Genomic DNA, 49,967 nt, shown 5'->3' on the forward strand with positions numbered 1-49,967 from the left:
GTCGCGCCGGCCCCCGTCCGCCTCCCGGGGACCCTCCCCGGTGAGGTCGTCGGCGGTGCGGGCGGTCCAGCGGCGCTCCTGGGCCTGGACGGCGGAGCGGTAGGCGGCGAGCAGTTCGCCGCCGGCCGCGGCCAGGTGGTCCAGGACGTCCGGGTTGCGCTCTATGACGGGCTCGACGGCGGCCTTGGCCTGCTGGACGACCTGCCGTACCACCTGCTGGGCGGCGGGCCCGGCAAGGGGGCCGAGGAGGGGTGAGGGCAGGCCGGAGAGCTTGTCGGCCAGCGTGTCCACGAACTTCTTCAGCTCCTCGGCGGCCGAGCCCGGCGACGGGCCGTACGCGGCGCGGCGGCGGGCCTTCTCGGCCTCCAGGTCCTCTTCGCAGGCGGTGGCCCAGGCGTCGGCGTCGGTCGCCCGGCCCTGTTTCCCGTGTTCCTCTTCCCCGTACGCGTCGTACGAGCCGGATGCGGGGCGCTCTTCGCTCATGGCGGACTCCTGACTACGGTTCGCCTCTCCGACGTTACCCGAACGGACGTACCGGTTCACCGTGCCGCGGCGGGCCACAGGTCCGGGTCGGGGGCGAACCGGATGCGCAGCTCGCCCTCGCGCAGGCCGGCCCCGGCGACGGTGCAGCGGCGCAGGGCGGAGGGCAGGGGGACGATCCGGCGGAACGGGCCCACGGTGATCACGAGTTCGTCGCCGCGCCGGATCAGGTCCAGCTCGTCCCGGAGGGCGCCGGGCAGCGGGATGTGCCAGACCAGTACGCCGTCCTCGGCGATCCGGTCGGTGACGGGCCACCCGACCGGGGCGGGCGGCGCGTTGACGCCGGGTACGGCGAGAGCGGCGAGGTCGTCGTCACCGCGCGGGTCGCGGCCCAGGTGGGCGACGGGGCGGACGGCGTACGGCAGCTCCTGCCATTCGGCGAGGACCTTGCGCTGCTGGGCGAGGAGCCCGGCCGGCCAGCTGTCCGGGCCGGTGTCGGGCAGGGCGCGGTTGGCGATCAGGGCCTCGACGGGCAGGCCGCGCAGGGCGAGGCCGAGGCCCGCGGCGCGCACGGCGTCGGCGCCGGCCGGGCCCGGCTCGGCGACCAGGCGTACGGCGGTCGCGCGGTCGGTGAGGACGGCCTCGACGGCGCCCAGTTCGACGTCCCACCGGGCGGCCGTCTCGTACAGCCAGTCGGCGGGCATGGGCACCCCGGCCAGCCGGCCGAGGACCGGGCGCAGGGCGCGGGCCGCCTGGCGCTCGGGCGGCAGCAGCCGGCGCAGGTAGCGGCGCAGTTCCTCGGGCAGGCCGAGCAGCGCCAGGGCCTGCGGGAGCGGCGGGAGATCGACGACGAGCAGGTCGTAGCGCTCGCACAGGGCGGCGTCCCTGAGCGCGCGCAGGAAGGACAGTTCCTCCGCGCCGGGCAGCGGGGTGACCTCTTCCTCGTCCAGCCGGGAGGCGCCGAGCAGGTCGAGGACGTTCGCGGCGCGCGTCTGGAAGGCGGTGAGGTCCTCGCGGAACCGGTCGGCCGCGTCGGGCCGCCAGACGGTGAGGCCCGCGGCGGCCTCGTGCGGCACCGGTCCCGTCGCGGAGCCCAGTGCGGCGCCGGGGGTGTCGGTGCGGTCGGCGCTCAGCAGGAGGGTGCGGGTGCCCGCGCGGGCGGCGGAGCGCGCGGTCGCGGCGGCGACCGTGGTACGGCCGCTGCCGCCGGGGCCCGTGATCAGGAGGGTGCGCATGAGGGTGAACGCTACCGGTGCCCGGCCGGCGGCCCGGCGTGCGTCCGCCGGGGGCCGCCGCCCCCCGGGCCCCGCTCCGGCCTGGCGGCCTCGTCCTCAGTCGCCGGCCGGGCTCTTCTCCTCCACCCTCTTCTTCAGCCCCGCCAGCGCCCGGTCGATGATGACCTTCTCGGCCTTGCGCTTGATCATGCCCAGCATGGGGATCTTGACGTCGACGGTGAGCCGGTAGGTGACCTCGGTGGCGCCCTGGCCGGCCGGCTTCAGGAGGTAGGAGCCGTCCAGGGAGCGGAGCATCTGGGACTTCACCAGGCTCCAGGAGACCTCGTTGCCGCCGGTCCAGGAGTAGGCGAGGACCTGGTCGTCCTTGATGGCGCCGGCGTCCATGACGAGGCGGACCTGCTCGGCGCGGCCCTGGTCGTCGGCCTTGAGGACCTCCGCCACCTTCACCTCGCCGGTCCAGTCGGGGTAGCGCTCGAAGTCGGCGATGACCGCCATGACGTCGGCCGGGGCCGCCTCGATCGTGATGCTCGAACTGGTGTGTTCCGCCATCGCCGTGGCTCCTCCGGAAGCGGCCGTACTGAAGTCGTCGTGCGCACGTGTGTGCAGCGTGAAGGCTACCGCGCCACCGGCCGGCCGCCTCCACCGCAGGTACCGCCGCTCACCATTCGAGCGCCCATGGCGTGCCCGTCCCCGCGAAGTGCCCCACGTTCACGCATTCCGTCGAGCCGATCCGCATCCGGCGCACGAGCGGCTGGTGGACGTGCCCGAAGAGCGAATAGCGCGGTCTGGTACGGCGGATGGCGGCCAGCAGGGCCCGGCTGCCGCGCTCGAAGCGGCGGGCGACGGTGTCGTAGACCAGCTCGGGGACCCCCGGCGGGATGTGCGTGCACAGCACGTCGACCTCGCCGACGGCATCGATCTTCGCCGCGTACTCCTCGTCGTCGATCTCGTACGGCGTCCGCATCGGCGTCTTCAGGCCACCGCCGACGAAGCCGAAGACCCGGCCGCCGATCTCCACCCGCTCGCCGTCGAGGACCGTGGTGCCGGGCCGGGCGTACTCACGCCACAAAGGCGGCATGTCGACATTGCCGTAGGTCGCGTACGTCGGGGTCGGGAACGCGGCGAACATCTCGGCGTACTGCTTGCGCACGGCCTTCTCGATGGCGGCGGCCCGGTCGGTGCCGATGCCGCCCCACAGCCGGGCGCCGAACTCCCGGGCCTCCGCGAAGCGGCGGGCGGTGCGCAGCTCGACGATGCGGTCCGCGTTCTCCTTGCCGAACAGGTCCGGGAAGATCCCGCGCGAGTGGTCGGCGTAGTCGAGGAAGAGGACGAGGTCCCCCAGGCAGATCAGCGCGTCGGCACCCTCGCCGGCCCGCGCCAGGGCCTCGGCGTTGCCGTGCACGTCGCTGACCACGTGGACGCGGGTCCCGCGGCGCTCGGTGCCGTGCCGCGCGGCGGTCGGGGTTCCGGACGGTGTGGATGCCATGGTGATCAAGCGTAGGCCTGTGGGATGTGCGTGAACAGTGGCGGACCGGCGTGCGGTTACTCGCCGGTCGGTTCAGCCGTGGACTACTGTGCGCGAAGGAACGCCCACGTGTGTGACGCAGCGAACATCTCGCCGGAACCCCCTGTCGGGAACGCCATACCGGCGGGTAACGTCCGGGCAGTCCAGTCGTGCTCTGGATTTCAACCACCGAAGACCCGAGCACCAGCCCGAGCCTTGGACCGCTCCGTCGCATCACACAGTGTCGTGGCGCCGGCGCCCTATGAGGAGCAGCAGTCTTGCGCGAGTTCAGCCTTCCGGCTTTGTACGAGGTCCCTGCGGACGGCAATCTGACCGACATCGTCCGCAGAAACGCCGCGCAGCATCCCGACGTCGCCGTCATCGCCCGCAAGGCCGGGGGTACCTGGCAGGACGTGACGGCCCGGCAGTTCCTGGCCGAGGTGCACACCGCCGCCAAGGGCCTCGTCGCCGCGGGAGTGCAGCCGGGTGACCGGGTGGGCCTGATGTCCCGTACCCGGTACGAGTGGACGCTGCTGGACTTCGCGATCTGGAGCGCGGGCGCGATCACCGTCCCGGTGTACGAGACCAGCTCGCCGGAGCAGGTGCGGTGGATCCTGTCCGACTCGGGCGCGACCGCGTGCGTCGTGGAGCAGGCGGGGCACGCGGCGGCCGTGGAGTCGGTGCGCGAGTCGCTGCCCGCCCTCAAGCACGTCTGGCAGATCGACGCCGGGGGCGTGGAGGAGCTGGGGCGGCTCGGGCAGGACGTGTCGGACCAGACGGTCGAGGAGCGCAGCTCGCTCGCCCGGGCCGACGACCCGGCCACCATCGTCTACACGAGCGGCACGACCGGCCGCCCCAAGGGCTGCGTGCTCACCCACCGCAGCTTCTTCGCCGAGTGCGGCAACGTCGTCGAGCGCCTGCGCCCCCTCTTCCGTACCGGCGAGTGCTCGGTGCTGCTCTTCCTGCCCCTCGCGCACGTCTTCGGGCGGCTCGTGCAGATCGCGCCGATGATGGCGCCGATCAAGCTGGGCTGCGTCCCGGACATCAAGAACCTCACCGACGAACTCGCCGCGTTCCGGCCGACGTTGATCCTCGGCGTGCCGCGTGTCTTCGAGAAGGTCTACAACTCCGCGCGCGCCAAGGCGCAGGCGGACGGCAAGGGCGCGGTCTTCGACAAGGCGGCGGACACGGCGATCGCCTACAGCAAGGCGCTGGACAGCCCGTCGGGCCCGTCGCTCGGTCTGAAGGTCAAGCACAAGGTCTTCGACAAGCTGGTCTACAGCAAGCTGCGCGCGGTCCTCGGCGGCCGGGGCGAGTACGCCATCTCCGGCGGCGCCCCGCTCGGCGAGCGGCTCGGCCACTTCTTCCGGGGCATCGGGTTCACCGTGCTGGAGGGCTACGGCCTGACCGAGTCCTGCGCGGCGACGGCGTTCAACCCGTGGGACCGGCAGAAGATCGGCACGGTCGGCCAGCCGCTGCCGGGCTCGGTGGTGCGGATAGCGGACGACGGCGAGGTGCTGCTGCACGGCGAGCACCTGTTCAAGGAGTACTGGAACAACCCGGGCGCGACCGCGGAGGCGCTGGCCGACGGCTGGTTCCACACCGGTGACATCGGCACGCTGGACGAGGACGGCTATCTCCGGATCACCGGCCGGAAGAAGGAGATCATCGTCACCGCGGGCGGCAAGAACGTCGCCCCGGCCGTCATCGAGGACCGCATCCGGGCGCACGCGCTGGTCGCGGAGTGCATGGTGGTGGGCGACGGGCGGCCGTTCGTGGGCGCGCTGGTCACCATCGACGAGGAGTTCCTGGGCCGTTGGGCCGCCGAGCACGGCAAGCCCGCCGGCTCCACGGCGGCGTCGCTGAAGGACGACCCCGATCTGGTCGCGGCGATCCAGACGGCGGTGGACGACGGCAACGCGGCGGTGTCGAAGGCGGAGTCGGTGCGCAAGTTCCGCATTCTGCCGTCGCAGTTCACGGAGGAGTCGGGGCACTTGACTCCGTCGTTGAAGCTGAAGAGGAACGTGGTCGCCAAGGACTACTCGGACGAGATCGAGGCGATCTACGCCAAGTAGGGCGCCGGCCGGGAGCGCGCGCCCCGTGCGGGGCGCCGCCCTACAGCAGCGCCCGCAAACGCTCCGCCAACAGGTCCCAGCGCCACCTCTCCTCCACCCACCGGCGGCCCCGCTCGCCCATCCTGCGGCGCAGCCCGGGGTCCTGGAGCAGGGGGATGACGCGGTCGGCCGCCGCCCTCGGGTCGCCGCCCCTGACCACCCAGCCCGTCTCTCCGTCCAGCACCGCGTCCGGAGCGCCGCCGGAGTCGCCCGCGACCACCGGCAGCCCCGTCGCCGAGGCCTCCAGGTAGACGATCCCCAGGCCCTCGACGTCCAGGCCCCCGCGCCGCGTGCGGCAGGGCATGGCGAAGACGTCGCCGGCGCCGTAGTGGGCGGGCAGCTCGGACCAGGGGACCGCGCCGGTGAAGCGGACGGAGGCGGCCACGCCGGTCTCGGCGGCGAGGCGGCGCAGGTCTCGTTCGTAGGGGCCGCCGCCGACGATGAGCAGCACCGTGTCGGGCTCGGCGGCGAGGATGCGGGGCAGGGCCCGGATGAGGGTGTCCTGTCCCTTGCGCGGGACGAGGCGGGAGACGCAGACCACGACCGGGCGGTCGGTGAGGCCGAGGCGGGCACGGACCTCGTCGCCGCCGGAGCCGGGGTGGAAGGTCTTCTCGTCGACTCCGGGCGGCAGTTGGACCATGCGCCGGGCCGCCGCGGGGGTGAGGGCCGGGGCGATCCGGGAGCGGGTGTACTCGCCCAGATAGGTGATCGTGTCCGTCGACTCGCCGATCCGGCGCAGCAGCCGGCGGGCGGCGGGCAGCTGGGCCCAGCCGGCCTCGTGCCCGTGGGTGGTCGCCACCAGTCGCTCCGCGCCGGCCCCGCGCAGTGCCGGGGCCATCAGGCCGAGCGGGGCCGCCGCGCCGAACCACACCGACGTGCAGCCGTGCTCGCGCAGCAGCCCGGCCGCGCGCCGGGTCGCCTGCGGGGTCGGCAGCAGCATGGTCGTACGGTCGCGCACGACGGTGAAGGGCTGCTCGGCGTCGAAGGCGGCGGTCGCCCGGGCGCCCTCCTCGCCCCGCTTCCAGGTGGAGGCGTAGACGACCAGCCGGCCGGGGTCCAGGCGCAGGGCCATGTTGTGCAGGAAGGCCTGGATGCCGCCCGGCCGGGGCGGGAAGTCGTTGGTGACGATCAGGGTCTTGTGCATCGTGGCCGACCCTACCGAACCGGACGCGCGCGGCCGGGACCGAACGGGCCGCGCGCGGTCCGGCGCGGCGGGGTCTGTGGCAGGTACACAGCCGGGCACGACATCATGGTCCCGCGAAGCCGAATCGAACCGGGAACCGGACGGCAAGGGGTACACGTGGAGACCAAGGGCACCGGACGGTCCCCGGCATGGCTGCTCGCGCTCTGGGGCCTCACCCGTCTGGCGCTGCTGCTGTTCGTCTTCGAGGTGTGGGTCTTCCCGGGCCCGGACGTCACCTCGGACGTGTCGGTGATCTACCGCGGCTGGTACGAGGTCCTGCGGCAGGGAACGTTTCCGCTGGACGACGTGACCTGGCAGTACCCGCCCGCCGCCGCCCTCCCGGTGCTCGCCCCCGCCCTTCTGCCCTTCCTGTCGTACGAGCACGCCTTCTTCCTGCTGGTGTTCCTCGCCGACGCGCTCGTGCTCCAGCTGCTGCTGTACCCGGCGCGGCGCTCCGGCCGGTCGCTGCGCGGGGCCTGGGTGTGGGTGGCGGGCGTGCCGCTGCTCGGACCGACGGTGTACGCCCGCTACGACGTGATGGTGACGGCGGTGGCCGTGGCGGCGCTGCTCGCCGGGGTGCGGCATCCGCGGGTGATGGGCGCGCTGACGGCGTTCGGGGCGCTGCTGAAGGTGTGGCCGGCGCTGCTGCTGGTGGGCTGCTTCCGGCGCCGGGCGTGGGCGTCGGCGGCGGTGACCGCGGCCGGGCTCGCGGCGCTGTTCTCGGTGTCCATGCCGGGCGCGTTCGCCTTCCTGGCCTTCCAGCGGGACCGAGGCACGGAGGTGGAGTCGCTGGGCGCCCTGGTCTTCCACGTGGCCCGGCACTTCGGCTGGAGCGGCCAGGTGCTGCTGAACTACGGGTCGATCGAGTTCCTCGGCCCGCATGTGGAGCAGGTGAGCACCGCGGCGCTGGCGCTGACCGGGGCCGCGTTCGGCTGGCTGCTGCTGTGGCGGCTGCGGGTGGCACGCCGGACGCCGACGGTGCTCGCGGACGCGGCGTTCACGGCGGTGCTGCTGTTCACGGTGACCAGCCGGGTGATCAGCCCGCAGTACCTGGTGTGGCTGGTGGGCCTGGCGGCGGTCTGCCTGACGTACCGGGCGAGCCGGATGGGGGCGCCCGCGCTGATGGTGGTGGTCGCCTCCTTCGTGACGGTGCTGGAGTTCCCGCTCGGTTTCGTACACGTGGTGTCGAGCGACTGGTACGGCGTGCTGCTGATGCTGGTGCGCAACGGCCTGCTGGTCGCGGCCTCCGTCACGGCGGGCCGGCGGCTGTGGCGCGCGACCGTCACCCCGCCCCCCGCCGCTCCCCTGCCGCCCGAGCCGGCCCGCCCCCGCGAGACCCGGGTCTCCTCCTGACCCGGCAGGCTGGCAGCGCGAGCGGCATCGCTGTGCGGGTGCCGCCGGGGAAGCAGACGGCCCTGCCGGACAGCGGGAAGCCCCCGCGGCGAGGAGCAGCGCCGCCCCGGGCACGAGCAGGAGGAACGGGCCAAGCCCCGAGCGGGCACGTCCCGCCGGTCACCGACGGCGCGCTCCATCCCGGCCGGGCGCGAGGCCATCGCCACGCTCAGCCGAGCTGCGTCCTGACATACGCCCGCCACTGTCCGGTGAAGGCCTCCGGCGTCGTCGCGAGCACCTTGCGCAGCGCGTCCTCGACCGCGCCCGCGCGCTGCGGATGGGCGCCGACGGCCCGGTAGAAGGCGTCGAGCCGGGCCGTGCCCCAGTGGTCGGCGATCATGCGGCAGGCGAGCCAGCCGCTCTCGTAGGCGCGGGCCAGCTCGGCCGGGTCGCTGGTGAAGCCGAAGTCCTTGTCGGTGGGGAGCGCGGCCGGCACCTGGCCCTTGCGCACGGCCCGGGTCAGTTCCGGCGCGACCTCGGTGGGGGTGCGGCCGGTGCCGAGGTAGCCGATCCAGTCCGCGTAGCCCTCGGAGAGCCACAGCGGGGTCGCGGCGGTGGTGTACGCGCGGGTGGCCACATGGGTCGTCTCGTGGGTGAGCACGACCTGCTTGCCGAGGTCGCCGAGGACGGCGTACGCGTCCGGGTTGACCACCACCCGGTCCGCGGGCGCCTGCCCGGAGCCCCCCGCCTCGCCGGTGGTGACGGCGGCGATGCCCCGGTAGTCGGCGGCGGGCGAGCCGAGCAGTGCGGCCATGCCGGCCAGGGAGCGCGGTACGAGGACGACGACCCGGCGGCTCCAGTCCGAGCCCCAGGCCCGGGAGACCGCCGGGACCGCGTGGTCGGCGAGCCCGGCGTAGGACCGCAGCTCGGCGGAGCCGCGGCCGGTGCCGAGCACCAGGCTGCGCGCACCCCGCACAACGGTCACCGTGCCCTGGTCCCACAGCTGCTGCCCGGTCTGCCGGGCGGGTTCGTCGGCGGTGACGTACCACGTGCCGTCGGCGGCGCGGCCGAGGGTGAGGGTGCGCTCGGCGTCGACCGGGGCCTTGTCGTACCCGGCGACGCGATAGCTCAGCTCGGCGTCGGCGGTGGCCCCCGAGCCGGTCTCGCGCACGGCGGTGACGCGGTAGGCCCAGGAGGCCAGCGGGAGGGCGCGCAGCCGGGTGTACTCGGTGCGCGTGCCCGTCGCCGCGTACGCGGGCTCGTCGTGCCCGAGGAGGGCGGCCGCGCGGCGGTCGAGCAGGTGCTGCACCTCGGCGCGGGCCGAGTCGGCCGCCGTACCGCCCGCGCACGCGGTCAGCGCGAGGAGCAGCGGGAGTCCGGCGACGAGCGCCCGCGCGGGGCGCCGCACCCTGTCGTACGCGCGGCTCCCGCCGCGCGGGCGCGAGCCGTCACGACGGCGCCGCGGCCGGCGGGCGGCCCCACCCGGTACGTCACCCGTCGTGGTACCACCACCGCAGCCCTCGCGCATGCCCCCGATCGTAACGGCGCCCCGCGCCCTCAGGGCCGGGTGACCGAGGAGACCGGCATCATCCCGACCGAGTCGTAGCGCACCGCGGCACCCGGGTAGGGGGCGTGGATGACCTTGCCGTCGCCGACGTACATGGCGACGTGGCTGGCGTCGGAGCGGTAGACCACCAGGTCGCCGGGGCGCGCCTGGGAGAGCGGGATCTGCCGGCCGGCGAAGCGCTGTTCCTGCGAGGTGCGCGGCAGGTGGATGCCGGCCTGGGAGTACGACCACTGCATCAGGCCCGAGCAGTCGAAGCCGGAGGGGCCGTTGGCCCCCCAGACGTAGGGGCGGCCGAGGACGGACCGGGCGGCGGCCAGGGCGGCCGCGGCGCGGGCGTCGGGGGCGGCGGCGCCGGTGAGGTCGGTCAGGTCGGGCAGGTCGATCCGGCCGTCCCGGGAGGCGCGGTCGTAGGCGGCGCGGGCGGCGCCCGGCAGGGAGTCGAGGAGCTGCCGGGCCTTGGCGAGCTTCTCCTCCACGGTCCGCTTGTGCACAAAGACGGCCGTGCTGCTCTTCTCCAGCTCCGCGAGCTTGTCGGCGGCCTCGGCGCGCTCCTGTCCGAGGTCGCGCAGCGCGGAGTTCAACTCCCTTAGCTGCACGGCCTGTTGGGCGCCGATGCGGTCGAGCGTGGTGGCCCTGTCGAGGTAGTCGTCGGGGTCGTCGGAGAAGAGCAGCGCGACGGCAGGGTCGATGCCGCCGGAGCGGTACTGGGCGCCGGCCAGCGAGCCGAGCTGCTCGCGCAGGGTGTTGACCCGCTGCTGCTGCCGGGCGACGCGGTCCTGGGCGTCGTTCACCTCGCGGCGCAGCGCGTCCGTCTGCTCCTGGGCCTTGTCGAAGGCCTGGGTCGCCTGCTCGGCCTCCTGGTAGAGGCGGTCCACCTCGGCGCGGGCGTCGGTGTCCGGTGCCGCGTGCGCGGGTACGGCGCCGAGCGCGGCGGCAGCGGCGGACAGGACACACAGGGCGGTGGCGCCCCGGTGGAACCCGGAGGAGGCAAGACGACGGTGAGACCCCACGGCGGTCCTTCTGCTGGCGGACAGATACCGCTCCCCCGGCGCCTGGGGACGGGGAGACCCCAGGCGCCGGGGGAGCGCGCCAGACAGTAGCCCTCCACGAGGGTCGGGGCCAAAGAGCGCGAGGGCACCACAGGGTGACGCCCCGCCGCTGACGCAGGTCATGGGCGGGGCGAGCGGTCAGTTCCGGTTCCAGGGATTCGCCCGTTCGGGCGTCCCGTGTCCGCGTTTCGCGGCGGCCCGGCGGAGGTGAGCGGGGACGCTCAGACCCGGACGCCGAACTGGAACGGCATGTCCGACATGGCCTCGTAGCGGACCACGGCACCGGTGTGCGGGGCGTGCAGCACCATGCCGTTGCCGGCGTACAGGCCGACGTGGTGGATGTCGCCGTAGAAGAAGACCAGGTCGCCGACCTGCAGGTCGTTGACCGAGCTGATCCGGGTGCCTATGGTCGCCTGCTCCTGGGAGGTGCGCGGAATGGAGATGCCGGCCTGGGCGTAGGCCCAGGAGGTCAGACCCGAGCAGTCGTAGGAGGCGGTGCCGGTGGCGCCGTAGACGTACGGCTTGCCGATCTGCGACTGGGCGGCGGCGAAGGCGGCAGCGGCCCGGCCGGAGGCGGGGGTGCTGTTGCCGAGGTCGACCCGGTCGGCCGAGGAGCGGTTGGCCCGTGCCTGTTCGTCGGCGAGCTGCTGCTTCTCCTTGGCCGTCAGGGAGTTGAGCAGTGCCTGGGCGTCGGCGAGCTTGCCCTGGACGTCCTTCTTCTGCTGCTCCAGCTCGGTGCGCGTGGCGGAGAGGTCCTTGAGCTTCTGCGTGGCCTCGGCCCGCTCCTGGGCGAGTTCGCGCTGTTTGTCCTGGATCTTCTTCAGCGCGTCGACCTGCTGGGCGCTCAACTGGTCGAGCGTGGAGGCCTTGTCCAGGAAGTCGTTCGGGTTGGCGGACAGGAAGAGCTGGACCGACGGGTCGATGCCGCCGGAGCGGTACTGCGAGGTGGCCAGCGAACCCAGGCTGTCGCGCAGCTTGTTGAGGTCCGCCTGACCCCGCGCGACGTTGTCCTGGATCGTGGATATCTCCTTCTGCAGCTTCTGCTGCTTCTCCTGCGCCCCGTCGAACTTCTCGGTGGCCTGCTCGGCCTCCTGGTAGAGCTTGTCGACCTTGGCCTTGACCTGGTCCTTGCTGAGCTTCTGGCTCGGCGCGGCGTTGGCGGCGTTCGCGCTCAGCACGACTGCCGCGGCGGCTGCGGTGGTCAGCACGGTCACGCGGGCGCGACTCTGCTGCTTGGGTCGACGGTGGGACGCCACGAGGGACGAACTCCTTCGTGTGAGTGAGTGAGTGAGTAATCACCCGTTCGGAGGTTCGAGCCCCGACCCTAGTGACCCGCTCGTGATCAGTTCAAATCCCAACGGCAAAAAAGCCCGTCACTCTATGCATTCTTTGCACACAACTCACCGGGTGTGAGGCGCGGTTGACACTACGTTGCGTGACGATCCGGCCAATTCGGGCATTACTTATACCCGTTGGACCTTCAGGACAGTCGCTTCAGAAGCACCGCAGACGCGACGGGACGGGCACCCGCCCTGGCGACGCCGTCGGCGACCTCCCGGTCGGTGGAGGCGACGATGACCGGGCGGCCCGGCGGCTCCGCGCGCACGAGCTGGCGGATCAGCTCGTCGGCCGTCACACCGGGCTTGGAGAACAGCACCCGGACCCCGCGCGGCGGCGCGAGCAGCACCGGCGCGGCCAGTTCGGCGCCGTCGAAGACACAGGTCACCTCGGCGCCGGTCTGCGCGGCGAGCGCCGAGAGCTGGCCGAGCAGCCGCAGGCGCTGCTTCTCCAGCGGCATCTGCGGATAGCCGGTCTTGGTGACGTTGTAGCCGTCGACCACCAGATGGGCCTGCGGCAGCGCGAGCAGCTGATCGAGAATGGCCGGATCGTGCTCGGACAGGGCGCGTGCCGCGATGTCCTTCGGGGTCATCCGGCCCGGCTCGACGGCGTCCACGGTCTCGGCCGGCCGCACGGACACCGGCGGCAGGGCGAGTTCGCGCCGCAGGCCCTGGGCGGCGTCCAGCAGGGTGTCCAGCAGCAGCCGCACCCGCATGTCCTCCACGCTGCGGCCCTCGCGGGCGGCGCGCCGGGCGGCCTCCAGCGCCGCCTCGGCCTCGCCGAGGCGGGACTTGAGCCGCCTGGACTCGCTCTCGGCGGCGGACACCTGCGTCTGCGCCTCGGCGCGTACGGCGTCCGTCTCGCCCTGGGCCTTGCGCAGCGCGGCCTCGCCCCGCTTGACGTCGCTGAGGGCGGCACGGAGCTTGCGGTGCAGCGACTCCGTCTCCTTCTTCGCCGCGTCCAGCTCCGCGCGCAGCCGCTCGGTCTCGGCGCGGATCTGCTCCCGGGCCTGCGCCAGCTCGGCGCGCAGCCGCTCCAGCTCGGCCCGGCTCTCCTCGTCCGCCCGCTCGGCGTCCGCGCGCTGGGCCTCCTCGCCGGCCGCCGCGACCAGCTTCACCCAGCCCGCCGGGCGCAGTACGTAGGCCGCGGCCGCCACGTCGAGCGGGTCCGCGGCCGGAGGCGGGGAGCCGGAGTCGAGGGCGCCGGTCAGCTCCGGCTGCGCCTCTCTGAGCTTCTCCCCGATCCGCTGCCGGAACACCAGGTCGGTCTCCAGGGCCGCCGCCATCGCGTTCCCGGCGAACTTGGCCCGGCGATTGGGGGCGAACCGGGCGTACTGCCTGAGCTGGGCGGGCAGTTCGGACACGGTCAGGCCGCCGAAGCCGTCCGAGACGATCTGCACGACCCGCTTGCGCACGCCGTCGGGCAGCGGACGGTCAAGCACCTCAGCGGTGCCGTCGCCCGGCCCCCCGCCTGCGGTCTCCACCATCCGTCACACCCCACTACCCTCTGCGGGGCCGCCTCCCGCTCAGGAGTCGGCGCCCGGCCTGTCCACGAGTTCCACCTGGTCCACCGCGTTGCACCAGCGGCAGCGCACCGATTCGATGGTCTCACTGACCACCTGGCGCTCCTCCACCGTCGGCTCTCCGGCCAGATCGAGATGCACGTACTCGACGACCTTCGACGAACGGGTCACGTCGAACCGGGTCAGGTTGCCGCACAGGGTGCAGCGCCACCGGGTGGTCGCGGTCGGCAGGGGAACCGTCATCGTGGCAGTCCGCTTCCTTCTCGTCGGGCTCTTCCGCGCCGCCGGCCGACGCGTGTGGCTCGTAACCCTACGGCCTGCCGGGGACTCGCCGCCCGTCTGTCCACGACGGCGAGGCGGTCTGTCGGCATGCGTCCCGTTACGTCATGCTCTGTGTTCATGATCAGTGAGTGGAGCACGGCGGTCGGCAGGACCCTGCGCACGATGCGGAGCACCTCGGCGCCCCTCACCTACGGCCTCATCGCCCTGTGCTGTCTGCTCTTCGTGCTCGGCCCGGCCTCCGGGCTCACCCCCGCCTACGGCTCCGGGGACGCCCTCGCGACCGCGCAGCGGGCGTACTTCCGGCACTGGGGCGTGGTACCGGCCGAGCTGTTCGCCGGGCCGGGCCGCGCGATCCTCACGCCGGCCACGGCGCTGTTCGTACACGGCAGCTGGGTGCACCTGCTCGGCAACATGCTCTTCCTCTTCGTCTTCGGGGCGATGACGGAGGAGCGGATGGGCGCGGTCGAGTTCACCCTCTTCTACACCGGGTGCGGCTATCTGGCGCTCCTCGGGTACGCGGCCGCCAACGCCGGTTCCCAGCAGTCCCTGGTGGGCGCCTCCGGGGCGATCTCGGCGGTGCTCGGCGCGTTCCTGTACCTGTTCCCGCGGGCCCGGGTGACCAGCCTGCTGCCGTTCCTGTTCTTCGTGCCGCTGCGGTTCCCCGCGTGGGTCGTGCTGCCGTTCTGGGTGGCGATCCAGTGGGCGGCGGCGAGCCGGGCCTCCGACGGGCCCGGGGTGGCGTACCTGGCGCACCTGGTGGGGTTCGGGCTGGGGTTCGGCTACGCGTGGGTGCGTTATGGGCGTGGGACTAGAGTGAAGTGCACCCCAGCTCCGGCCCCCGAGGGAGAGAACCAGCCGTGATCACCGCGATCGTCCTCATCAAGACCAGTGTGGACCGGATCCCCGAGATCGCCGAGCAGATCGCATCGCTGGAGTCGGTGAGCGAGGTCTTCTCCGTCACGGGCACGTACGACCTGATCGCGATGGTCCGGGTGCGGCGGCACGAGGACCTGGCCGACGTCATCCCCGGCCGGATCAGCAAGATCCCCGGCGTGGAGGCCACGGACACCCACGTGGCCTTCCGTACGTACTCGCAGCACGACCTGGAGGCGGCCTTCGCGATCGGACTCGACTCCTGATCGGCTGAAGACCGCCCCGCGGCCGGCGGCCGGGACGCTCACACCGCCGGCACGCAGCGGCCGTCCTCCGTGCGGTACGTCCACTTCGCGCCCTCGGTCACCAGTTCCTTCACGGCGCTCAGGAACCGCTCGACGTGCTCGTCCGGGGTGCCCGCGCCGAAGCTCACGCGGATGGCGTTGAGGGACTTCTCGCCGGGGGCCGCCTCGGGAGCGCCGCACTCGCCCTGGGTCTGGGGGTCCCCGCCGAGCAGGGTGCGCACCAGGGGGTGGGCGCAGAAGAGACCGTCGCGCACGCCGATGCCGTACTCGGCGGAGAGGGCGGCGGCGAAGTGGGAGCTGTTCCAGCCCTCGACGACGAAGGAGATGACGCCGACGCGCGGGGCGTCGTCGCCGAACAGCGACAGCACCTTCACCTGTGGGACCTCGGCCAGGCCGGCGCGCACCTCGGCGATCAGGTGCTGCTCGCGGGCGACCAGCGCGTCCCAGCCGGCCTCGGTGAGCGCCTTGCAGGCCGACGCGATGGAGTAGGCGCCGATCACGTTGGGCGAGCCCGCCTCGTGCCGGGCGGCGCTGTCGTGCCACTCCACGGCCACTCCCCCGTCCGGGCGCCGGGTGACCGTGCGGCTGGCGCCGCCGCCCGCGAGGTACGGCTCGGCAGCGCGCAGCCAGTCGGCGCGGCCCGCGAGGACGCCGGAGCCGAAGGGGGCGTACAGCTTGTGCCCGGAGAAGGCGACCCAGTCGACGGCCAGGTCCGCCACGTCCACCGGGTGGTGCGGGGCCAGCTGGGCGGCGTCCAGGACGATGCGGGCGCCGTGGGCGTGCGCGGCGGCGGCCAGCTCGCGCACCGGCCACAGCTCGCCGGTGACGTTGGAGGCGCCGGTGACGCAGACCAGGGCCGGGCCGTGCCCGTCGCGGCCGGCGAGGGCCCGCTCCAGGGTCTCCACGGCCTGGCGCGGGGTGCGCGGGGCGTCGAGGTAGGTGACGTGCGCGTCCTGCCAGGGCAGCAGGGAGGCGTGGTGCTCGGTCTCGAAGACGAAGACCTGGCAGCCGGCCGGGAGGGTGCGGGCCAGGAGGTTGAGCGAGTCCGTCGTCGAGCGGGTGAAGACCACCTGGTCGCCGGCGCGGCAGCCGAGGAAGTCGGCGACCGTCCGGCGGGCGTTCTCGAACAGGTCGGTGGAGAGCTGCGAGAGGTAGCCGGCACCGCGGTGGACGCTGCCGTAGTACGGCGCGTAGCCGGCGACGTCGTCCCAGACGCGCTGCAGGGCGGGCGCGCTGGCCGCGTAGTCGAGGGCCGCGTAGGTGACGTGGCCGCCGGTCACGAGCGGAACGGTGACATCCCGCCCCAGAACGGGCAGCGGGGCACAAACGGACTGGTCGGCGGCAACAGTGGAGACAGGCATGGCGGGGCTCCCGTGAAGGCAGGTGTCATTCACCACGTGAGCGGGAAGCGCTCGAACGGTGGTGGAGTGAAAAGGGGGATGCGGAGGCGGGGCTCTGCGGCCCTATCGCATTCGCTTGCTCACGGAAGGCTCCTCGACGACCAGGACCCCTGGCGTACGAGGGGTCCGCGCTTGTCGTGGACCTCGCTGCCCACGACCTGGTCCTCACCCGGGGCACCCCGCCACGGACGGAGGGTTGCCGGACAGCCGGCCGGGGCCGAATGGCTGTCACTCATGACCTGGTTCCGTATCCTGCCACACGATCTTCGGCGCGCAAGGCGCGGTCCGGCATGCGGACTGCGCCGTGCGTCACATGCGGCCGGCCTCAGCGGTTGGTGGCGGCCACCCACTTCTCCAGCGCCCGCCGGGCCGCGCCCGAGTCGATCGACTCCGCGGCCCGGGCCATGCCGGCGCTCAGCTGCTCGGGCAGCGGGGCGTCCGTGGGGTTCAGGGCGACGAGGGCCGCCGCCGAGTTCAGCAGGACGGCGTCCCGGACGGGGCCCCGCTCGCCCTCCAGCAGCCGGCGGGCGACCTCCGCATTGTGGGCCGGATCGCCGCCGCGCAGCGCCTCCACGGGGACGAGGTCGAGGCCGACCGCGCGCGGGTCGAAGACCTCCTCGGTGACCTTGCCGTCCCGCACGGTCCAGACGTGGGACGTGGCCGTCGTCGTCAGCTCGTCCAGGCCGTCGTCGCCGCGGAAGACCAGCGCGGAGTTGCCGCGCTCGGCGAGCACGCCGGCGACGATCGGCGCCTCGTGGGCGACGGCCACGCCGACCGCCTGGGCCTTCACCCGGGCCGGGTTGGTCAGCGGACCGAGCAGGTTGAACACCGTCCGGATGCCCAACTGGCCGCGCGCGGCGCCCACATGACGCAGCGCCGGATGGAACTTCACCGCGAAGCAGAAGGTGATGCCGGCCTCCTCGGCGACCTCGGCCACCCGCCGGGGGGTGAGGTCGAGGTTGACGCCCAGCTTCTCCAGGACGTCGGAGGAGCCGGAGGCGGAGGACGCGGCGCGGTTGCCGTGCTTGACCACCTTGGCGCCGGTGCCGGCGACGACCAGCGACGACATCGTGGAGATGTTCACCGTCCTCGCCCCGTCGCCGCCGGTGCCGACGATGTCGACGGTCGGGCCGGGCACCTCGATCACGTTCGCGTGCGCGTACATGGCGCGCACCAGACCGGTGATCTCCTGCACCGTCTGGCCCTTGGCCCGCAGCGCCACCGCGAAACCGGCGATCTGCGCGTCGGTCGCCTCGCCGCGCATGATGCGGTCCATCGCCCAGGCGGTGTCGTCGGCGGACAGGTCCTGGCCGGTCAGCAGGCCGTTCAGCAGGGCGGGCCAGGAGCGGCCCGCCGCAGTGTCGCCTCCAGCGGGGGTCACAGCGCTCATAGCCGCTCCAGGGTGTCGTACCTGCGCAATCGGTGGTCGATCCCACCCTATCGGCCCCCGGACGCGGCCAAGGGCCCCGTCCGGCTCGCGGACGGGGCCCTTGGCGTGGCGTGGCGACGCGTGGATCAGTGGTGGCCGTGGCCGCTCGTGATCTCCTTGTACTCGTCGACGGTCGGCTTCGGGATCTGGTTGTCCTCGCCGTAGTAGGCGTTGGACAGTTTGGCCCGCAGCTTCTCCGAGGCCGGCACCTTGCGGCGGACCCCGTTCTCGTCGACCACCGGACCGATCTGGGCCGGCTCGTACTGCGTGTGCGCGGTGAGCGTGTGCAGCTGCTCCTGGCTGAGCGGCTCGTGCACCTCGATGAACTCACCGTGCGGCAGCCGCTTGATGATGCCGGTCTCGCGACCGTGCAGCACCTTGTCGCGGTCACGGCGCTGCAGACCCAGGCAGATCCGCTTGGTGACGATGAACGCGATGACCGGGCCGAGGAAGAAGAAGATCCGGACGAACCAGGTGACGGCGTTGATCGACAGGTGGAAGTGCGTGGCCCACAGGTCGTTGCCGCCGCCGACCAGGGTGATCATGTAGATCGTCACCCAGGCGACACCGAACGCGGTGCGGGTCGGGGCGTTGCGCGGGCGGTCCAGGATGTGGTGCTCGCTCTTGTCGCCGGTGACCCAGGACTCGATGAACGGGTAGACCGCGATCGCCGCCAGGACCAGCGGGAAGAGCACCAGCGGGATGAACACGCCGAGGACGAGCGTGTGGCCCGCGAAGTTGATCTCCCAGCCCGGCATGAAGCGGATCAGACCCTCGGCGAAGCCCATGTACCAGTCGGGCTGGGCGCCGGTGGACACCTGGTCCGGACGGTAGGGGCCCATGGCCCAGATCGGGTTGATCTGGGTGACCGCCGCGATGGCCGCGATGACACCGAAGACCAGGAAGAAGAAGCCTCCGGCCTTGGCCATGTAGACCGGCAGCAGCGGCATGCCGACGACGTTCTTCTCGGTCTTGCCCGGACCCGCGAACTGCGTGTGCTTGTGGTAGAAGACCAGGATCAGGTGCGCCACCATCAGGCCGAGCATGATGCCCGGCAGCAGCAGGATGTGGATCGAGTAGAACCGGGCGACGAAGTCGTGGCCGGGGAACTCGCCGCCGAAGAGGAACATCGACAGGTACGTGCCGATGATCGGCACGGACAGGATCGCGCCCTCCATGAAGCGGACACCGGTGCCGGAGAGCAGGTCGTCCGGGAGCGAGTAACCGGTGAAGCCGGTGAACATGCCGAGGACGAACAGCAGGAAGCCGAACAGCCAGTTGACCTCACGCGGCTTGCGGAACGCGCCGGTGAAGAACACGCGCATCATGTGCACGAACATGCCCGCGAGGAAGATCAGCGCGGCCCAGTGGTGGATCTGCCGGATGAGCAGACCACCGCGCACGTCGAAGGAGATGTGCAGGGTCGAGTTGAACGCCTCGGACATCAGCTGTCCCTGGAGCGGGACGTACGAGCCGTGGTACACGACCTCGTTCATCGACGGGTGGAAGAACAGCGTCAGATAGACACCCGTCAGGATGATGATGATGAAGCTGTACATGCACACTTCGCCCAACATGAACGACCAGTGGTCGGGGAAGATCTTGCGCATGTTGCTCTTGGCCAGGGAGTAGATCCCCAGTCGGCCGTCGGCCCAGTCGGCGATGCGCTCGCCGGCCGGGGCCTTGCCGCCCGCGCGGGACGGTTCGTTCGCTGCAGTACTCATCCGCGCTCCCAGAATGCAGGACCGACGGGCTGGTCGAAGTCGCCGAGTGCCTGGAGGTAGCCGTCACTGTCCACGCCGATGCGCAGCTGCGGCAGCGGGTGGCCGGCGGGACCGAAGATCACTCGGGCACCGTCGGAGAGGTCGAAGGTGGACTGGTGGCACGGGCAGAGCACGTGATGCGTCTGCTGCTCGTACAGCGAGATCGGGCAGCCGACGTGGGTGCAGATCTTCGAGAAGGCGACGATGCCCTCGTGCGACCAGTCCAGCTCGCGCTTGTCCTTGATGTTGTCCGGCTGAAGCCGGACGATCATCAGGGCCGCCTTGGCGATCTCGTTCTGGAAGTCCTCGTTCGTCTCCTCCAGGCCGTCGGGCTTGGCGAAGGTGAGCGAGCCGACCATGACGTCCTCGGGACGCAGCGGCTGGTTCGTGTTCATGTTGACCAGGCGCTTGCCGTTGGCCCACAGGGTGTGCCGCAGCCTGGTCTTCGGCGCGGGGCCGAGACCGCCGAGCAGGAAGACGGCGGAGAGCGGCATCATGGCCATCGCGCCGAACATCGTGTTGCGGATCAGCTTGCGGCGGCCGAAGCCGGACTCCGCGGCACCCTGGCGGAAGTCGTCCATGACCTTCGCCCGCACCTCGGGCGAGGCCTCGATCGCGTGCCGGTCGTCGGCCATCTCCACGTCGGACATCAGGGTGCGGGCCCAGTGGACCGCGCCCGCGCCGATGCAGAACAGCGCCACGCCGAGGGTCAGCCCCAGGGCGAAGTTCAGCGCGCTGATGTGCCCGATCGGGAAGACGAAGATCGACTTGTCGTGCGGCACCGCCAGGTAGGAGACGATGAAGCCGATGGTGGCCAGCATCGACACCGTGAACAGCAGGGCGACCAGACGCTCGGACCGCTTGGCGGCCCGCTCGTCGATGTCCTGGATCCGGTGCTCGTGCGGGGGCAGCCCCGGGTCGGCGAACGGGTTCTCCTCGTCCGCGACGGTCACGGCGCCGTGCGCGTGGTCCTGCTCAGCGGGCAGGTTCTCTTCTGGAATGTCTTGGCTACTCATGACTTCTTGGCCTTTGCGGTCCGAGCGGCGACCCAGACGGCGACCGCGATCAGCGCGCCGAGGCCGAAGATCCAGGCGAACAGGCCCTCACTGACCGGCCCGAGGCCGCCCAGCTCCAGACCGCCCGGGTTCTCCGTCTGGTCGCCGTTGACCGCGTTCAGGTACGCGATGATGTCCTTCTTGTTCTTCGACGACATCGTGGTGTCGGGGAAGGACGGCATGTTCTGCGGGCCCGTCTGCATGGCCTCGTAGATGTGCTTCGGAGCGACACCCTCAAGGCTCGGCGCGAACTTGCCGTTGGTCAGGGCACCGCCCTTGCCGGTGAAGTTGTGGCACTGCGCGCAGTTGGTGCGGAACAGCTCGCCGCCCTTGGCGATGTCCGCGCCCTCCGGACCGTACTGGTCCTTGGTGGGGACGCTCGGGCCGGCGCCCAGCGAGGCGACGTACGCGGCGAGCTGGTCGATCTGCGTCTGGTTGTAGATGACCTTCTTGCGCGGGACCTGGGCGCCCTGCGAGGTGGCGGCCGGCATACGGCCGGTGCCGACCTGGAAGTCGACGGCCGCCGCCCCCACGCCGACCAGGCTCGGCCCGTTGGAGGAGCCCTGGCCACCGGTGCCGTGGCAGCTGGCGCAGCCGACCTCGTAGAGCTTCTTGCCCTCCTTGATGGTCAGGGACTGGGAGGTTTCATCGGCCTGCGCCTTGCCCGCGGGCGCGAGCACGGCGTACAGCCCCCCAGTGGCCGCCAGCGCGAGGAGTAGGACGACGACCGCCGCCAGCGGATGGCGTCGTCGTGCGGAGAGCTTTTTCACGGATTACCCCGGTGTCAGGATCTTCTGCGTCGGTGCTTCTGGATGTGCGGGAGCCGGTCCCGCTACTTGATCAAGTAGATCGTGGCGAAGAGGCCGATCCAGACCACGTCGACGAAGTGCCAGTAGTAGGACACGACGATGGCGGCGGTCGCCTGCTCGTGAGTGAACCTCTTGGCCATGTAGGTGCGGCCGAGGACCAGCAGGAAGGCGATGAGACCGCCCGTCACGTGCAGGCCGTGGAAGCCGGTGGTCAGGTAGAACACCGAGCCGTACGGGTCGGAGGACAGCGAGATGCCGTCCTTCTTCACCAGCTCCGTGTACTCGTAGATCTGACCGCCGATGAAGATCGCACCCATGATGAAGGTGACGATGAACCAGCCCCGGAGCTTCTTCACGTCACCGCGCTCGGCCGCGAACACGCCGAGCTGGCAGGTGAGCGAGGAGAGCACCAGGATCGTGGTGTTCGTCGCGGAGAAAGGCACATTGAGCGCGTGCGCCATGTGCTTCCAGTGATCCGGTCCGGTCACCGAACGGAGGGTGAAGTACATCGCGAAGAGGGCCGCGAAGAACATCAGCTCGGAACTCAGCCAGATGATGGTTCCGACGCTGGTGAGGTTCGGCCGGTTGACCGACGGGTGCGCGTGCCCGGTTTCTACTGTCGTTGCTGTCGCCACGACCGACATTATGTCGGTCGCTTATCCCGCCCTCACTCCGGGGGGTGCCGTTCGGAGTGTTGCTGCCTGCCGAACCGGTGTTGACGTGGTGTTCACGGGCACTTTGACCGGAGTAAGCTCCGCCCCGAACGGCCCTGTCCGTCCCGTCCGTACGACGCTGACGTCACCGGAGGAACCATGCAGCCGACCGCCACCGTGCTGGTCTACAGCGACGACTCCAACACCCGCGAGCAGGTGCGGCTGGCGGCCGGGCGCAGGCCGGCCCCCGATGTTCCCTTCGTCGAGTTCGTCGAGTGCGCGACGCCCGAGGCGGTCGTCACGGAGCTGGACAAGGGCGGTATCGACGTCTGCGTGCTCGACGGCGAGGCCGTGCCGATGGGGGGTATGGGCGTGTGCCGCCAGATCAAGGACGAGGTGTTCAACTGCCCGCCGGTGCTGCTCCTGATGGGCCGGCCGCAGGACGCGTGGCTGGCGACGTGGAGCCGGGCCGACGCGGCCGTGACGTTGCCGGTGGATCCGGTGGAGTTCGCCTCCTCGCTCGCCTCTCTGCTGCGGCGCAAGCGGCTGGTGAGCGCCTAGGGACTCGGCGGCGGGGCTTGTTCGTGGCCCCGTGCCCCTCCGGGGCGCCTCACAGCGCCGCCGGTACGAGCCTCACCGCGTCCGCCGCCCGGCCGTTCGTGGTGCCGTTGGCCAGGGCGCTGCCCGTGCGCCACCGCTTCCAGTCGACGTTCCAGTCGCCGAAGCCGTTGCCGAACGGTTCCATCGCCTGGCCGTGGGAGTTCACGACCTTGACGATGTCGCCCTCGCGGACGGTGCCGAAGAACCACTCGGCGTTGGACGTACTCATGCCCGTGCAGCCGTGGCTGACGTTCGCGGAGCCCTGCGAGCCCACCGACCAGGGCGCGGCGTGCACGTATTCGCCGGACCATGTCACCCGGGTGGCCCAGTAGACCGGCAGGTCGTAGGAGTCCGAGGTGCCCGCGGCGATGCCGACCGTGGTGCCGCGCATGCGTACGAAGTACTGCTTGCTCAGTACGACCTTGATGCCGTTGCGGGTGTCCCAGCCGGGTTTGCCGGTGGTGACGGGGATCTGGTTGATCTCCTTGCCGTTCTTGTAGACCGTCATCCGGTGCGCGGCGGCGTCCGTGACGGCCTCGACGCGGTCACCGATGGTGATCTTCAGCGGCTTCGAGGGGCCGCCCCAGAGCCGGTCGCCGATCTTGATGCCGTCCAGGTTGCTGCGCACCGTGACGGTGGCGTGGACGGGCCAGTACTCCTTGGGCCGGTAGTGGAGTTCCTTGCCGTTCACCCAGTACCAGGAGCCCTGCACGGCCGGCGTGGAGTCCACCCGCAGGGCGCGCTCGATGACGGCGCGCTGCGCCTTGTCCTTGATCTCCTGGTCGAGTGCGGCGGTGATGGGCTGTCCGACGCCGTACACGCCCGCGTCCGGGCCGAACGTGACGGCCAGCCGCTTCCGGGTGGCGGGCGTGCTCGTGTCGAGCGTCAGGACCTTGCGGCCGGGCGCGCCGCCCTCGTCCTCGGTACTCACCGTGACGGTGTAGTGGGCGCCCGCGGCCAGCGGGGAGGTGCTGTGCCATCTGCTGCCGTCGGCGGCGAGTTCGCCCGCCACGTAGCGTCCTGCGGCGTCCTGGGCCGTCACGTCGGTGATCCGGTCGTCACCGTTGGCGGTGATCTCCAGGGGCTTGTCCGGGTCGGCCCGCTCGCCCGCACCGGTGGGGGCGTTGAAGGAGAACAGGCCCGCCGCGTCGTACGGATGGGCCGCCAGGGGGTTGCCGTCCGAACCGCAGGCGGTGACGCCCGCGCCGAGGGCGGTCACCAGCAGCGTGCAGCCGACGACGGTGCGGTTCCGCGGAGTGTGGTTCATACGATCACGCTATGAGGTGTTGACCCCATTTGCGCGGTATGTAACCCGTACGAGGGATCGGCACGGCGCCACGTGAACGACATCGAGTGGTCCCGCCTGCGGAAATGCCGGAAGCCCGGACTCCCCTGATGGAGCGTCCGGGCTTCCGGTGCGTGTTCTCGCGTGCTACTGGGTGCGGTTCTCACCGTGGTAGTACTCGAACACCCAGCCGAACAGGCCGAGGATGATGAACGGGGCCGAGAAGTAGATCAGCCACCAGCCGACCGCGATGCTGAGGAAGGCGATCGCGCCGCCGAAGCCCAGCAGGAGCGGCTGCCAGCTGTGCGGGCTGAAGAAGCCCAGCTCGCCCGCGTCGTCCGCGACATCGGCCTCCTTGTCGTCCTGGGCGCCCGCGTCGACCCGCCGGGCGGTGAAGCCCAGGTAGAAGCCGATCATGACGCTCAGGCCGAAGGCCAGGAACAGTGCGGTGGTACCGGCCGGCTCCTTCGACCACACGCCATACACGATGGCCATGATCAGGAGGAAGAAGCTCAGCCAGATGAACATCCGGCCCTGGATCTTCACTTGCCGGCCTCCTTGCTGCCCGCGATGGCGGCGCCGTGACCGGCGTGCTCCAGCTGCTCCAGCGCGGCGATCTCAGGGTGGTGCAGGTCGAACGCCGGGGATTCGCTGCGGATCCGCGGCAGGGTGACGAAGTTGTGCCGCGGCGGCGGGCAGGACGTCGCCCACTCCAGCGAGCGACCGTAGCCCCACGGGTCGTCGACATCGACCTTCTTGCCGTACTTGGCGGTCTTCCAGACGTTGTAGAGGAACGGCAGGATCGACAGGCCGAGCAGGAAGGAGCTGATGGTCGAGACGGTGTTCAGGGCGGTGAAGCCGTCGGCCGCCAGGTAGTCGGCGTACCGGCGCGGCATGCCCTCGACGCCCAGCCAGTGCTGGACGAGGAAGGTGCCGTGGAAGCCGACGAACAGCGTCCAGAAGGTGATCTTGCCGAGGCGCTCGTCCAGCATCTTGCCGGTCATCTTCGGCCACCAGAAGTGGAAGCCGGAGAACATGGCGAAGACGACCGTGCCGAAGACGACGTAGTGGAAGTGGGCCACCACGAAGTACGAGTCCGAGACGTGGAAGTCCATCGGGGGCGAGGCCAGGATGACACCGGTCAGACCACCGAACGTGAAGGTGATCAGGAAGCCGACGGCCCAGAGCATCGGGGTCTCGAAGGACAGCGAGCCCTTCCACATCGTGCCGATCCAGTTGAAGAACTTCACACCGGTCGGTACGGCGATCAGGAACGTCATGAAGGAGAAGAACGGCAGCAGCACACCGCCGGTGACGTACATGTGGTGGGCCCACACGGTCACGGACAGACCGGCGATGGAGATGGTCGCGGCGATCAGGCCCATGTAGCCGAACATCGGCTTACGGGAGAAGACCGGGATCACTTCGGAAATGATGCCGAAGAACGGCAGGGCGATGATGTACACCTCTGGGTGTCCGAAGAACCAGAAGAGGTGTTGCCACAGCAGTGCTCCGCCGTTCGTGGCGTCGAACACGTGAGCACCGAACTTGCGGTCCGCCTCCAGGGCGAACAGCGCGGCCGCGAGGACCGGGAAGGCGAGCAGGACCAGGACGGCGGTCAGCAGCACGTTCCACACGAAGATCGGCATGCGGAACATGGTCATGCCCGGAGCGCGCATGCAGATGATCGTGGTGATGAAGTTGACCGCACCGAGGATCGTGCCGAAGCCGGAGAAGGCCAGACCCATGATCCACATGTCGGAGCCGATGCCCGGCGAGCGGACCGCGTCCGACAGTGGCGAGTAGGCGAACCAGCCGAAGTCGGCCGCGCCCTGCGGGGTGAGGAAGCCGCCGACCGCGATGGTCGAGCCGAAGAGGTACAGCCAGTAGGCGAACATGTTCAGCCGCGGGAACGCCACGTCCGGCGCACCGATCTGCAGCGGCATGATCCAGTTCGTGAAGCCGGCGAACAGCGGCGTCGCGAACATCAGCAGCATGATCGTGCCGTGCATCGTGAACGCCTGGTTGAACTGCTCGTTCGACATGATCTGCAGGCCCGGCCGGGCCAGCTCGGCGCGCATGAGCAGCGCCATCACGCCGCCGATCAGGAAGAACGCGAACGACGTGACGAGGTACATCGTCCCGATCGTCTTGTGGTCGGTGGTCGTCAGCCACTTCACCACGACACTGCCGGGTTGCTTGCGCCTGACCGGCTGCTCGCCCGCGTACAAGCCTTCAGCAGCCGCGGCACCCTGGGGTTCGTTGAGGATGCTCACAGGTTGTTCGTCTCCCGGTTCTTCTCGTGGCTCGTCTGCGCGATGCCGGCGGGAATGTAACCGGTCTGCCCCTTCTTGGCGAGGTCCTTGAGGTGCTGCTCGTACGCGGCCGGGGAGACGACCTTCACGTTGAACAGCATCCGGGAGTGGTCGACGCCGCACAGCTCGGCGCACTTGCCGAGGAAGGTGCCCTCCTGGTTGGGGGTCACCTGGAAGGCGTTGGTGTGGCCCGGGATGACGTCCTGCTTCATGAGGAACGGCACCACCCAGAAGGAGTGGATGACGTCGCGGGAGGTCAGGACGAAGCGGACCGTCTTGCCCTTGGGGAGCCAGAGCGTCGGACCGGGGTTGCCCGTCTGCGGGTTCCGCGTGGCGGGGGTGCCGACGTCGTAGACACCGCCGGCGTTCACCGGGAAGTCCTTCTTGAACCGGTCCGGAATGGCGTCCAGGTTCGCGTCGGTCTTGGCGTCACCGGAGACGCCGGGGACGTTCTCGATGTAGTTGAAGCCCCAGCTCCACTGGAAGCCGACCACGTTGACCGTGACGTCGGGCTTCTTGGAGAGGTCCAGGAGCTTCGACTCGTCCCGGGCCGTGAAGTAGAAGAGCACCGAGATGATGATGATCGGGACCACCGTGTACAGGGCCTCGATCGGCATGTTGTACCGGGTCTGCGGAGGTACCTCGACCTTGGTGCGGCTGCGCCGGTGGAAGAAAGCACTCCACAGGATCAGGCCCCACACCAGCACGCCGACGGCGAGCGCGGCAGCCCAGGAGCCCTGCCACAGGGAGAGGATCCGCGGAGCCTCTTCCGTGGTGGGGGTGGGCATGCCAAGGCGGGGGAAGTCCTTGTATGTGCAACCGGTTGCGGTCGCCAGGACCAGGCCCGCGGTCAGTGCCTGCAGCAGCTTCCGCCGCATCGGGCGCCGCGGCGAGCGGTCGGAGCCGTTGGGACTCACGTAGCGCCTTCCCGAGAGTCTCGCCCGCGCGGTCGGCTGCGGCCTTCTCGCTGGTCGGTCGCCGCCCTGCGTCGGGCAGGGGTTTGGATGTTTATGCGGACCAAACCCTAGCCGACGCCCTCCGAGGGTTCGCGGGGAGGGGTGCCTACTAACTCGGATGGTTCGCTGGATTGGCGGCTGGGGGCCTGTCGTGGCTGGTCGCGCCCCGCGGCGGAGTCGCTGATGTGAACGCCCCGCGCCCCTTTGGGGCGCTGCCCCGACCGGCGGTCTAGCGTTGCCATATGGCCTACTTTGACGCTGCCTCCGCCGTTCCCCTCCATCCCGTCGCCCGTCAGGCGCTGTTGGCCTCTTGGGACGAGGGATGGGCGGATCCCGCGCGGCTGTACCGGGAGGGCCGTAAGGCTCGCATGCTGCTGGACGCCGCTCGCGAGGCCGCCGCCGAGGCCGTGGGCTGCCGGGCGGACGAGGTGGTGTTCACGGCGTCCGGGACGCGAGCCGTACACACCGGGATCGCGGGGGCGTTGGCCGGGCGGCGGCGGGTCGGAAGCCACCTGATCGTGTCATCCGTCGAACACTCCTCCGCGCTCCATGCGGCGGAGGTGTTCGCGTCCGGGGGCGGGAGTGTCACCCGAGTGGCCGTCGACCGGGCGGGAGCCGTCGAACCCGCCGGCTACGCGGCCGCCCTGCGTCCGGACACCGCACTGGCCGTGCTCCAGTCCGCCAACCACGAGGTCGGGACCGTCCAGCCGGTGGCCGAGGTGGCCGAGGTGTGCCGGGCGGCCGGGGTGCCGTTGCTGGTGGACGCGGCGCAGTCGCTCGGGTGGGGGCCGGTCGAGGGCGAGTGGTCGCTGCTCACGGCCAGCGCGCACAAGTGGGGCGGGCCGTCGGGGGTCGGGCTGCTCGTCGTGCGCAAGGGGGTGCGGTTCGCCGCCCAAGGTCCCACGGACGAGCGGGAGTTCGGCCGGGCGCCCGGCTTCGAGAACATCCCGGCGATCGTGGCGGCCGTGGCCTCGCTGCGCGCGGTGCGCGCCGAGGCGGCCCACGAGGCGGTACGGCTGCGCGAGCTGACGGCGCGGATCCGGGCCCGGGTGCGGCAGGCCGTGCCCGACGTGGAGGTCGTCGGCGACCCCGAGCGGCGGCTGCCGGGGATCGTCACCTTCTCGTGTCTCTATGCCGACGGGGAAGCCCTGCTGCACGCGTTGGACCAGGCGGGTTTCTCCGTCTCGTCCGGCTCCTCGTGCACGAGCAGCACGCTGGCGCCCAGCCATGTGCTGGAGGCGATGGGCGTGCTGAGCGAGGGCAACGTACGGGTGTCCCTGCCGATGGGCGCGGACGAGGCGGACGTGGAGCGGTTCCTGGAGGTGCTGCCGGGGGCCGTCGCGGGCGTCCGGGAGAAGCTCGGCGCGCCCGCGGCACCGGCCGCCGAGCGGGGACCGGGGGAACTGCTCGTCGACTCCCTGGGCAAACGCTGCCCGATCCCGGTCATCGAGCTGGCGAAGGTGTTCGCACAGGTGCCGGTCGGGGGAACCGTACGGGTCCTCTCCGACGACGAGGCGGCCCGGCTCGACATCCCCGCGTGGTGCGGGATGCGGGGGCAGGAGTACGTCGGGGAGGAGCCGGCGGAGCGGGGGGCGGCGTACGTGGTCAGACGGGTGAGCTGACCGCCTCGGGGGCGCGCGGCCGGCCACGGCCCACCGGCGCCCGCCGAGAGGAACCCGCCTCAGCCGAGGTGGGCCCGCACTTCCTGTCCGGCGTCATCGCCGTACGCCTTCACGAACCTCTCCATGAAGTGCGCCCGCCGCAGCTGGTACTCCTGCGTGCCGACGGTCTCGATGACGAGCGTGGCGAGCATGCAGCCCACCTGCGCGGCGCGCTCCAGGGAGACACCCCACGCCAGCCCCGACAGGAACCCGGCGCGGAAGGCGTCGCCGACGCCCGTGGGGTCGGCCTTGCGCTCCTCCTCCGGGGTGCCGACCTCGATGGGGTCCTCGCCGGCCCGCTCGATGCGCACGCCCCGCGAGCCGAGCGTGGTGACGCGGTGGCCGACCTTGCCCAGGATCTCGGCGTCGCTCCAGCCGGTCTTGGTCTCGATGAGGCCCTTCTCGTACTCGTTGGAGAACAGGTACGTCGCCCCCTCCATCAGCACCCGGATCTCGTCGCCCTCCATGCGCGCGATCTGCTGGGAGAAGTCGGCGGCGAAGGGGATCGCGCGGGAGCGGCACTCCTCGGTGTGGCGGAGCATGCCCTCCGGGTCGTCGGCACCGATGAGGACGAGGTCGAGGCCGCCCACGCGGTCGGCGACGGTCTTCAGCTCGATGAGGCGGGCCTCGCTCATCGCGCCTGTGTAGAAGGAGCCGATCTGGTTGTGGTCGGCGTCGGTGGTGCACACGAAGCGGGCGGTGTGCAGGGTCTCGGAGATCCGGACCGACTCGGTGTCCACGCCGTGCCGGTCGAGCCAGGCGCGGTACTCGTCGAAGTCGAAGCCGGCGGCGCCGACCAGGATCGGCCGCGTGCCGAGCTGTCCCATGCCGAAGGCGATGTTGGCGCCGACTCCGCCCCGGCGCACATCGAGGTTGTCGACCAGGAAGGAGAGCGAGACCGTGTGCAGCTGGTCCGCGACGAACTGGTCGGCGAAGCGGCCGGGGAAGGTCATGAGGTGGTCGGTAGCGATGGAGCCGGTGACTGCGATGCGCACGAGGGCATTCTCCTGCGGAATAAGAAAGGTGCGCGCGATAGCGCTCTTCGGAAGGGTGGTGGGAGACGGGAGGGCGGATTGACAGTTCACGCTACCGGGTCGGCCGGGACCGCAGTAGCGGGCAAAACTACCCGATAGTAGATCTTTCTTCGCGCCACCGGTCGTGCCTACGGTGCCGGCATGACGAACCTCAAGACGCACTCCCCCGCCCCGGCCGACCCGGAGGGCGACCTGGCCTCGCTGCGTGTCGACTGCGCCCGGATGGCCCCGCACTGGGCGGTTCCCGCGCACGCCGAACAGCGGCCGGTGCCGCCGTCCCTGATCCACGGGGTGCGCGTGCCGGTGCGCTCCGCGCGGCTGCTGGACGCGATGTCCGACTACGGCGACTGACGCGCCGGGCGCATCCGGCGGGAACCACGCGCTCCCCTCTCGCGTCCCATCGCCGCCCCCCAGCGGGGGAGGCGGGATACGACCAGCGAGGAGCGATGCGGTGAACACCGAGGGACCCGACAACCGCGAGCACCCCGAGGCTTTTGGGCATGCCGGGCACGCAGAGGGCCGGGAGGGCCCTGAGGACCACGGGGACCACGTCGACGAGGGGCGCGGCGGGTGGCGCAGGTCCCGCGCCGCCGTCCTGTCGGTGGCCGCGGCCGTGCTGCTGGTCGGCGGCGGTGGCGCCTATGTCGCGGCGAGCAGCGGGGCCGGCGGCCGTACGGACGCCGGTCACCGGGCGGCCGGCGCGGATGCCACACCCCCGCCGCTCGCCCTGGACGGCGGGACCGATGCCCCCTACGGCGCGACGTACGTGGCGCACGGCGCGCTGCCGGCCGGTCCGGGCGCCGCTGCGGTGTACGCGCCGAAGGGCGAGGTCGGCAAGGACGCGGTGGCCGGGCTCGCCCGGGCACTCGGGGTCGCGGGGACGCCGGTGGCCGAGGGCCGGATCTGGCGGGTCGGCGGCAAGGACGGCACGGGCCCCGGCCTGACGGTGAACCGGGACGCGCCGGGCAGCTGGACCTTCAGCCGGTACGCGCCGGGCACCGACGACTGCGCGAAGGGCGCCCTGTGCGGCCACGGTCCGGTGGGCCCGACGGGCGGCGCGGTGGACGTGTCGCGGGCGACCGCGGCGGCGGCGCCGGTGCTGAAGGCGGCCGGGCTGGGGAACGCGAAGGTCGACGCGAGCCAGGTCATGGGCGACCAGCGGGTGGTGAACGCCGATCCGGTGGTGGGCGGGCTGCCGACGTACGGCTGGAGGACCGGGCTGACGGTCGACCGGCAGGGTGAGGTGGTCGGCGGGCAGGGGCTGCTGGCTGCGCCGGTGCGGGGCGACACGTACCCGGTCCTGGGCGCGGCGAGGACGCTGAAGCTGATGAACACCGCGCCGAAGGGCGACCACCGGATGGGGATCGGCGGCTGTACGCGTCCGGTGCCGGTGAAGGACCGGTTCGAGCGGCCCTGCGGCGCGGCGCCATCGGCGGCGGGAGCGGACGCCGGCCTGGACGCGTCCGTCATCGACAAGGCGGTGTTCGGGCTGGCCGCGCACTCCGTCGCCGGGCGGCAGACGCTGGTGCCGTCCTGGCTGTTCCAGGTGCGGCGCGACGCGGCGGGCGGGGCGTACACGGTGACGTATCCGGCGGTCGATCCGTCGTACCTGGCGTCGCCGACGGCTCCCTCCGGGGGACCGACCTCGGGGCCGGGGCGGCACACCGTGAAGGTCGAGGGCTACACGGCCGACGGCCGGGAGCTGACGCTGAGCTTCTACGGCGGGGTGTGCGCCGACTACACGGCGGCCGCGCGGGAGGACGGCGGCAAGGTGACCGTCACCGTCACCGAGCACGCCCGGCCGGACACGGTGTGCGTGATGATCGCCAGGGAGTACGTCAAGACCGTACGGCTCGCGGCGCCGCTGGGCGGGCGGGCGGTGGTCGGCGCGGACGGCTCCCGCGTTCCGCGGGGCGCGCCGCGCGGTGGTGGCCGCATGTGAAAAGACAGCCCCGCGCCCCTCATGGGGCGCGGGGGGCTGTGAACCCTCGGCTCAGCTGAAGGAGTCGCCGCAGGCGCAGGAGCCGGTCGCGTTCGGGTTGTCGATCGTGAAGCCCTGCTTCTCGATGGTGTCCACGAAGTCGACGGTGGCGCCGCCCAGGTACGGAGCGCTCATGCGGTCGGTGACGACCTTGACCCCGCCGAAGTCCTTCACGACGTCGCCGTCGAGCGAGCGCTCGTCGAAGAAGAGCTGGTAGCGCAGGCCGGAGCAGCCACCGGGCTGGACGGCGACGCGCAGCGCGAGGTCGTCACGGCCTTCCTGGTCGAGCAGGGCCTTGACCTTGGACGCGGCGGCGTCGGTCAGGATGATGCCGTCGGTGACGGTGAGCTTCTCGTCCGATACGGACATCTACATCTCTCCCGGGTTGTACGGAGACTGCTTGCCGACGACTGCAACCGGCGGGGCCGCGGATTCATTCCGGGCCGGGCGCCTGTCTTTCGGCTCCCTCCTCATGCTCGCACACAGCCTCCGGAGCGGAAAACGGCTCATCGGGATTCACGTCACATCGACGTTATGGCCATCGTCAAAGTGACGTGAAGCAGTTATGATAGATAGCGTCAGTTAGACGAAAAGTAGAAAGGGTGCGTGTCGTGACCACCGCCCAGACCCCGGAGCTCGACGTGCAGCCGACTCCGCTCGCCCTGCTGCTGCTCGGCCGCGAGGCCGACCCGAGGAGCGAGCGGGGTGTCGAGTGTCCCGGCGACCTGCCCTCGCCGTCCGACCCCGACCTGGTCGCGCGCGCCCGCGCCGCCAAGGAGAGGCTCGGCGACAAGGTCTTCGTGCTCGGCCACCACTACCAGCGCGACGAGGTCATCCAGTTCGCCGACGTCACGGGTGACTCCTTCAAGCTGGCCCGGGACGCGGCCGCGCGCCCGGAGGCCGAGTACATCGTCTTCTGCGGTGTGCACTTCATGGCCGAGTCGGCGGACATCCTCACCTCCGACGACCAGAAGGTCGTCCTGCCCGACCTCGCCGCCGGCTGCTCCATGGCCGACATGGCGACGGCCGAGCAGGTCGCGGAGTGCTGGGACGTGCTGACCGAGGCCGGGATCGCCGAGCAGGTCGTCCCCGTCTCGTACATGAACTCCTCCGCCGACATCAAGGCGTTCACCGGCAAGCACGGCGGCACGATCTGCACCTCGTCGAACGCCAGGCGCGCCCTCGACTGGGCCTTTGAGCAGGGCGAGAAGGTCCTGTTCCTGCCCGACCAGCACCTCGGCCGCAACACCGCCGTCCGGGACATGGGCATGTCCCTGGACGACTGCGTGGTCTACAACCCGCACAAGCCGAACGGCGGGCTGACGGCGGACCAGCTCCGTGCCGCCAAGATGATCCTGTGGCGCGGCCACTGCTCGGTCCACGGCCGCTTCGGCCTCGACTCGGTGAACGACGTCCGGGAGCGCGTCCCCGGTGTGAACGTCCTCGTCCACCCCGAGTGCAAGCACGAGGTCGTGGCCGCGGCGGACTACGTCGGCTCGACCGAGTACATCATCAAGACCCTGGAGGCCGCGCCGGCCGGTTCCAAGTGGGCCATCGGCACGGAGCTGAACCTGGTACGCCGGCTGGCGAACCGTTTCGCGCCGGAGGGCAAGGAGATCGTCTTCCTCGACAAGACGGTCTGCTTCTGCTCGACCATGAACCGCATCGACCTGCCCCACCTGGTCTGGGCCCTGGAGTCCCTGGCCGAGGGCACCCTGGTCAACCGGATCGAGGTCGACAAGGAGACGGAGGCGTTCGCCAAGCTGGCCCTGGAGCGGATGCTCGCCCTGCCGTAGCCGTACACGTACGACGTGCGCCCGCTCGGGTCCAGAAGAGCGTGCCGTGCGCCCGGCGCCGGCAGGCCTCCCGGTACCGCTCGGGCAGGTCGGTCACCGCGCGCCGGCATGCGGAACGGGCACGCGAGGGCGGCCGGGCCCCGGAGGTTCACACCACACCCCCGGGGCCCGGCCGCCCGTCGTGGAAACGTCACCGCGTCACCGCGTCATACGGAGGCGGGTTCCGGCTCCTCGGAGGCAGGACCCGGCTCCGCCGCCGGCTCGGCGGGCGCCTGCCCCCTCTTCGCCGCCCGCTTCGTGGCCCGGCGCTCCTTGCGCAGCTCCAGCATGGCGTAGAGCGTCGGGACGAGGAGCAGCGTCAGCAGGGTGGAGGTGATCAGACCGCCGATGACGACCACCGCGAGCGGCTGCGCGATGAAGCCGCCCTCGCCCGTGACCCCCAGCGCCATCGGCAGCAGCGCGAAGATCGTCGCCAGGGCGGTCATCAGGATCGGGCGCAGCCGGTGCCGGCCGCCCTCGATCACGGCCTCCACCACGCCGTAGCCCTGCCCGCGGTACTGGTTGATCAGGTCGATCAGCACGATCGCGTTGGTGACCACGATGCCGATCAGCATCAGCATGCCGATCATCGCCGGGACGCCCATCGGGGTGCCGGTGGCGACCAGCAGGCCGATCGCGCCCGTCGCCGCGAACGGGACGGAGACCAGCAGGATCAGCGGCTGGGCGAGCGAACGGAACGTCGCCACCAGCAGCATGAAGACGATCGCGACGGCCGCCAGCATGGCCAGGCCCAGGTTCTTGAACGCGTCGCTCTGGTCGGAGGTGACACCGCCGATCTCGGCCGTGGCACCCGCCGGCAGCTTCAGCGCCTTGATCCTGGACTGGAGCGTGCCGCTGATCGCACCGGTGTTGTCACCGGTCGGCTTGGCCGTGATCGTCGCCGCGCGCTGCCCGTCGATCCGGGTCAGCGACACCGGCCCGTCCACCACCTGCACGGTGGCGAGGTCGCCGAGCCTGGCCGGCCCGACGCGCAGGTTCTCCAGCTGGGCCAGGGTGGTGGCGGGCTCGGCCGAGCGCACCACGACATCGCGCTCGGTGTCGTCGAGGGTCGCCTTCGCCGCCGTCGTACCGCGCACCGCCTCGGCGACCAGCGCGCCGAGCTTCTGGTCGTCGAGCCCGGCCGCCGCGGCCCTGGCGTTCGCCCTGACCGAGATCCGCGGCACGCTCGTCGCGAGGTCGCTGGTGACGTCGGTGACGCCGTCGAGGCCGGCGACAGTGGCGCGGACCTGCTCCGCGGCCGTGCGCAGCGTCTGCGGGTCGGAGGACTTGACCACGACGCTCAGGTTCTGGTTGCCGAAGCCGCCACCCGCGGACACGGTGGTCGTACCGATGCCCCGGAGCTTCTTCAGCCCGTCCTCCAGGTGCCTTTGGACTGCGTCGTACGACTTCGAGTCCTTCAGCATGACCTGGTACGACGCCTGGTTGGTGCCGGTGCCGCCGCCGAAGGCCGCCATGAAGCCGGAGGAGCCGACGGTGACCTGGTAGTCCTTCACGCCCTTTGTGGAGGCGATGAGCTTCTCGACCTTCTTCGCCTGAGCGTCCGTGGCCGCGAGGCCGGTGCCGGGCTTCAGCTCCTGCTTGACGGTGATGACCTCCTGCGCGCCCTGGTCGAAGAAGTTCGTCTTCAGCAGGCCGCCCATGCCGAACGTGACCACCAGGACCACGACCGCGATCAGCAGGCTGGTCAGGCGGCGGCGCGTGGCGAAGCGCAGGACGGGGACGTAGGCGCGCTGCAGGCGGCTGTTCGCCTCCTTCTCCTCGGCCCGACGGCGGGCCTCTGCCGCGTCGTCCGGGGTGCCCTTGGGGGCGCGCAGGAACCAGTACGACAGGACCGGGACGACCGTCAGCGACACGACCAGCGAGGCCAGCAGAGCCGCCGTCACCGTGATGCTGAACGAGCCGAACAGGGCGCCCACCATGCCGCCCACCAGGCCGATCGGCAGGAACACGGCGACCGTGGTCAGGGTGGAGGACGTGACCGCGCCGGCCACCTCGCGCACGGCGGTGATGATCGCCGTCTGCCGCTCCTCGCCGTAGCCCAGGTGACGCTTGATGTTCTCCAGGACCACGATCGAGTCGTCGACGACCCGGCCGATGGCGATGGTCAGCGCGCCGAGCGTGAGCATGTTCAGCGACAGGCCGCGCGTCCACAGCACGATGAGCGCGAGGACGACCGACAGCGGGATGGACACCGCCGTCACCAGCGTCGAGCGGACGGACGCGAGGAAGACCAGGATGACGAGGACCGCGAAGAGCAGGCCGAGCGCGCCCTCGGTGGTCAGGCCCTTGATGGACTTGGAGACGGCCGGGCCCTGGTCGCTGACGACCGTGAGCCGCGCGCCGGAACCGAGCTGCTCGCGCAGGCCGGGCAGCTTGTCCTTGACCGCGTTGGAGATGGTGACCGCGCTGCCGTCGTGGTCCATGGTCACGTTGACGGCGAGGCTGGGCCGGCCGTCGGTGCGGGTGATGGAGTCGGCCGGGGCCGGCTGCTCCTTGACCGTGGCCACGTCACCGAGGCGGACGGGCTTGCCCCCGCTCTCGCCGGCGACCATCAGGCCCTGGATCTGCCCCAGCGAGGTGAAGCCGCCGCCGACCTGCACGGTGCGGCTCACACCGCCCTCGTCGAAGGAGCCGGCCGGGACGGTCGCGCCGCCCGCCTGCAGGGCCTGGCCGAGCGCGGCGGGGGTGAGCCCGGCCCGCGCCAGCTTCGCGTCGTCCGGGGTGACCGCGACCTGGAGGTCGCGCACGCCGGTGACCTGGACGCGGCCGACGCCGGAGATGTCCTTCAGCGCCGGTACCACCGTCTTGTCGAGCTGGTCGGCGAGGGCCTGCCGGTCCTTGTCGGAGGTGGCGGCGAGGACCACGGTCGGCATGTCGTCGGTGGAGCCCGACACGACCTGCGGGTCGACGCCGGACGGAAGCTGGTTGCGGGCCCGGTTGACGGCCTGCTGCACGTCGGAGACGAGCTGCTTGGTGTCGTTTCCGTAGTCGAAGGACGCCATGATCACGGCGTTGCCCTCGCCGGCGGTGGAGGTGACGGACTTGACGCCGTCCACTCCCTGGAGGTTGTTCTCGATGGGCTCGACGACCTGCTTCTCGACCACGTCGGGCGAGGCACCCTGGTACGGCGTGATCACCGACACCATGGGCAGGTTGATGGTGGGCAGCAGCTGCTGCTTGATCTGGGGTATCGCGATCAGCCCGAAGACGAGCGCGACGAGCGACATCAGGCCGATCAGGGCGCGTTGGCGCAGGCTGAATCTCGACAGCCAGGACATGGGTCAGGGTCTCTCTTCTGTGAGGTCTGTGAGCGGCAGACCCCATCACCCTCACCCATCACGCAGGGTGGAACCGTAGGCCCAGAGTCCATTTCCTCATCGAGGCGCTACTCCCTGCGCAGTACGCCGGGGTGGAGAGCGGTGTACACCCCAGGGTGGGTCAGTCCGTCCTCGGCCGGACCAGCCCCGACTCGTACGCGATCACCACCAGCTGGGCCCGGTCGCGGGCGCCCAGCTTGGCCATGGCGCGGTTGACGTGCGTCTTGACCGTCAGCGGGCTGACCTCCAGCCGCTCGGCGATCTCGTCGTTGGAGTGGCCGCCGGCGACCTGGACCAGCACCTCCCGCTCCCGCACGGTCAGCGCGCCGAGCCGCTCGGAGCGGGCGGGGTCGCGGCCGTCGTCGCCGTCGCCCTGGGCGAGGAAGCGGGCGATCAGCCCCTTGGTGGCGGCCGGGGAGAGCAGGGCCTCGCCACCGGCCGCGATCCGGATGGCGCTCAGCAGCTCCTCCGGCTCACTGCCCTTGCCGAGGAAGCCGGAGGCGCCCGCGCGCAGCGACCGCACGACGTAGTCGTCGACCTCGAACGTCGTCAGGATGACCACGCGGACCTGCGCGAGCGCGGGATCGGCGCTGATCATTTGGGTGGCGGCGAGACCGTCGGTGCCCGGCATGCGGATGTCCATGAGGACGACGTCGGCCTGGTACTCCTTGGCCAGCCGGACGGCCTCCGCGCCGTCGGAGGCCTCGCCGACCACCTCCATGTCGGGCTCGGAGTCGACCAGCACCCGGAACGCGCTGCGCAGCAGGGCCTGGTCGTCGGCGAGCAGGACACGGATCGTCATACGGGCTCCCCCGGTGCCGTCGTACGGCTGTCGGTACGGGTATCGGTGCGGGTCTCGACGGGCAGGATCGCATGGACGCGGAAGCCGCCGCCGTAACGGGGTCCGGTGGTGAGGGTGCCGCCCACGGCGGTGACCCGCTCCCGCATGCCGAGCAGTCCGTGCCCGCCGCCCACGCCGGACGCGTCCTGTCCGCCCGGCCCGTCGTCCACCACGGTGACCTCGATGTTCGGCCCCACGCGTACGACGCTGACCTCGGCCCTGGCGCCGGCCCCCGCGTGCTTCTGCACATTGGTCAGCGCCTCCTGGACGATCCGGTAGGCGGCGAGGTCGACCGCGGCCGGGAGAGTGGAGTCCTGCCCGGCGCGGGCCACCTCCACCGGCAGGCCCGCGCTGCGGAAGGTGGCGGCCAGCTCGTCGAGCCGGCTCAGTCCGGGCGCGGGCTCGGTGGGTGCCTCGGGGTCGTCGGACTGCCGGAGCAGACCGACCGTCGCCCTGAGTTCGTTGAGTGCGCTGCGGCTGGCCTCGCGCACGTGGGCCAGGGCCTCCTTGGCCTGGTCGGGCCGCTTGTCCATGACGTGCGCGGCCACTCCGGCCTGCACGTTCACCAGGGCGATGTGATGGGCGACGACGTCGTGCAGGTCGCGGGCGATGCGCAGCCGCTCCTCGGCGACCCGGCGGCGTGCCTCCTCCTCACGGGTGCGCTCGGCGCGCTCGGCCCGCTCCCGGATGGCCTGCACGACCGCGCGCCGGCTGCGGACGGCGTCCCCGGCGGTAGCGCCGATGCCGGTCCAGGCGAGCACGCCCAGGTTCTCCTGCGCGTACCAGGGCAGCGGGCCGCCGAGCATGGCGGCGGCCGTCAGCACGGTCATGGTGAGCAGGCCGACGCGCAGGGTGGTGGTGCGGTCGGTGGTCGAGGCGACGGTGTACAGGGCGACGACGGCGGCCATCGTGACCGGGGCGCGCGGGTCGCCCGTGACGCACTCGACCACGGAGAACGTGCCGGTGACGGCGAGCACCGGCATGGGGGCGCGGCGCCGGAAGACGAGCGCGGCCGCGGCGAGGATCATGAGGAGGAGGCTGAGGGCGGCCGGGGTGCGAATGCCCCAGGTCACGCCGTTGCTCCCGCGGGGGGTCACGAAGGACCCCGCGATCATGCACACCAGGACGCCGGCGGCGAGGGCCGCGTCCAGGGCCCAGGGGTGGGCCTTGAGGCTGCAGCGGGCGCGGTCGAGAGTGCTCACGGGATGAACAGTACGGGCGCCGCCCGCGACGACGGACACCCTCGGGCGCTCAGCGCTCCATGGGACGTGCCGCGGTGCGCCGCCGGCCGGCCGCGGATCCGCCGCGGCCGGCCGGGCCCCGCGGTGGAGCCGCTGATGTCACCACCCCCCGCCCCTTCGGGCGCTGCCGAACCGCACCGGACGTCGCCGACCCGCTCAGCCCGGGATCAGCCCGTCGTCCCCGAGCATGTCCCTGACCTCGTCCAGCGACGCGTCCGGCGCCGGGAGGATCAGTTCCGAGGGTTCCAGGGCGTCGTCCGCCAGCGGCGTGCCGAGGCGGCGGACGGAGTCCAGGAGGGCGCCGAGCGTGCGGCGGAAGCCGGGCTCGTCGCCGCTCTCCATCTCGTCCAGCAGCTCGTCGTCGAGCTTGTTCAGCTCGGGGAAGTGGGCGTCGGCCAGCTTCCACTGGCCCTCCCCCATGATCCGTACGATCATGTCGGCCTCCTCGGCTCCGGCCGGCGCCGGGCTACTGCTTGTCGAAGCGCGGGGTGTCCCGCGGCTGCTGGGTCTGCCCCTGGCCGGTGCCGCCCTCGATGGCCTGCTGCGGGGAGCCTCCGGCCAGCTCCGCCTTCATGCGCTGCAGCTCCAGCTCCACATCCGTACCACCGGAGATGCGGTCCAGCTCGGCGGCGATGTCGTCCTTGGCCATGCCGGTCGGGTCGTCCAGGGCGCCGGAGGCGAGCAGTTCGTCGATGGCGCCGGCGCGGGCCTGGAGCTGGGCGGTCTTGTCCTCGGCGCGCTGGATGGCGAGGCCGACGTCGCCCATCTCCTCGGAGATGCCGGAGAAGGCCTCGCCGATCCGGGTCTGGGCCTGGGCGGCGGTGTAGGTGGCCTTGATGGTCTCCTTCTTCGTACGGAAGGCGTCCACCTTGGCCTGCAGGCGCTGGGCAGCGAGGGTGAGCTTCTCCTCCTCGCCCTGGAGGGTCGCGTGCTGCGTCTCCAGGTCGGTGACCTGCTGCTGGAGCGCGGCGCGGCGGGACAGCGCCTCGCGGGCCAGGTCCTCGCGGCCGAGCGCAAGCGCCTTGCGGCCCTGGTCCTCCAGCTTGGTGGACTGCTGCTGCAACTGGTTGAGCTGGAGTTCCAGCCGCTTGCGGCTGGTGGCCACGTCGGCGACGCCGCGGCGCACCTTCTGGAGCAGCTCCAGCTGCTTCTGATACGAGTAATCGAGGGTCTCGCGCGGGTCCTCGGCCCGGTCAAGGGCCTTGTTCGCCTTCGCGCGGAAGATCATCCCCATACGCTTCATGACACCGCTCATGGGCTTCGCGCGCCCCCTTCTGACGGACTCCAGCTCACAGATCCTGCGACAGGACCCACAGTACGGGCCCTGACTCCATTACCGCACTGTTCGGGAGGTGATGCGCTCATCCCCAAGAACGACTGCGGACCGAACCGCTCCGGCGCAAGGAGTAGGTGACCCCTGCCGGAACGTCCCCTCTGTCCCCCTACAGACGAACGGTGTTGCCGGATCGTTCCCCGCCGGGCTGACGTCCATGCCGGTCGAGCGCTTACCCTTGGGTTTTGTGTTCCGTAGCCGTGCCAAGGAAGAGAAGGCCCCCGCCGCCAAGGCGCCGGTAGCCGACTCCAAGCAGCCCCGTGACCCGCAGGCCCCGAAGGGCAGGCCCACTCCCAAGCGCAGTGAGGCCCAGTCCCAGCGCCGCAGCGTCGCCCATACGCCGACGAACCGCAAGGAGGCCGCCAAGCGCCAGCGCGAGGACCGGCGCCAGGCACTGGAGCGCCAGCGCGCGGCCCTGGCCAGCGGTGACGAGCGCTATCTGCCGGCCCGGGACAAGGGCCCGGTGCGGCGCTTCGCCCGGGACTGGATCGACTCGCGGTTCAACGTGGCGGAGTTCTTCCTGCCCATGGCCGTGGTCATCCTCGTGCTGTCCGTGGTGCGGGTCGGCGCGATCCAGAGCATCGCGCTGCTGCTGTGGCTGGTCGTGATCGTGCTGATCGTGCTGGACTCGGTCGTCAGCGGCTTCCGCCTGAAGAAGCGCCTCAAAGAGCGCTTCGCGGGCCAGAACACCCGTGGCGCGGTCGCCTACGCGCTGATGCGCTCCCTCCAGATGCGCCGGCTCCGGCTGCCCAAGCCGCAGGTCAAGCGCGGAGAGCGGCCCTGAGCGCAGAGGCCTTCACCGGGGACGCGGCCGAGGCCTGGCTGCGCAGGCTGGGCGGGCTGCGTGATGTCGTACGGCAGGAGCTGGTGGCCCGGCAGCTGGACGAGCAGATAGCCGGGCGGTTCCCGGTCGGGCAGCGGCTGCGGGTGCTCGACGTGGGGATGGGCCAGGGCACGCAGGCGCTGCGGCTGGCCCGGCTCGGCCACCAGGTGACCGGGGTCGAGCAGGACGCGACGATGATCGACGTCGCGCGTGAGGCGCTGGCCGCGCAGCCCGAGGGGATCCGCGAGCGGGTCCGCCTGGTGCAGGGCGACGGGCGGGACACCGGCGTGCACTTCCTGCCGGGCAGCTTCGACGTGGTCCTGTGCCACGGCGTGCTGATGTACGTCGAGGAGCCCGACCCGCTGGTGGCGGGCCTGGCCCGGATGCTGGCCCCCGGCGGGCTGCTCTCCCTGCTGGTGCGCAACGGCGACGCGCTCGCCATGCGCCCGGGCCTGTCCGGCGACTGGGCCGGCGCCCTGGCCGCCTTCGACACCGCGACCTATCACAATCGCCTCGGCCTCGACGTACGGGCCGACCGGCTGGCCGCCCTGACCGCGACGCTCGCCGGCATCGGCGCCCCGCTGCACGCCTGGTACGGCGTGCGGGTCTTCACGGACACGGCGGCGGACGACGCGCCGGTCCCGGACGACCTACAGACGCTGCTGGCGGCCGAGGAGCGCGCCGGGCGCACGGACCCCTACCGCGGGGTGGCGGCGCTGCTGCACCTGTGCGGTGTACGGGGCTGAGCCCGTTCGGGGCAACAGCGGGGGCCGGGCACTGACCGGGCGGTGAGACTCGGGGCATGGACGCTTCCCGTTCCCGCGCGCGTGCCCTCGGCCGGACCGTGGCCGCCGCCGCGCTGCTGTGCTGCGCGGTCCTCGCCGCCGGCTGCCGTCCCGCCGCCGCCCCGGCGGCCGAGGACTCCCAGGCGGCCGGGCGGGCGGCCGTGCCGATGGCCGCGGGGGATCTGCAGAGCCAGTACCAGAAGGTCATCAAGGAGGTCCTGCCGTCGGTCGTGCAGATCCAGGCGAGCCGGGAGCTGGGCTCCGGGGTCGTGTACGACGACAAGGGGCACATCGTCACCAACGCGCACGTGGTGGGGCGGGAGAAGACCTTCCGGGTGACGACGGCCAACAGCGAGGAGCCGCTCACCGCGAGCCTGGTGTACTCCTACCCCGAGCAGGACCTGGCCGTGATCAAGCTGGACAGGGTGCCGTCCGGGCTGCGGGCGGCGGCGTTCGGCGACTCCGCCAAGGTGGAGGTTGGTCAGATCGTGCTGGCGATGGGCTCGCCGCTCGGGCTGTCGTCCAGCGTCACGGAGGGCATCGTCTCGGCGGTCGGACGGACCGTCAGCGAGGGCAGCGCGGGCGGGGGCACGGGCGCGACGATCGCGAACATGGTGCAGACCTCGGCCGCCATCAACCCCGGCAACAGCGGCGGCGCCCTGGTCAATCTGAACGGGCAGGTCATCGGCATCCCGACGCTCGCCGCCGCCGATCCCGACCTCGGCGGCAGCGCGGCACCCGGCATCGGGTTCGCCATCCCGGCGTCGATGGCGAAGACGATCGCCGGCCAGATCGTGAAGGAGGGCAGGGTCGTCGACTCCGGGCGGGCCGCGCTCGGCATCACCGGGCGGACCGTCGTGGACGAGCGCTACCAGCCCGCCGGCGTCGCGGTGGTCAGCGTCCGGGGCGGCGGCGCGGCCGACCGGGCGGGACTGCGCACGGGCGACATCATCACCAAGCTGGGCGGCCGGCCCGTGACCACCATCACCTCCCTGTCGGAGGCGCTGGCGGCGGAGCGGCCGGGCCGGCAGACGACGGTGACGTACCTGCGGGGCGGCGCCGAGAAGACGGCGCGCGTGACGCTGGGCGAGCAGTGAGCGGGGGTACGGCCGCGCGGCCGTACCCCGAGCCCGGCCGCCGGCGGCTCAGCTCTCCGCGGCGGCGCGCAGGCTCATCGGCCCCGCGTAGATCTCGGTGCCCTCCTCGAACAGCCGCACCTGCTCGACCCCGCCGTCCAGCAGCGCGCGCCACTGCTCGCCGATCCAGGACTCGGCATCCCCCTGCGTGGTGAACTCCTCGGGCTCCACGGGGGGCGCGACCTCCGTCCCGTCGGCGTTCTCGAACCGCCACGTCCATGCCGTCATGCGGGCCTCCTTCGATCCAACACGTGCTGGCAGACTAGCCGGAAGCGCGCGACCTGATCAGACGGGCGAAAATCGATTCCGTGGACGTGACTCTGCTCGGTACCGGCGCCCCGGCCGGACTGCCCCGCCCCGACTGTCCCTGCGCCGCCTGCGCGACCGCGCTCGGCCCGGACGCCCGGGCGGCGACCGCCGTGCTCGTGGACGGGTCGCTGCTGCTCGATCTGACGCCGGGCGTGGCGTTCGCGGCGGCGCGGGCCGGGCATTCGCTGGGCGGGGTGCGGCAGGTGCTGCTGTCGCACCCGCACGACGGGCCCGCGGTGGAGGTGCCGGCCGGGCTGCCGCAGCCGGGCCGGGTTCCGGACGGGCGGGAGCTGGCGCTGCTGACGGGCCATCGGGTGCGGGCGGTGGCGATGGACGCGGGCGGCACGGGGTACGCGGTGACGGGCCCGGACGGGCAGCGGCTGCTGTACCTGCCGCCCGGGGGCGCGCCGGCGGGGCTGGAGGAGGCGACGGCGGAGTCGTACCAGATGGTCCTCGCGGACGTCGTGGGCCGGCCCGACGCGCTGGCGCGGCTGCGGGCGGTGGGGTCGGCCGGCCCGACGACGGACGTGGTCGCCGTCCATGTGGACCATGACGTGCCGCCCGGCGCGGAGTTGCGCCGGCGGCTGGCGGCGGCCGGGGCGCGGACGGTGCCGGACGGTACGACGCTGACGGTGGGGGTGTACGAGGACGTGCCGGACGTGCCGCGCCGGACGCTGGTGCTGGGCGGCGCGCGCTCGGGCAAGTCGGTGGAGGCCGAGCGGCGCCTGGAGTCCTTCCCCGAGGTGCTGTACGTGGCGACCGGCGGGACCCGCGGCGGGGACACCGAGTGGGCGGCACGGGTGGCCGCGCACCGGGAGCGGCGACCGGGGTCGTGGCGTACGACGGAGACGACGGACCTGGTCCCGCTGCTGGGCCGGGACGGGCCGCCGCTGCTGATCGACTGCCTGTCGCTGTGGCTGACGGACGCCATGGACTGCGTGGGGGCGTGGGACGACGCGGAGTGGGCGGACGGGGGCGAGAAGCTGCTCAGGGAGCGGGTGCGGGAGCTGACGTCCGCGGTGCGCGCCACGCGGCGGACCGTGGTGGCGGTGTCGAACGAGGTGGGCTCCGGCATCGTCCCGGCGACCGCCTCCGGGCGGCGCTACCGGGACGAACTCGGGCGGCTGAACGCGGCGTTCGGCACCGAGTGCGAGCAGGTGCTGCTGGTGGTTGCCGGGCAGGCGCTGGCGCTGCGCGGGTGAGGGCGGCTGGGCGCCGGCGCTGGAAGTGCCGCGGTACGCCGCCCCGCCACGGCTGGTCGCGACCGGCTCAGGGCGTCCCGGTGTCCTTGCGTGCCACGATCCGGTAGGCGTTGGAGAAACGGGTCCGGCGCAGCAGCGGTGCCAGGGCGTAGTCCAGGGCCGCGGCCACGCCGACGAGGGGGGTGGCCGCCGTGCGGAGCGGTTGGGGGGCCCGGGCCAGGGCCAGGGCCAGCGCGGCCGACAGGTCGTAGGGCAGGTGCGCGGTCCGGCGGTCCTCCAGGAGGATCGTGCAGCCCTGGCCGCGCAGTTCCTCGCGCACGTTGCCGAGTGGCGGCAGGTGCAGGTGGCGGGGCCGGCGGTACGGCAGCCACCAGCGGCGCAGCAGGATGCCGAACGCGCTGTGCGGGTCGGGGAGTTCGAGGAGCAGGTGGCCGCCGGGGCGGAGCGCGGCCAGGGCCGCGCGCAGTTCGGCGCGGGGGTCGGCGGTGTGCTCCAGGTGGCGGAACATGCTGACCACGTCGTAGCGCGAGCGCAGGTGGGGCAGGACCCAGGGATTGGTGAGGTCGCCGATGTGGGCCTCCTCGATCCGGCCCGCGAGGCGCGCCTGCTCGACCCTCGGGGTCGCGTCCAGGCCGTCGAAGGACGTGTACGGGAAGACCTCGCGGGCCGTCTCCGGGAAGCGGGCGTGGCCCGTGCCCACGTCCAGCCAGCTCTCCGGCTCGGCCAGGGCCCGCACGGTGCGGGCCACCGCGCGGTACCGGCGGCGCACGGCGCGGGCGGACAGGACCCGGTCGGTGAAGTCCTCCAGGTGGTGCATGTGGAAGTCGAGGTGGTGGAAGGCGAGGCCCTCCGCCGTCAGCCGGGGGTTCTGGAAGGCGTGCCCGCAGTCGCGGCACACGTCCACGGCGCGGGTGCCCGGGCCGCGCCGTCCCGGCGCCGTGGCCCGCGCCCGGGTGCGCAGCCGCGCGCCGCCGCACCACGGGCAGTCCGCGCGGCGCGGCTCGTGGTGGGGGTCGGCGGGTGCCCCGGCGGGCGGGGTGGGGGGCGAGGTCGGCATCGGCGGCTCCCTGAGCGACATTTCGCTGCAAAACGGAACGTATGGGATACCGATCTTGGGTGCAACGACGTCATACGGGTGTGGTGGCGATGTGACGCTCAAGCAGCCGTTCGCTGGCGGTACTGTTCGGCGAATGAGCAGGCTTAATCTGGACGACTTCACCGATCTGATCGAGCGCCCGGACGGGGGCGTGCGCCGTGACGCCGAGGCCCGGCGGGAGCGCCAGATCGTGCCGCCCGGGGCGCTGGGCCGCCTCGACGAGCTGGGCGAGTGGCTGGCCGCCGCGCAGAGCGCCGTACCGGTACGGCCGGTCGAACGGCCGCGGGTGATCCTCTTCGCCGGTGACCACGGAGTCGCCGAGCTGGGCGTGTCCGCGCGGCCCGCGGGCGGCACCGAGCGGCTGGTGCGGGCGGTGCTGGAGGGCGCGAGCCCGGTGTCCGTGCTCGCGCGGCGACTCGAGGTCCCGGTACGGGTCGTGGACATGGCCGTGGACTGCGACCCGGACGCCTTCCCCGAGGACGTCGTACGGCACCGGGTGCGGCGCGGCAGCGGCCGGATCGACATCGAGGACGCGCTCACGCCGGAGGAGGCCGAGGCGGCCCTGCGGGCGGGCATGGCGGTCGCCGACGAGGAGGCCGACTCGGGTACGGACCTGGTCGTGCTCGGCGACATCAGCGTGGGCGGGACCACGGCCGCGGCCGTCCTGATCGCCGCGCTGTGCGGGACCGACGCGTCGGTGGTGACCGGGCGCGGCGGGGTCGCGATCGACGACCTGGCGTGGATGCGCAAGTGCGCGGCGATCCGGGACGCGCTGCGCCGGGCCCGGCCGGTGCTCGGGGACCAGCTCCAGCTCCTCGCGGCCGTGGGCGGGGCGGACCTGGCCGCGATGACCGGGTTCCTGCTCCAGTGCGCCGTACGGAAGCTGCCGGTGATCCTGGACGGCGTGGTGGCCGCGGCCTGCGCGCTGGTCGGGCAGCGGGTCGCCTTCCGGGCGCCGGACTGGTGGCTGGCCGGGCACGACAGCGGCGAGCCGGGACAGGCGAAGGCGCTGGACCGGATGGCGCTGGAGCCGCTGCTGAAGCAGGGGGTCAAGGTCGGCGAGGGCGCGGGGGCGCTGCTCGCGCTGCCGCTGGTGCGCAGCGCCGCCGCGCTGGCCGCCGAGCTTCCCGAGCGGCCGCGGGAACCCGCCGCCAAGGAGTCGGAGGAGCAGTCGGAGGAGCTGCCCGGGACGGAGCCGGAGGAGCTGTCCGAGAAGGAGCCCATCGAGGGCGAGTAGTCGGGTTTCGGCCGGTTCGGCACCGCCGGGCCGCGCACGCACTCCACAGAGGCCGGAAAGGTGCGGTTGGCCAGGGCGGCACCCATATGATCCTGCCCCATGGGAGATGCCCGAATTGCCGTACCGCAGCACACCGAACCGGGGCTTCCGGATGAGGAGGGGCGGCGGTCCACCGGGGCTTCCCGGCGGGCCGCCGCCTTCGCCGTCTGGTACCTGCGGACCGTCGCCTTCATCAACTTCCTCAGCGCGGTCTGGGTCTCGCTCGGGCAGGACGTCCGCCGGCACAACCAGGACGACTACTTCACGCCATACTTGCTGACGGCCGGCTTCGCCTCGGGTCTCTTCACCGCGTTCCTCGCCATCACCATGCGCCGGCGCAAACGGGCCGCCTGGATCCTCAATCTGGTGATAAGCGGGGCGTTCCTGGCCCTCTTCGCGTTCGCGATGGCGTTCCCGGAGATCCGGCAGTACGCGCAGAACTGGGTCTCGCTGGTGCTCACGGCCGCGTTCGTCGGCGCCCTGCTGGTCGGACGGCGGGAGTTCTACGCCAAGGGCGACCGCTCCAACCCCCGGCTCGCGGCGACGGTCGCCGTCGGCGGCGGTCTGCTCGCCTCGCTGCTGGCGGCGCTGCTGGTGACGGTCACCAACCAGGCGCCGGACGCGGCCCGTTCGACCTTCCTGGAGCGCTGGCACTTCGGCACCCTGCGCCTGGTGTCGGTGGCCGCCGACGAGAACCGCTTCCCCGGCATCGACCCGCCGAACTGGTCCAACGTCGCCGTCAACGTGCTCAGCACGGCCCTCGTCCTCGCCGTGTTCTACGCCGCCTTCCGCTCCCGGCGGGCCGTCGACCCGCTGACCGGGGACGACGAGAAGCGGCTGCGGGCCCTGCTGGAGCGGCACGGCGAGCGGGACTCGCTGGGCTACTTCGCGCTGCGCCGCGAGAAGAGCGTGGTGTGGTCGCCGACCGGGAAGGCGGCCGTCGCCTACCGGGTCGTCGGCGGGGTGTCCCTGGCCTCCGGGGACCCGATCGGGGACCCCGAGGCCTGGCCGGGGGCGATCACGCCGTGGCTGGCCGAGGCCCGGGCGCACGGCTGGATCCCGGCGGTGATGGGCGCGAGCGAGGAGGCGGGCACGGTCTACGCCCGGCACGGCCTGGACGCCCTCGAACTCGGCGACGAGGCCATCGTGGAGATCGCCGACTTCACCCTGGAGGGGCGGGCCATGCGCACGGTGCGCCAGGCGCACAACCGGGTGCGGCGGGCCGGGTACACGGTGCGCGTCCGGCGGCACGCGGACATCCCGGCGGACGAGATGGCGCGGCTGATCGAGCGGGCGGACGACTGGCGCGACGGCGCCACCGAGCGCGGCTTCAGCATGGCGCTCGGCCGGCTCGGCGACCCCGAGGACGGGCAGTGCGTGATGCTGGAGTGCGCCGACGCCGGGGGCCGGCCGCGCGCCCTGCTGTCCTTCGTGCCGTGGGGGCCGCACGGGCTCTCCCTGGACCTGATGCGCCGGGACCGCGACTCCGACAACGGGCTGATGGAGTTCATGGTCATCGAACTGCTGCGCCGGGCCGGAGAGATCGGGATCACCCAGGTCTCGCTCAACTTCGCCATGTTCCGTTCGGTCTTCGAACGTGGTGCGCGCCTCGGCGCCGGGCCGGTCCTGAGGCTGTGGCGGTCGCTGCTCAGCTTCTTCTCCCGCTGGTGGCAGATCGAGTCGCTGTACCGCGCCAACGCCAAGTACCGGCCCATCTGGGAGCCGCGGTTCCTGCTCTTCGAGAAGAGCGCGGACCTGCCGCGCATCGGCCTCGCCTCGGCCCGCGCGGAGGGCTTCCTGGAGGCGCCGGGGCTGCCGAAGTGGCTGCACCGCAGGCACCTGGACACACCGGTGAAGCACGTCTGATGAGGAACGTCCGATGAGAGCGATCGCCCGCTGGGCCCGTGAGGAGTGGGGGCCGCTGTGCGGCACCGTGCGCGCGGCCCTGCTGAAGCGGCGCCTGCGGGCGGTCCCGATGACGCTGGCGGCGGTGGGGCTGACGGCCCTGCTCCAGTGGGTGCAGAACCAGGCGTGGGGCTACCAGCTCGTACAGGACACGGGCGCCGTACGCGCCGAGGACCCCCTGTTGCCGGCCCTGCTGCGCACCCCCCTGTCGCTCTTCGTGCCCGCGCTGGACCTGCCGGTGTGGGGAGCGCTCGCGCAGATCCTGCTGGTGTTCGGGATCGCCGAGATGTGCATCGGCTGGTGGCCGACGCTGACCATCGCCTACGTCGCCACGCTGGCCGGCACCCTGTACGCGCGCGTGGGCATCTCGCTCGGCACGCACGCCCCCTTCGGACTGCCCTGGACGGACGCGCAGGTGGTGGACACCGGCCCGTCGGCGGCCGTGGTGGGGCTCGCCGTGTTCGTGGCCTGGCGGCACGGGGCCTACGCGACGGCGGGCACGGTGACCGTGGCCATGGTGGCCGAGGTGCTGATCAAGGAGAACCTGGCGGGCAAGGAGCATCTGGCGGCGCTGATGGCCGTGGGCCTGCTGTGCCTGGCGGTCGCGGTACGGCACCGGTTCGGGCCCGAGCTGCGGCTACGGCACCGGCTGTGGCTGCGACGCGTGACCGGTCACCGGCACCCCCCGGGCAACCGCACCGGCCCCGGACCGGATCTGCCGCCGATCCGGCCCCGAAGCGCGCGCCGCGGCCCCGCCCAGCGGCGGTCGTGCCGGTAGGCGCGCAGGGCGGCCTTGGCGCGGGCCCGCGGGCGGGCGGCCACACCGGCAGACCCAAACCCCCCAACGATCACCGACACCCCCCCGGGCAACCGCACCGGCCCCGGACCGGACCTGCCGCCGATCCGGCCCCGAAGCGCGCGCCGCGGCCCCGCCGGCAGCGCCACCTCGGCCCAGACCCGACGCCGACACCGTCAGCGGCGGCCACACCGGCAGACACGAACCCCCCAACGATCACCGACACCCGCCCGGGCAACCGCACCGGCCCCGGACCGGACCTGCCGCCGATCCGGCCCCGAAGCGCGCGCCGCGGCCCCGCCGGCAGCGCCACCTCGGCCCAGACC

45 protein-coding genes and 1 riboswitch (1 of these 46 cut by a window edge) are annotated in these 49,967 nt (G+C 72.1%); of the genes, 16 read left to right on the top strand and 29 right to left on the bottom strand.

From position 1 onward, the window contains the following. The 4 genes from ACZ60X_RS01845 to ACZ60X_RS01860 form a co-directional block, all read right to left on the bottom strand. Nucleotides 1-483, bottom strand: partial view of a DUF5304 domain-containing protein gene (locus ACZ60X_RS01845; protein WP_469592212.1) — the 5' portion only. The gene continues 54 nt to the left of window position 1, outside the view; only the first 483 of its 537 coding nucleotides appear in the window; its start codon is at nt 481-483; its stop codon lies beyond the left edge, outside the window. 56 nt (nt 484-539) lie between these two features. After that, nucleotides 540-1,715, bottom strand: a complete 1,176-nt coding sequence (locus ACZ60X_RS01850) for an ArsA family ATPase (RefSeq protein ID WP_469592213.1) — start codon at nt 1,713-1,715, stop codon at nt 540-542. Between the two features lie 96 nt (nt 1,716-1,811). Beyond that, nucleotides 1,812-2,264, bottom strand: coding sequence for an SRPBCC family protein (locus ACZ60X_RS01855; RefSeq protein ID WP_469592214.1), 453 nt, complete (start codon nt 2,262-2,264; stop codon nt 1,812-1,814). A 109-nt stretch (nt 2,265-2,373) separates the two neighbouring features. Beyond that, a complete protein-coding gene (locus tag ACZ60X_RS01860; RefSeq protein ID WP_469592215.1) occupies nt 2,374-3,201 on the bottom strand; it encodes a metallophosphoesterase family protein in 828 nt (275 codons plus the stop codon). A 296-nt stretch (nt 3,202-3,497) separates the two neighbouring features. Here ACZ60X_RS01860 and ACZ60X_RS01865 point away from each other — a divergent pair, with 296 nt between their 5' ends. Then, complete coding sequence (locus tag ACZ60X_RS01865; RefSeq protein WP_469592216.1) at nt 3,498-5,294, top strand: AMP-dependent synthetase/ligase; 1,797 nt, start codon at nt 3,498-3,500, stop codon at nt 5,292-5,294. A 40-nt stretch (nt 5,295-5,334) separates the two neighbouring features. Here the strand turns inward: ACZ60X_RS01865 and ACZ60X_RS01870 are convergent, their stop codons facing one another. Beyond that, nucleotides 5,335-6,477, bottom strand: a complete 1,143-nt coding sequence (locus ACZ60X_RS01870; protein ID WP_469592217.1) for a glycosyltransferase family 4 protein — start codon at nt 6,475-6,477, stop codon at nt 5,335-5,337. A 156-nt stretch (nt 6,478-6,633) separates the two neighbouring features. On the opposite strand from ACZ60X_RS01870, the gene ACZ60X_RS01875 reads away from it, so the two are divergent. Further along, nucleotides 6,634-7,869 carry a glycosyltransferase 87 family protein gene (locus tag ACZ60X_RS01875; protein ID WP_469592218.1) on the top strand — a complete coding sequence of 412 codons (1,236 nt, stop codon included), beginning with the start codon at nt 6,634-6,636 and terminating at the stop codon, nt 7,867-7,869. Between the two features lie 208 nt (nt 7,870-8,077). Here ACZ60X_RS01875 and ACZ60X_RS01880 read toward each other — a convergent pair whose 3' ends face one another. The 5 genes from ACZ60X_RS01880 to ACZ60X_RS01900 form a co-directional block, all read right to left on the bottom strand. Continuing rightward, nucleotides 8,078-9,376 (bottom strand): hypothetical protein, encoded by a 1,299-nt coding sequence (locus ACZ60X_RS01880; RefSeq protein ID WP_469592219.1) that lies wholly within the window; start codon nt 9,374-9,376, stop codon nt 8,078-8,080. Nucleotides 9,377-9,405: 29 nt separating this feature from the next. After that, nucleotides 9,406-10,425: a C40 family peptidase gene (locus tag ACZ60X_RS01885; RefSeq protein ID WP_469592220.1), complete on the bottom strand. Its 1,020-nt coding sequence runs from the start codon at nt 10,423-10,425 to the stop codon at nt 9,406-9,408. A gap of 260 nt (nt 10,426-10,685) precedes the next feature. Then, the gene (locus ACZ60X_RS01890; RefSeq protein ID WP_469592221.1) at nt 10,686-11,720 is read right to left on the bottom strand and encodes a C40 family peptidase; all 1,035 of its coding nucleotides are present in this window, start codon (nt 11,718-11,720) and stop codon (nt 10,686-10,688) included. A gap of 224 nt (nt 11,721-11,944) precedes the next feature. After that, nucleotides 11,945-13,288 (bottom strand): NYN domain-containing protein, encoded by a 1,344-nt coding sequence (locus tag ACZ60X_RS01895; protein WP_469592222.1) that lies wholly within the window; start codon nt 13,286-13,288, stop codon nt 11,945-11,947. A 39-nt stretch (nt 13,289-13,327) separates the two neighbouring features. Continuing rightward, on the bottom strand, nt 13,328-13,567 hold the full coding sequence (locus tag ACZ60X_RS01900) for a hypothetical protein (RefSeq protein WP_469592223.1): 240 nt from the start codon (nt 13,565-13,567) through the stop codon (nt 13,328-13,330). Between the two features lie 156 nt (nt 13,568-13,723). On the opposite strand from ACZ60X_RS01900, the gene ACZ60X_RS01905 reads away from it, so the two are divergent. Both ACZ60X_RS01905 and ACZ60X_RS01910 read left to right on the top strand, forming a co-directional pair. Then, nucleotides 13,724-14,467, top strand: coding sequence for a rhomboid family intramembrane serine protease (locus tag ACZ60X_RS01905; protein ID WP_469592224.1), 744 nt, complete (start codon nt 13,724-13,726; stop codon nt 14,465-14,467). Beyond that, complete coding sequence (locus ACZ60X_RS01910; RefSeq protein WP_225096777.1) at nt 14,464-14,745, top strand: Lrp/AsnC family transcriptional regulator; 282 nt, start codon at nt 14,464-14,466, stop codon at nt 14,743-14,745. Before ACZ60X_RS01905 ends, ACZ60X_RS01910 begins: the two co-directional genes overlap by 4 nt. A 38-nt stretch (nt 14,746-14,783) precedes the next feature. Here the strand turns inward: ACZ60X_RS01910 and ACZ60X_RS01915 are convergent, their stop codons facing one another. The 6 genes from ACZ60X_RS01915 to ctaE all read right to left on the bottom strand — a co-directional run bounded on the left by ACZ60X_RS01915 (nt 14,784) and on the right by ctaE (nt 21,884). After that, nucleotides 14,784-16,145 carry an aminotransferase class V-fold PLP-dependent enzyme gene (locus ACZ60X_RS01915; RefSeq protein ID WP_469592225.1) on the bottom strand — a complete coding sequence of 454 codons (1,362 nt, stop codon included), beginning with the start codon at nt 16,143-16,145 and terminating at the stop codon, nt 14,784-14,786. Between the two features lie 162 nt (nt 16,146-16,307). Continuing rightward, a riboswitch (SAM riboswitch) is annotated at nt 16,308-16,424 on the bottom strand. A gap of 85 nt (nt 16,425-16,509) precedes the next feature. Next, nucleotides 16,510-17,574, bottom strand: coding sequence for an anthranilate phosphoribosyltransferase (gene trpD, locus ACZ60X_RS01920; protein WP_469592226.1), 1,065 nt, complete (start codon nt 17,572-17,574; stop codon nt 16,510-16,512). A 125-nt stretch (nt 17,575-17,699) separates the two neighbouring features. Then, the gene (gene qcrB / locus ACZ60X_RS01925) at nt 17,700-19,337 is read right to left on the bottom strand and encodes a cytochrome bc1 complex cytochrome b subunit (protein WP_469592227.1); all 1,638 of its coding nucleotides are present in this window, start codon (nt 19,335-19,337) and stop codon (nt 17,700-17,702) included. Then, complete coding sequence (gene qcrA / locus ACZ60X_RS01930) at nt 19,334-20,392, bottom strand: cytochrome bc1 complex Rieske iron-sulfur subunit (RefSeq protein ID WP_469592228.1); 1,059 nt, start codon at nt 20,390-20,392, stop codon at nt 19,334-19,336. Before qcrA ends, qcrB begins: the two co-directional genes overlap by 4 nt. Further along, the gene (qcrC, locus tag ACZ60X_RS01935) at nt 20,389-21,201 is read right to left on the bottom strand and encodes a cytochrome bc1 complex diheme cytochrome c subunit (protein ID WP_469592229.1); all 813 of its coding nucleotides are present in this window, start codon (nt 21,199-21,201) and stop codon (nt 20,389-20,391) included. The genes qcrA and qcrC overlap by 4 nt, the downstream gene beginning before the upstream one ends. A gap of 62 nt (nt 21,202-21,263) precedes the next feature. Further along, a complete protein-coding gene (gene ctaE, locus ACZ60X_RS01940) occupies nt 21,264-21,884 on the bottom strand; it encodes an aa3-type cytochrome oxidase subunit III (RefSeq protein WP_469592230.1) in 621 nt (206 codons plus the stop codon). 168 nt (nt 21,885-22,052) lie between these two features. Here ctaE and ACZ60X_RS01945 point away from each other — a divergent pair, with 168 nt between their 5' ends. Further along, entirely contained in the window at nt 22,053-22,454 is a 402-nt protein-coding gene (locus tag ACZ60X_RS01945) for a response regulator (protein WP_469592231.1), read from the top strand. Between the two features lie 49 nt (nt 22,455-22,503). On the opposite strand, the gene ACZ60X_RS01950 is transcribed toward ACZ60X_RS01945, so the two are convergent. The 4 genes from ACZ60X_RS01950 to ctaC all read right to left on the bottom strand — a co-directional run bounded on the left by ACZ60X_RS01950 (nt 22,504) and on the right by ctaC (nt 27,010). Then, on the bottom strand, nt 22,504-23,760 hold the full coding sequence (locus ACZ60X_RS01950) for a L,D-transpeptidase (protein WP_469592232.1): 1,257 nt from the start codon (nt 23,758-23,760) through the stop codon (nt 22,504-22,506). A 165-nt stretch (nt 23,761-23,925) separates the two neighbouring features. Then, nucleotides 23,926-24,324: a cytochrome c oxidase subunit 4 gene (locus ACZ60X_RS01955; protein WP_469592233.1), complete on the bottom strand. Its 399-nt coding sequence runs from the start codon at nt 24,322-24,324 to the stop codon at nt 23,926-23,928. Next, the gene (ctaD, locus tag ACZ60X_RS01960) at nt 24,321-26,054 is read right to left on the bottom strand and encodes an aa3-type cytochrome oxidase subunit I (RefSeq protein ID WP_469592234.1); all 1,734 of its coding nucleotides are present in this window, start codon (nt 26,052-26,054) and stop codon (nt 24,321-24,323) included. The genes ACZ60X_RS01955 and ctaD overlap by 4 nt, the downstream gene beginning before the upstream one ends. Continuing rightward, the gene (gene ctaC, locus ACZ60X_RS01965) at nt 26,051-27,010 is read right to left on the bottom strand and encodes an aa3-type cytochrome oxidase subunit II (protein WP_469592235.1); all 960 of its coding nucleotides are present in this window, start codon (nt 27,008-27,010) and stop codon (nt 26,051-26,053) included. Before ctaC ends, ctaD begins: the two co-directional genes overlap by 4 nt. A gap of 281 nt (nt 27,011-27,291) precedes the next feature. On the opposite strand from ctaC, the gene ACZ60X_RS01970 reads away from it, so the two are divergent. After that, on the top strand, nt 27,292-28,671 hold the full coding sequence (locus ACZ60X_RS01970; RefSeq protein WP_469592236.1) for an aminotransferase class V-fold PLP-dependent enzyme: 1,380 nt from the start codon (nt 27,292-27,294) through the stop codon (nt 28,669-28,671). A gap of 59 nt (nt 28,672-28,730) precedes the next feature. On the opposite strand, the gene ACZ60X_RS01975 is transcribed toward ACZ60X_RS01970, so the two are convergent. Further along, a complete protein-coding gene (locus ACZ60X_RS01975) occupies nt 28,731-29,705 on the bottom strand; it encodes a carbohydrate kinase family protein (RefSeq protein ID WP_469592237.1) in 975 nt (324 codons plus the stop codon). Between the two features lie 180 nt (nt 29,706-29,885). Here ACZ60X_RS01975 and ACZ60X_RS01980 point away from each other — a divergent pair, with 180 nt between their 5' ends. Together ACZ60X_RS01980 and ACZ60X_RS01985 are read left to right on the top strand one after the other, a co-directional pair. Beyond that, nucleotides 29,886-30,095: a hypothetical protein gene (locus tag ACZ60X_RS01980; protein ID WP_469592238.1), complete on the top strand. Its 210-nt coding sequence runs from the start codon at nt 29,886-29,888 to the stop codon at nt 30,093-30,095. Nucleotides 30,096-30,195: 100 nt separating this feature from the next. Next, nucleotides 30,196-31,686: a hypothetical protein gene (locus ACZ60X_RS01985; protein WP_469592239.1), complete on the top strand. Its 1,491-nt coding sequence runs from the start codon at nt 30,196-30,198 to the stop codon at nt 31,684-31,686. Between the two features lie 51 nt (nt 31,687-31,737). On the opposite strand, the gene ACZ60X_RS01990 is transcribed toward ACZ60X_RS01985, so the two are convergent. Next, the gene (locus tag ACZ60X_RS01990) at nt 31,738-32,094 is read right to left on the bottom strand and encodes a HesB/IscA family protein (protein WP_469592240.1); all 357 of its coding nucleotides are present in this window, start codon (nt 32,092-32,094) and stop codon (nt 31,738-31,740) included. A gap of 242 nt (nt 32,095-32,336) precedes the next feature. Between ACZ60X_RS01990 and nadA the strand changes: the two genes are divergently transcribed. Next, nucleotides 32,337-33,521 carry a quinolinate synthase NadA gene (gene nadA / locus ACZ60X_RS01995; protein ID WP_469592241.1) on the top strand — a complete coding sequence of 395 codons (1,185 nt, stop codon included), beginning with the start codon at nt 32,337-32,339 and terminating at the stop codon, nt 33,519-33,521. 206 nt (nt 33,522-33,727) lie between these two features. Here nadA and ACZ60X_RS02000 read toward each other — a convergent pair whose 3' ends face one another. The 5 genes from ACZ60X_RS02000 to ACZ60X_RS02020 form a co-directional block, all read right to left on the bottom strand. Then, entirely contained in the window at nt 33,728-36,859 is a 3,132-nt protein-coding gene (locus ACZ60X_RS02000; protein WP_469592242.1) for an efflux RND transporter permease subunit, read from the bottom strand. Between the two features lie 160 nt (nt 36,860-37,019). Continuing rightward, nucleotides 37,020-37,700, bottom strand: coding sequence for a response regulator (locus ACZ60X_RS02005; RefSeq protein WP_469592243.1), 681 nt, complete (start codon nt 37,698-37,700; stop codon nt 37,020-37,022). Continuing rightward, the gene (locus tag ACZ60X_RS02010; protein ID WP_469592244.1) at nt 37,697-38,941 is read right to left on the bottom strand and encodes a sensor histidine kinase; all 1,245 of its coding nucleotides are present in this window, start codon (nt 38,939-38,941) and stop codon (nt 37,697-37,699) included. The genes ACZ60X_RS02005 and ACZ60X_RS02010 overlap by 4 nt, the downstream gene beginning before the upstream one ends. Before the next feature lie 195 nt (nt 38,942-39,136). Beyond that, nucleotides 39,137-39,415, bottom strand: a complete 279-nt coding sequence (pspAA, locus tag ACZ60X_RS02015) for a PspA-associated protein PspAA (RefSeq protein WP_469592245.1) — start codon at nt 39,413-39,415, stop codon at nt 39,137-39,139. A gap of 31 nt (nt 39,416-39,446) precedes the next feature. Beyond that, a complete protein-coding gene (locus tag ACZ60X_RS02020) occupies nt 39,447-40,235 on the bottom strand; it encodes a PspA/IM30 family protein (RefSeq protein ID WP_469592246.1) in 789 nt (262 codons plus the stop codon). A gap of 265 nt (nt 40,236-40,500) precedes the next feature. Here ACZ60X_RS02020 and ACZ60X_RS02025 point away from each other — a divergent pair, with 265 nt between their 5' ends. The 3 genes from ACZ60X_RS02025 (at nt 40,501) to ACZ60X_RS02035 (ending at nt 43,018) form a co-directional block, all read left to right on the top strand. Continuing rightward, the gene (locus ACZ60X_RS02025) at nt 40,501-41,097 is read left to right on the top strand and encodes a DUF3043 domain-containing protein (protein ID WP_469592247.1); all 597 of its coding nucleotides are present in this window, start codon (nt 40,501-40,503) and stop codon (nt 41,095-41,097) included. Nucleotides 41,098-41,180: 83 nt separating this feature from the next. Beyond that, nucleotides 41,181-41,882: a class I SAM-dependent methyltransferase gene (locus ACZ60X_RS02030; protein WP_469592248.1), complete on the top strand. Its 702-nt coding sequence runs from the start codon at nt 41,181-41,183 to the stop codon at nt 41,880-41,882. A gap of 56 nt (nt 41,883-41,938) precedes the next feature. Further along, nucleotides 41,939-43,018, top strand: coding sequence for a S1C family serine protease (locus ACZ60X_RS02035; protein ID WP_469592249.1), 1,080 nt, complete (start codon nt 41,939-41,941; stop codon nt 43,016-43,018). Nucleotides 43,019-43,066: 48 nt separating this feature from the next. Here the strand turns inward: ACZ60X_RS02035 and ACZ60X_RS02040 are convergent, their stop codons facing one another. Further along, nucleotides 43,067-43,285 carry a hypothetical protein gene (locus ACZ60X_RS02040; protein WP_469592250.1) on the bottom strand — a complete coding sequence of 73 codons (219 nt, stop codon included), beginning with the start codon at nt 43,283-43,285 and terminating at the stop codon, nt 43,067-43,069. Nucleotides 43,286-43,365: 80 nt separating this feature from the next. Between ACZ60X_RS02040 and ACZ60X_RS02045 the strand changes: the two genes are divergently transcribed. After that, the gene (locus ACZ60X_RS02045; RefSeq protein ID WP_469592251.1) at nt 43,366-44,568 is read left to right on the top strand and encodes a bifunctional adenosylcobinamide kinase/adenosylcobinamide-phosphate guanylyltransferase; all 1,203 of its coding nucleotides are present in this window, start codon (nt 43,366-43,368) and stop codon (nt 44,566-44,568) included. Between the two features lie 67 nt (nt 44,569-44,635). Here the strand turns inward: ACZ60X_RS02045 and ACZ60X_RS02050 are convergent, their stop codons facing one another. Beyond that, nucleotides 44,636-45,625: a class I SAM-dependent methyltransferase gene (locus ACZ60X_RS02050; protein WP_469592252.1), complete on the bottom strand. Its 990-nt coding sequence runs from the start codon at nt 45,623-45,625 to the stop codon at nt 44,636-44,638. A 133-nt stretch (nt 45,626-45,758) separates the two neighbouring features. Between ACZ60X_RS02050 and cobT the strand changes: the two genes are divergently transcribed. The 3 genes from cobT to ACZ60X_RS02065 all read left to right on the top strand — a co-directional run bounded on the left by cobT (nt 45,759) and on the right by ACZ60X_RS02065 (nt 49,623). Then, nucleotides 45,759-46,901: a nicotinate-nucleotide--dimethylbenzimidazole phosphoribosyltransferase gene (cobT, locus tag ACZ60X_RS02055; protein ID WP_469592253.1), complete on the top strand. Its 1,143-nt coding sequence runs from the start codon at nt 45,759-45,761 to the stop codon at nt 46,899-46,901. Nucleotides 46,902-47,000: 99 nt separating this feature from the next. After that, complete coding sequence (locus ACZ60X_RS02060; RefSeq protein ID WP_469592254.1) at nt 47,001-48,806, top strand: phosphatidylglycerol lysyltransferase domain-containing protein; 1,806 nt, start codon at nt 47,001-47,003, stop codon at nt 48,804-48,806. A gap of 13 nt (nt 48,807-48,819) precedes the next feature. Beyond that, nucleotides 48,820-49,623, top strand: a complete 804-nt coding sequence (locus ACZ60X_RS02065) for a hypothetical protein (RefSeq protein ID WP_469592255.1) — start codon at nt 48,820-48,822, stop codon at nt 49,621-49,623. Nucleotides 49,624-49,967: the final 344 nt, after the last annotated feature.

This window comes from Streptomyces sp. NPDC104106 (assembly GCF_055584345.1).

What these genes read in the sequence shown, in the direction of transcription:
- ctaE (WP_469592230.1), bottom strand. Translation starts at nt 21,884, where the DNA reads ATGTCGGTCGTGGCGACAGCAACGACAGTAGAAACCGGGCACGCGCAC.
- ACZ60X_RS01870 (WP_469592217.1), bottom strand. Translation starts at nt 6,477, where the DNA reads ATGCACAAGACCCTGATCGTCACCAACGACTTCCCGCCCCGGCCGGGC.
- ACZ60X_RS02000 (WP_469592242.1), bottom strand. Translation starts at nt 36,859, where the DNA reads ATGTCCTGGCTGTCGAGATTCAGCCTGCGCCAACGCGCCCTGATCGGC.
- qcrA (WP_469592228.1), bottom strand. Translation starts at nt 20,392, where the DNA reads ATGAGTAGCCAAGACATTCCAGAAGAGAACCTGCCCGCTGAGCAGGAC.
- ACZ60X_RS01855 (WP_469592214.1), bottom strand. Translation starts at nt 2,264, where the DNA reads ATGGCGGAACACACCAGTTCGAGCATCACGATCGAGGCGGCCCCGGCC.
- qcrB (WP_469592227.1), bottom strand. Translation starts at nt 19,337, where the DNA reads ATGAGTACTGCAGCGAACGAACCGTCCCGCGCGGGCGGCAAGGCCCCG.
- ACZ60X_RS02050 (WP_469592252.1), bottom strand. Translation starts at nt 45,625, where the DNA reads ATGCCGACCTCGCCCCCCACCCCGCCCGCCGGGGCACCCGCCGACCCC.
- ACZ60X_RS02065 (WP_469592255.1), top strand. Translation starts at nt 48,820, where the DNA reads ATGAGAGCGATCGCCCGCTGGGCCCGTGAGGAGTGGGGGCCGCTGTGC.
- ACZ60X_RS01905 (WP_469592224.1), top strand. Translation starts at nt 13,724, where the DNA reads ATGATCAGTGAGTGGAGCACGGCGGTCGGCAGGACCCTGCGCACGATG.
- ACZ60X_RS02060 (WP_469592254.1), top strand. Translation starts at nt 47,001, where the DNA reads ATGGGAGATGCCCGAATTGCCGTACCGCAGCACACCGAACCGGGGCTT.
- ACZ60X_RS01850 (WP_469592213.1), bottom strand. Translation starts at nt 1,715, where the DNA reads ATGCGCACCCTCCTGATCACGGGCCCCGGCGGCAGCGGCCGTACCACG.
- ACZ60X_RS02005 (WP_469592243.1), bottom strand. Translation starts at nt 37,700, where the DNA reads ATGACGATCCGTGTCCTGCTCGCCGACGACCAGGCCCTGCTGCGCAGC.
- ACZ60X_RS02040 (WP_469592250.1), bottom strand. Translation starts at nt 43,285, where the DNA reads ATGACGGCATGGACGTGGCGGTTCGAGAACGCCGACGGGACGGAGGTC.
- trpD (WP_469592226.1), bottom strand. Translation starts at nt 17,574, where the DNA reads ATGAGCGCTGTGACCCCCGCTGGAGGCGACACTGCGGCGGGCCGCTCC.
- ACZ60X_RS01970 (WP_469592236.1), top strand. Translation starts at nt 27,292, where the DNA reads ATGGCCTACTTTGACGCTGCCTCCGCCGTTCCCCTCCATCCCGTCGCC.
- ACZ60X_RS02020 (WP_469592246.1), bottom strand. Translation starts at nt 40,235, where the DNA reads ATGAGCGGTGTCATGAAGCGTATGGGGATGATCTTCCGCGCGAAGGCG.
- ACZ60X_RS01950 (WP_469592232.1), bottom strand. Translation starts at nt 23,760, where the DNA reads ATGAACCACACTCCGCGGAACCGCACCGTCGTCGGCTGCACGCTGCTG.
- pspAA (WP_469592245.1), bottom strand. Translation starts at nt 39,415, where the DNA reads ATGATCGTACGGATCATGGGGGAGGGCCAGTGGAAGCTGGCCGACGCC.
- ACZ60X_RS01980 (WP_469592238.1), top strand. Translation starts at nt 29,886, where the DNA reads ATGACGAACCTCAAGACGCACTCCCCCGCCCCGGCCGACCCGGAGGGC.
- ACZ60X_RS01900 (WP_469592223.1), bottom strand. Translation starts at nt 13,567, where the DNA reads ATGACGGTTCCCCTGCCGACCGCGACCACCCGGTGGCGCTGCACCCTG.
- ACZ60X_RS01860 (WP_469592215.1), bottom strand. Translation starts at nt 3,201, where the DNA reads ATGGCATCCACACCGTCCGGAACCCCGACCGCCGCGCGGCACGGCACC.
- ACZ60X_RS02035 (WP_469592249.1), top strand. Translation starts at nt 41,939, where the DNA reads ATGGACGCTTCCCGTTCCCGCGCGCGTGCCCTCGGCCGGACCGTGGCC.
- ACZ60X_RS01880 (WP_469592219.1), bottom strand. Translation starts at nt 9,376, where the DNA reads ATGCGCGAGGGCTGCGGTGGTGGTACCACGACGGGTGACGTACCGGGT.
- cobT (WP_469592253.1), top strand. Translation starts at nt 45,759, where the DNA reads ATGAGCAGGCTTAATCTGGACGACTTCACCGATCTGATCGAGCGCCCG.
- ACZ60X_RS01945 (WP_469592231.1), top strand. Translation starts at nt 22,053, where the DNA reads ATGCAGCCGACCGCCACCGTGCTGGTCTACAGCGACGACTCCAACACC.
- ACZ60X_RS01990 (WP_469592240.1), bottom strand. Translation starts at nt 32,094, where the DNA reads ATGTCCGTATCGGACGAGAAGCTCACCGTCACCGACGGCATCATCCTG.
- ACZ60X_RS01915 (WP_469592225.1), bottom strand. Translation starts at nt 16,145, where the DNA reads ATGCCTGTCTCCACTGTTGCCGCCGACCAGTCCGTTTGTGCCCCGCTG.
- ACZ60X_RS01895 (WP_469592222.1), bottom strand. Translation starts at nt 13,288, where the DNA reads ATGGTGGAGACCGCAGGCGGGGGGCCGGGCGACGGCACCGCTGAGGTG.